General features: G+C 65.9%; 54 protein-coding genes, 1 tRNA gene and 1 other RNA gene (2 of these 56 running past the window's edge). 22 read left to right on the top strand and 34 right to left on the bottom strand.

The genetic code is table 11. The annotated features are described in order from the left end of the window. On the top strand, positions 1 to 763 hold the 3' portion of the coding sequence (gene tilS / locus OZN62_RS06420; protein ID WP_269101981.1) for a tRNA lysidine(34) synthetase TilS. Its footprint begins 197 nt before the window's first position; only the last 763 of its 960 coding nucleotides appear in the window; the start codon falls outside the window, past its left edge; it ends in the stop codon at positions 761 to 763. On the opposite strand, the gene OZN62_RS06415 is transcribed toward tilS, so the two are convergent. The 8 genes from OZN62_RS06415 to OZN62_RS06380 form a co-directional block, all read right to left on the bottom strand. Next, on the bottom strand, positions 760 to 1434 hold the full coding sequence (locus tag OZN62_RS06415) for a L,D-transpeptidase family protein (RefSeq protein WP_269101980.1): 675 nt from the start codon (positions 1432 to 1434) through the stop codon (positions 760 to 762). The two genes, tilS and OZN62_RS06415, sit on opposite strands and share 4 nt — an antisense overlap. A 93-nt stretch (positions 1435 to 1527) precedes the next feature. Beyond that, a complete protein-coding gene (locus tag OZN62_RS06410; protein WP_269101979.1) occupies positions 1528 to 4302 on the bottom strand; it encodes a phosphoenolpyruvate carboxylase in 2775 nt (924 codons plus the stop codon). Continuing rightward, on the bottom strand, positions 4299 to 4934 hold the full coding sequence (gene eda / locus OZN62_RS06405; RefSeq protein WP_269101978.1) for a bifunctional 4-hydroxy-2-oxoglutarate aldolase/2-dehydro-3-deoxy-phosphogluconate aldolase: 636 nt from the start codon (positions 4932 to 4934) through the stop codon (positions 4299 to 4301). The genes OZN62_RS06410 and eda overlap by 4 nt, the downstream gene beginning before the upstream one ends. Continuing rightward, complete coding sequence (locus OZN62_RS06400; RefSeq protein WP_269101976.1) at positions 4931 to 5911, bottom strand: glucokinase; 981 nt, start codon at positions 5909 to 5911, stop codon at positions 4931 to 4933. Before OZN62_RS06400 ends, eda begins: the two co-directional genes overlap by 4 nt. Next, positions 5908 to 7722: a phosphogluconate dehydratase gene (edd, locus tag OZN62_RS06395; RefSeq protein WP_269101975.1), complete on the bottom strand. Its 1815-nt coding sequence runs from the start codon at positions 7720 to 7722 to the stop codon at positions 5908 to 5910. The genes OZN62_RS06400 and edd overlap by 4 nt, the downstream gene beginning before the upstream one ends. Then, entirely contained in the window at positions 7715 to 9145 is a 1431-nt protein-coding gene (gene zwf, locus OZN62_RS06390) for a glucose-6-phosphate dehydrogenase (RefSeq protein WP_269101973.1), read from the bottom strand. Before zwf ends, edd begins: the two co-directional genes overlap by 8 nt. A gap of 127 nt (positions 9146 to 9272) precedes the next feature. After that, the gene (locus OZN62_RS06385) at positions 9273 to 10073 is read right to left on the bottom strand and encodes a transglutaminase-like domain-containing protein (RefSeq protein WP_269101971.1); all 801 of its coding nucleotides are present in this window, start codon (positions 10071 to 10073) and stop codon (positions 9273 to 9275) included. A 37-nt stretch (positions 10074 to 10110) separates the two neighbouring features. Continuing rightward, positions 10111 to 10527, bottom strand: coding sequence for a secondary thiamine-phosphate synthase enzyme YjbQ (locus OZN62_RS06380; RefSeq protein ID WP_269101970.1), 417 nt, complete (start codon positions 10525 to 10527; stop codon positions 10111 to 10113). A gap of 74 nt (positions 10528 to 10601) precedes the next feature. On the opposite strand from OZN62_RS06380, the gene OZN62_RS06375 reads away from it, so the two are divergent. Continuing rightward, the gene (locus tag OZN62_RS06375; protein WP_269101969.1) at positions 10602 to 10976 is read left to right on the top strand and encodes a DUF6152 family protein; all 375 of its coding nucleotides are present in this window, start codon (positions 10602 to 10604) and stop codon (positions 10974 to 10976) included. Further along, entirely contained in the window at positions 10969 to 11709 is a 741-nt protein-coding gene (locus OZN62_RS06370) for a hypothetical protein (RefSeq protein WP_269101967.1), read from the top strand. Before OZN62_RS06375 ends, OZN62_RS06370 begins: the two co-directional genes overlap by 8 nt. Before the next feature lie 26 nt (positions 11710 to 11735). Here the strand turns inward: OZN62_RS06370 and rimO are convergent, their stop codons facing one another. Continuing rightward, positions 11736 to 13109: a 30S ribosomal protein S12 methylthiotransferase RimO gene (gene rimO, locus OZN62_RS06365; protein ID WP_269101966.1), complete on the bottom strand. Its 1374-nt coding sequence runs from the start codon at positions 13107 to 13109 to the stop codon at positions 11736 to 11738. Between the two features lie 76 nt (positions 13110 to 13185). On the opposite strand from rimO, the gene OZN62_RS06360 reads away from it, so the two are divergent. Next, positions 13186 to 13593 (top strand): DUF1761 domain-containing protein, encoded by a 408-nt coding sequence (locus tag OZN62_RS06360; protein ID WP_269101965.1) that lies wholly within the window; start codon positions 13186 to 13188, stop codon positions 13591 to 13593. A 6-nt stretch (positions 13594 to 13599) separates the two neighbouring features. On the opposite strand, the gene OZN62_RS06355 is transcribed toward OZN62_RS06360, so the two are convergent. From OZN62_RS06355 to OZN62_RS06330, 6 genes are all read right to left on the bottom strand, one after another. Further along, positions 13600 to 14700, bottom strand: a complete 1101-nt coding sequence (locus OZN62_RS06355; protein WP_269101964.1) for a potassium channel family protein — start codon at positions 14698 to 14700, stop codon at positions 13600 to 13602. 17 nt (positions 14701 to 14717) lie between these two features. Next, complete coding sequence (gene surE / locus OZN62_RS06350; RefSeq protein ID WP_269101963.1) at positions 14718 to 15473, bottom strand: 5'/3'-nucleotidase SurE; 756 nt, start codon at positions 15471 to 15473, stop codon at positions 14718 to 14720. A 3-nt stretch (positions 15474 to 15476) separates the two neighbouring features. Continuing rightward, the gene (serS, locus tag OZN62_RS06345; RefSeq protein ID WP_269101962.1) at positions 15477 to 16754 is read right to left on the bottom strand and encodes a serine--tRNA ligase; all 1278 of its coding nucleotides are present in this window, start codon (positions 16752 to 16754) and stop codon (positions 15477 to 15479) included. Between the two features lie 76 nt (positions 16755 to 16830). Beyond that, positions 16831 to 18054: a TolC family protein gene (locus OZN62_RS06340; RefSeq protein ID WP_269101960.1), complete on the bottom strand. Its 1224-nt coding sequence runs from the start codon at positions 18052 to 18054 to the stop codon at positions 16831 to 16833. Continuing rightward, positions 18051 to 21155, bottom strand: a complete 3105-nt coding sequence (locus OZN62_RS06335) for an efflux RND transporter permease subunit (RefSeq protein WP_269101959.1) — start codon at positions 21153 to 21155, stop codon at positions 18051 to 18053. The genes OZN62_RS06340 and OZN62_RS06335 overlap by 4 nt, the downstream gene beginning before the upstream one ends. A gap of 9 nt (positions 21156 to 21164) precedes the next feature. Then, on the bottom strand, positions 21165 to 22265 hold the full coding sequence (locus OZN62_RS06330; RefSeq protein ID WP_269101958.1) for an efflux RND transporter periplasmic adaptor subunit: 1101 nt from the start codon (positions 22263 to 22265) through the stop codon (positions 21165 to 21167). Positions 22266 to 22376: 111 nt separating this feature from the next. Between OZN62_RS06330 and OZN62_RS06325 the strand changes: the two genes are divergently transcribed. Together OZN62_RS06325 and OZN62_RS06320 are read left to right on the top strand one after the other, a co-directional pair. After that, complete coding sequence (locus tag OZN62_RS06325; protein ID WP_269101957.1) at positions 22377 to 23030, top strand: response regulator; 654 nt, start codon at positions 22377 to 22379, stop codon at positions 23028 to 23030. Beyond that, entirely contained in the window at positions 23027 to 24382 is a 1356-nt protein-coding gene (locus OZN62_RS06320) for a sensor histidine kinase (RefSeq protein WP_269101956.1), read from the top strand. Before OZN62_RS06325 ends, OZN62_RS06320 begins: the two co-directional genes overlap by 4 nt. Positions 24383 to 24390: 8 nt before the next feature. Here OZN62_RS06320 and OZN62_RS06315 read toward each other — a convergent pair whose 3' ends face one another. From OZN62_RS06315 to sppA, 3 genes are all read right to left on the bottom strand, one after another. Further along, positions 24391 to 25089: a Crp/Fnr family transcriptional regulator gene (locus tag OZN62_RS06315; protein ID WP_269101955.1), complete on the bottom strand. Its 699-nt coding sequence runs from the start codon at positions 25087 to 25089 to the stop codon at positions 24391 to 24393. A gap of 369 nt (positions 25090 to 25458) precedes the next feature. Then, a tRNA-Val gene (locus OZN62_RS06310) sits at positions 25459 to 25533 on the bottom strand. Between the two features lie 56 nt (positions 25534 to 25589). Continuing rightward, positions 25590 to 27491, bottom strand: a complete 1902-nt coding sequence (sppA, locus tag OZN62_RS06305) for a signal peptide peptidase SppA (protein WP_269101954.1) — start codon at positions 27489 to 27491, stop codon at positions 25590 to 25592. Between the two features lie 112 nt (positions 27492 to 27603). On the opposite strand from sppA, the gene OZN62_RS06300 reads away from it, so the two are divergent. From OZN62_RS06300 to OZN62_RS06290, 3 genes are read left to right on the top strand one after another with little or no spacing between them, the layout of a single operon-like run. Continuing rightward, complete coding sequence (locus OZN62_RS06300; protein WP_269101953.1) at positions 27604 to 28635, top strand: aspartate carbamoyltransferase catalytic subunit; 1032 nt, start codon at positions 27604 to 27606, stop codon at positions 28633 to 28635. Beyond that, positions 28632 to 29849, top strand: coding sequence for a dihydroorotase (locus tag OZN62_RS06295; RefSeq protein ID WP_269101952.1), 1218 nt, complete (start codon positions 28632 to 28634; stop codon positions 29847 to 29849). Before OZN62_RS06300 ends, OZN62_RS06295 begins: the two co-directional genes overlap by 4 nt. Further along, on the top strand, positions 29839 to 30600 hold the full coding sequence (locus OZN62_RS06290; RefSeq protein ID WP_269101951.1) for an SDR family NAD(P)-dependent oxidoreductase: 762 nt from the start codon (positions 29839 to 29841) through the stop codon (positions 30598 to 30600). Before OZN62_RS06295 ends, OZN62_RS06290 begins: the two co-directional genes overlap by 11 nt. A 69-nt stretch (positions 30601 to 30669) precedes the next feature. Here OZN62_RS06290 and OZN62_RS06285 read toward each other — a convergent pair whose 3' ends face one another. The 3 genes from OZN62_RS06285 to OZN62_RS06275 are packed head-to-tail and all read right to left on the bottom strand — an operon-like array spanning position 30670 to position 33328. Beyond that, positions 30670 to 32088 (bottom strand): SPOR domain-containing protein, encoded by a 1419-nt coding sequence (locus OZN62_RS06285; protein WP_269101949.1) that lies wholly within the window; start codon positions 32086 to 32088, stop codon positions 30670 to 30672. A 14-nt stretch (positions 32089 to 32102) separates the two neighbouring features. Continuing rightward, a complete protein-coding gene (locus tag OZN62_RS06280; protein WP_269101948.1) occupies positions 32103 to 32597 on the bottom strand; it encodes a hypothetical protein in 495 nt (164 codons plus the stop codon). Positions 32598 to 32608: 11 nt separating this feature from the next. Continuing rightward, positions 32609 to 33328 (bottom strand): ParA family protein, encoded by a 720-nt coding sequence (locus OZN62_RS06275; RefSeq protein ID WP_269102119.1) that lies wholly within the window; start codon positions 33326 to 33328, stop codon positions 32609 to 32611. A gap of 262 nt (positions 33329 to 33590) precedes the next feature. Between OZN62_RS06275 and OZN62_RS06270 the strand changes: the two genes are divergently transcribed. From OZN62_RS06270 to bfr, 4 genes are all read left to right on the top strand, one after another. Continuing rightward, positions 33591 to 34805, top strand: coding sequence for an SPOR domain-containing protein (locus OZN62_RS06270; RefSeq protein ID WP_269101946.1), 1215 nt, complete (start codon positions 33591 to 33593; stop codon positions 34803 to 34805). Between the two features lie 68 nt (positions 34806 to 34873). After that, positions 34874 to 36151 (top strand): DUF418 domain-containing protein, encoded by a 1278-nt coding sequence (locus tag OZN62_RS06265; protein ID WP_269101943.1) that lies wholly within the window; start codon positions 34874 to 34876, stop codon positions 36149 to 36151. Between the two features lie 80 nt (positions 36152 to 36231). Then, entirely contained in the window at positions 36232 to 36423 is a 192-nt protein-coding gene (locus OZN62_RS06260; protein ID WP_269101942.1) for a (2Fe-2S)-binding protein, read from the top strand. A 135-nt stretch (positions 36424 to 36558) separates the two neighbouring features. Continuing rightward, entirely contained in the window at positions 36559 to 37050 is a 492-nt protein-coding gene (bfr, locus tag OZN62_RS06255) for a bacterioferritin (protein WP_269101941.1), read from the top strand. Here the strand turns inward: bfr and OZN62_RS06250 are convergent. Genes OZN62_RS06250 through OZN62_RS06240 form a run of 3 tightly spaced genes read right to left on the bottom strand, consistent with a single transcriptional unit; the run spans position 37047 to position 39566 of the window. After that, positions 37047 to 37568, bottom strand: coding sequence for a DUF2721 domain-containing protein (locus tag OZN62_RS06250; RefSeq protein ID WP_269101940.1), 522 nt, complete (start codon positions 37566 to 37568; stop codon positions 37047 to 37049). The genes bfr and OZN62_RS06250 overlap by 4 nt on opposite strands. A gap of 9 nt (positions 37569 to 37577) precedes the next feature. Then, on the bottom strand, positions 37578 to 39074 hold the full coding sequence (gene der / locus OZN62_RS06245; protein WP_269101939.1) for a ribosome biogenesis GTPase Der: 1497 nt from the start codon (positions 39072 to 39074) through the stop codon (positions 37578 to 37580). A gap of 54 nt (positions 39075 to 39128) precedes the next feature. Then, the gene (locus tag OZN62_RS06240; RefSeq protein WP_269101937.1) at positions 39129 to 39566 is read right to left on the bottom strand and encodes a VOC family protein; all 438 of its coding nucleotides are present in this window, start codon (positions 39564 to 39566) and stop codon (positions 39129 to 39131) included. 89 nt (positions 39567 to 39655) lie between these two features. Here OZN62_RS06240 and OZN62_RS06235 point away from each other — a divergent pair, with 89 nt between their 5' ends. Continuing rightward, on the top strand, positions 39656 to 40396 hold the full coding sequence (locus OZN62_RS06235) for an SIMPL domain-containing protein (protein WP_269101936.1): 741 nt from the start codon (positions 39656 to 39658) through the stop codon (positions 40394 to 40396). Positions 40397 to 40478: 82 nt separating this feature from the next. Here the strand turns inward: OZN62_RS06235 and OZN62_RS06230 are convergent, their stop codons facing one another. Continuing rightward, the gene (locus OZN62_RS06230) at positions 40479 to 41216 is read right to left on the bottom strand and encodes a TorF family putative porin (RefSeq protein ID WP_269101935.1); all 738 of its coding nucleotides are present in this window, start codon (positions 41214 to 41216) and stop codon (positions 40479 to 40481) included. 285 nt (positions 41217 to 41501) lie between these two features. Here OZN62_RS06230 and OZN62_RS06225 point away from each other — a divergent pair, with 285 nt between their 5' ends. Beyond that, positions 41502 to 42311, top strand: a complete 810-nt coding sequence (locus tag OZN62_RS06225; protein ID WP_269101933.1) for a metallophosphoesterase family protein — start codon at positions 41502 to 41504, stop codon at positions 42309 to 42311. Here OZN62_RS06225 and rnpB read toward each other — a convergent pair. The 4 genes from rnpB to OZN62_RS06205 all read right to left on the bottom strand — a co-directional run bounded on the left by rnpB (position 42312) and on the right by OZN62_RS06205 (position 44613). Continuing rightward, positions 42312 to 42727: RNase P RNA component class A (gene rnpB, locus OZN62_RS06220), an RNA gene on the bottom strand. A gap of 6 nt (positions 42728 to 42733) precedes the next feature. Then, on the bottom strand, positions 42734 to 43441 hold the full coding sequence (locus tag OZN62_RS06215) for an N-acetylmuramoyl-L-alanine amidase (protein WP_269101932.1): 708 nt from the start codon (positions 43439 to 43441) through the stop codon (positions 42734 to 42736). A 4-nt stretch (positions 43442 to 43445) separates the two neighbouring features. Then, entirely contained in the window at positions 43446 to 44099 is a 654-nt protein-coding gene (locus OZN62_RS06210; protein ID WP_269101930.1) for a histidine phosphotransferase family protein, read from the bottom strand. A gap of 139 nt (positions 44100 to 44238) precedes the next feature. After that, on the bottom strand, positions 44239 to 44613 hold the full coding sequence (locus tag OZN62_RS06205) for a M67 family metallopeptidase (protein WP_442864393.1): 375 nt from the start codon (positions 44611 to 44613) through the stop codon (positions 44239 to 44241). 40 nt (positions 44614 to 44653) lie between these two features. Here OZN62_RS06205 and OZN62_RS06200 point away from each other — a divergent pair, with 40 nt between their 5' ends. After that, positions 44654 to 45607 (top strand): RluA family pseudouridine synthase, encoded by a 954-nt coding sequence (locus tag OZN62_RS06200; protein WP_269101927.1) that lies wholly within the window; start codon positions 44654 to 44656, stop codon positions 45605 to 45607. A 122-nt stretch (positions 45608 to 45729) separates the two neighbouring features. Then, entirely contained in the window at positions 45730 to 46632 is a 903-nt protein-coding gene (gene rpoH, locus OZN62_RS06195) for an RNA polymerase sigma factor RpoH (RefSeq protein ID WP_269101925.1), read from the top strand. 120 nt (positions 46633 to 46752) lie between these two features. On the opposite strand, the gene OZN62_RS06190 is transcribed toward rpoH, so the two are convergent. Beyond that, positions 46753 to 47220 (bottom strand): hypothetical protein, encoded by a 468-nt coding sequence (locus OZN62_RS06190; RefSeq protein ID WP_269101924.1) that lies wholly within the window; start codon positions 47218 to 47220, stop codon positions 46753 to 46755. A gap of 100 nt (positions 47221 to 47320) precedes the next feature. Here OZN62_RS06190 and mtgA point away from each other — a divergent pair, with 100 nt between their 5' ends. From mtgA to OZN62_RS06175, 3 genes are read left to right on the top strand one after another with little or no spacing between them, the layout of a single operon-like run. After that, positions 47321 to 47992, top strand: coding sequence for a monofunctional biosynthetic peptidoglycan transglycosylase (mtgA, locus tag OZN62_RS06185; RefSeq protein ID WP_269101923.1), 672 nt, complete (start codon positions 47321 to 47323; stop codon positions 47990 to 47992). 4 nt (positions 47993 to 47996) lie between these two features. Next, positions 47997 to 48917: a cation diffusion facilitator family transporter gene (locus tag OZN62_RS06180; RefSeq protein WP_269101922.1), complete on the top strand. Its 921-nt coding sequence runs from the start codon at positions 47997 to 47999 to the stop codon at positions 48915 to 48917. Then, on the top strand, positions 48914 to 49405 hold the full coding sequence (locus tag OZN62_RS06175; protein ID WP_269101921.1) for a GFA family protein: 492 nt from the start codon (positions 48914 to 48916) through the stop codon (positions 49403 to 49405). The genes OZN62_RS06180 and OZN62_RS06175 overlap by 4 nt, the downstream gene beginning before the upstream one ends. Here the strand turns inward: OZN62_RS06175 and OZN62_RS06170 are convergent. The 4 genes from OZN62_RS06170 to OZN62_RS06155 form a co-directional block, all read right to left on the bottom strand. Continuing rightward, a complete protein-coding gene (locus tag OZN62_RS06170) occupies positions 49402 to 50298 on the bottom strand; it encodes a hypothetical protein (RefSeq protein ID WP_269101920.1) in 897 nt (298 codons plus the stop codon). The genes OZN62_RS06175 and OZN62_RS06170 overlap by 4 nt on opposite strands. Positions 50299 to 50455: 157 nt before the next feature. Beyond that, the gene (locus OZN62_RS06165) at positions 50456 to 50656 is read right to left on the bottom strand and encodes a hypothetical protein (RefSeq protein ID WP_269101918.1); all 201 of its coding nucleotides are present in this window, start codon (positions 50654 to 50656) and stop codon (positions 50456 to 50458) included. Positions 50657 to 50800: 144 nt separating this feature from the next. Then, a complete protein-coding gene (gene clpX, locus OZN62_RS06160) occupies positions 50801 to 52075 on the bottom strand; it encodes an ATP-dependent Clp protease ATP-binding subunit ClpX (protein WP_269101917.1) in 1275 nt (424 codons plus the stop codon). A 197-nt stretch (positions 52076 to 52272) separates the two neighbouring features. Further along, positions 52273 to 52968, bottom strand: coding sequence for an ATP-dependent Clp protease proteolytic subunit (locus OZN62_RS06155; RefSeq protein ID WP_269101916.1), 696 nt, complete (start codon positions 52966 to 52968; stop codon positions 52273 to 52275). A 224-nt stretch (positions 52969 to 53192) separates the two neighbouring features. Here OZN62_RS06155 and OZN62_RS06150 point away from each other — a divergent pair, with 224 nt between their 5' ends. After that, positions 53193 to 55268 (top strand): TonB-dependent receptor plug domain-containing protein, encoded by a 2076-nt coding sequence (locus OZN62_RS06150; protein WP_269101914.1) that lies wholly within the window; start codon positions 53193 to 53195, stop codon positions 55266 to 55268. 40 nt (positions 55269 to 55308) lie between these two features. Then, positions 55309 to 55606: the 5' end (the start) of an amidase gene (locus OZN62_RS06145; protein ID WP_269101913.1), read on the top strand. 1208 nt of this gene lie beyond the right edge of the window; the window shows 298 of its 1506 coding nt (coding positions 1–298); it begins with the start codon at positions 55309 to 55311; the stop codon falls past the right edge of the window.

The following is a 55606-nucleotide window of genomic DNA, read 5'->3' as shown; positions in this document are numbered from 1 at the left end:
AGCCAGGGACGAATGTGCGCTGGTGGTTGCCGCCTGCGAGGAGCGCGGCGTGCCGTGCGAGGTTCTGACCGTCGAGGTGGCCGAGGGCAATGTCCAGGCCAAGGCGCGCGAGGCGCGTTACCGGGCGCTTGGCGAGTGGTGCAGCCGTCGAAACCTGCACATGGTGGCGACTGCGCATCATGTCGACGACCAGGCCGAGACCCTGCTGATGCGGCTGAATCGCGGCAGCGGAGTGGCCGGTCTTGCCGGGGTCCGCCCGGACCAGTGGCACGATGATTTCGACCTTCACATCATCCGCCCATTGCTGGGTTTCCGCCGCGCCGAGTTGGCGGCCGTCGTCGAACAGGTCGGGCAGCGGGTCGCCGAGGATCCCAGCAATGCCGACGATCGCTTCGAACGGGTCCGCATGCGGCAGGCGCTGGCGGGCTGTGACTGGCTCGATCCGCAGGCGCTGGCGCAATCCGCCAGCAATCTCGCGGAAGCCTACGAAGCCTTGCAGGGTTACGCGACCAGCCTGTGGCCGGAGATGGTGACGCAAACCGCCGCTGGCTATTCCATCACGCCCGGTCCGCTGCGCGAGATCAATCGCCGCGTGCTGGCGCAGGCGATGGAAAAGATGGGGGGCAGGCCGCGCGGCGGCGATGTCGCGCGGCTGCTGAACCGGTTGGAGCGTGGAGAGGGTGGCAACGTCGCGGGCGTATTGGCCCGTGAGCAAAATGGACAGTGGCTGCTCAGCCCGGAGCCGCCGCGAAAGACGGGTTAGCTGTCAGTCGCCAGCGAGCCGCCGACGCCGGTCATCACGCCGTCGGTGATGATCACCACGTCGCCCACTTCGGCAATGTCGAACAGGCGGCTGGCGAATTCGTCGGGCACGCTGATGCAACCGTGGCTGGCATAGCCCAGTTCGACCGTGGAGCCGCCGTGCACGGCCACGCCGTCCCAGGTCAGTCGCAGGGTCCAGGGCATCGGCGCATTGCCGTATTTCTCGGAAACGTTGTGGCGTTCCTTGGTCAGGATCGGGAAGGTGCCGACCGGGGTCGGATGTTCCGGCGTGCCGAGCAGCGCGGCGGCTGCGCCGATTTCATAGCCGTTGCGGAACACGCTGATGACGCGGGCCTGCAGGTCCACCGTCATCACCAGCGGGCCGTCGGGTACGCCCTCGTCGTCCCAGTGCCATTCGCCGTAGCGGATCGGCCCTTCGATGGGCAGTATACGCTTGATAACAAAGGGATCGTCCGGATCGTAGGCCGGGGTCTCCTGCACCACCTCGTTGGCGACGAACTCGATGGCATCGTCGACCGCGGCAGAGCCTTCGCTCAGCACCGCCTCGACGCCCTGCTCGCCGCCCTCGGACTGGCCGTAGGCGATCGCCCCGCCAGCAACTGCGGCCACGGCCAGCACAAGGCCTGCAATCCATTTGAACCCGGCGTTCATGCGCAGTGTAATGCCCTAAACCGGCGCGAATTTCCATCGCGCACGTACGCGCGTCCAGTTTTGGAACGGTGGAGGTCGACCGGTTAAGCCGGCTTAACCATGCGCGCCGAAGATGTTGGCGATGGCCGTGGTTACCCGCAGCGAGAGGGCATAGGCGCGCTCGATCGGGTCGATGAAGTCGCGGTGGATGGCCTCGTATCCCTCGTCGCCGCCGTCCGGCCAGTCGGTCGGCTCGGTCAGGTCGAAGCGGTCGATGCGCGGGAACTGCGTGGGGTACGCGCGCCGCAACTGCGCCAGCGCCTCGTCCACGCGCAGGGTAAAGACCATTTCCAGCACGTCGTCGCGCGACACGTCGTTGGCGCGGCTGAATACCGGCACGCTGACGGCGCGGATAAACATCGCCTGGAACAAGGCGAGGCGCAGCGATTGCAGCACGCCGATCATTCGGCGCTTGTCCTCGCGGTTCTCCACCGGCGTCTCGTCGGGAACGTGGTCCAGCAGGCGGTGCAGCTTCATCGCATCGACGCGCAGGCGGCTGGCAAGGCGGCGGAACACGCCCACGCGGTCGTCCTTCACCAGGTATTCGCTCAGGCTCTCGCAAGCGGCGGCGAGGTGCGTTTCGGTGCCGCGATAGGGCCGGCTGGCCCAATAGGCGGAGTTGAACAGCTCGCCATAGGCGGCGACCGTCTTCACGCTTGCCAGCGCATTGGCGGCGCGCACCAGCCGGACGAGTTCGCGCCCGCGCGGGCTTTCCGCCAGCAGTGCGCCAAGTTCCTCGTAATTGCCGTGGGTGGCGGTACCGACCCCGGCAATCACGTTCACCGGATAGCCCAGCTGTTGCAGCACGGCGTTGTGCGGAATGGCGCGGATCTGCCGCAGGCTCATCTCGCGGTCCGCCGAAAGGTCGCTCTGGCGGCGGCTGACGCGGCTGCCGGTGGAATTGAGCAGGCCCAGCCCGAATGCGGTGATCGCGCGGCTGTAGGTGCGGCTCTCCAGGTGCTCGCGCTGGTGTTCCTTCACCGCGCGGTAGAAATCCAGGCTCAGGTCAGTGCGCTGGTAGAAGGTGTCCTTCGGCGCATCGGCGTCGGTTTCCGCCGGACGCAGCACGGCAATGCGGGTGAGCATGGCGCGCGCCAGTTCGGGGGTGGAGAACCACAGGTAGCCATCGCCGCCCTGGAAGCTGACTTCCGGCTCGAGCGTGATGCCTGCACGGGCGAAGCGCCGCTTGGCCCAGGGGCTGAGCGCCCAGTCGAGCCTGTCGGCCATGTTGTTGGGATGTGCGCCGCGACCCATGGACTCGCCGTGGGTGTTGAAGATCAGCGCCGCGACATCGGTCAGGCCGTTCTCTTCCATGGCTGCGGATAGGCGGCCCTGAAGACGTTCGATGGCAAGGCTGGCGGGGATCTGACCCACAAAGCGCCCGGCGTCGGAGAAACCCGTCTGGATGGCGACACGCCCGCGGCCCTTGGCATATTGCTGGTAGACCGGCTCTGCCAGCAGTTCGTCGAGGAAGCGGCCGCCGTGTTCCAGCGCGGTCTCGGTCTCGAACAGGGGCGAGATGTCGACCTTGTCCTCAATCGCGAAAAGCTTGGCGAAATAGAGCGCAGCGAGGACTGTCGCCGGCTCCTCGCACTCGGCGATCAGCATGCGGATCGGCGCGTCGACATCGATATGGGCAAGGATCTGCGCCATGGCGAGAAACTGCCGGGTGGCGGTGCTGGCCTCTATCGCCAGCGCGCCGAAGTTACTGCGGCGCGGCTGGATTTCCTCGATCGCGCGGCGCAGGTGCACCACCGCGCCCTTGCTGGCGAGGTCGAGGTTGCCCTCGGGGTCGATCCGGCGGCGGATGGCGTTGTGCAGCTGCTTGGCGTTCACCCGGAAATGGATCCAGCCCATGCCAAGGCCATCGGCGCGCATGGCGGCGGCAAGGGTTTTCAGCTTGATTGCCCGGTCGGCATCGTCGGCCTCGCGGGCCTCGGCCTCCAGCGCGTCGATAAACGGGGTGAGGCTCAGAAGCTTGCGCGGATCGCTGGCGGTGAGGCGGTTGGCGGCGACGGACAGCGCGGCGGGATCGGACAGGTCGGCAGCGAAATCCTGCGCGCGTTCAAGCGCATAGAGCGCGGCGGGACGCAGTTCCGCCAGCAAGGCGTGGTCGGCGTCGATTGCTTCCAGGCTGGCGACATAGCGTTGCAGCCGCTCGGCCTTCTCCGACAAGCGGAAACCGATGGAATTGGACCAGGTGATGTCCGTGCGGCCATCCATGTCGTAGCCGACCCAAGTGGCGAAGCGGAACGGCAGCGGTTGCAGTTCAGTCCAGCTCTCCGGCCAGTGCTCGCGCGCGTGGCGCAGCAATTGCGCGACGATGGCGCTGCGGGCTTCCTGCGCGTGGCCGATGGCGCGCATGGCCCGCTGGTGTTCGTAGGTCAGGGTGACCTGTGGCCGCTCTCCGCCCACGCAAGCCGCGCTGATCGCATCGGTGCCCGACGCGGTGGTGGCGACGGCGTCGGACTGGTCGGGTGTCAGCAGGAACGTCGGGTGCGCGGTGAAGACCGCGTGCAGCTGCGGTCGTTCCCAGCGCGCCTTGAACCCGGCGAAGTCGGGGCAGTCCAGCGATGCCGCGAGGGCTGCCTCGTTCTCGTCGCTGGCAATCGGCGAGACCATCCGCTGGACCCGCTGCGCGCGTTGTTCCAGCGCGGCGACTTCGAGTTCGGCAATCAGCCGCTCGAAATCGTCGAGCGTCAGTTCGCCTGCCTCGAGCTGGCGGGAGAGATCGTGCCCCAGCTGGAAGACCGGGTTGAACAGCGGTGTTTCGCCCGTGCGCTGGTGCAGTTCCTGCAGGCGTTCGGTCAGGTCGGAGTAGCTGGTCATGCAGCCAGGCCGCATGCGGCGCGGGCCAGCTCCGTAATTTCCTCGGGTGAGGCACCTTTCGGCGCGACCCAGCTGCCGCCGACGCAATGGACGTAGGGGAGCGCCAGCCAGTCGGCCGCGGTGTCCACCGAAATCCCGCCGGTCGGGCAGAAACGGCACTGGCCGAAGGGCGCTGCCAGCGCCTTCAGCGCCGGAATTCCGCCCGCCGCCATGGCCGGGAAGAACTTGAAGTGTGTCAGGCCGAGGTCCAGCCCGCGCATGATGTCGCCCGCCGTGGCCGTGCCGGGCAGGAAGGGTACGCCGGATTTCACGGCCGCTTCGCCCAGAGGCTGCGTCAGGCCGGGCGAGACGATGAATTCGCTGCCGGCATCGAGCGCTTCGCGTAACTGGCGGGCATTGGTAACCGTGCCCGCGCCGACAACCGCGCCGGGGACGAGGTTCATCCGCTTGATCGCTTCCAGCGCGTCAGGCGTGCGCAGGGTGACTTCCAGCACCTTCAGCCCGCCTTCGACAAGCGCCTCGGCTTGCTCGCGCGCCTTGCCGACATCTTCCACCACCAGCACCGGGATTACCGGACCCATGCGCATCACGCGTTCGATCTCGCTTGGCGAGTAGGCTCTGGTGTCGCTCATGCGGCGTCTCCGTGGCTCTGGAAGTAGGCGGCAGCTGCACCGAACAGGCCCGGCTGCGGGTGAGTGATGAGCTTGACCGGCAGCTTTTCCATCAGGCCGGCAAAGCGGCCCTTGGCGCAGAAGCGTTCGGCAAAGCCCGACTTGGGCAGGATGTTGCGCAGACGATACCCCAGTCCGCCGGCGATGACGACCGCTTTGGCGCCGTGCGCCAGCGCCATGTCGCCTGCGACCGATCCGAGCGAAAGGCAGAAGCGGTCCACTGCAGCGGCGGCGAGACTGTCGGTGCCTTCCATGCCCGCGGTCCAGATTGCCACGTCGTCCTGTTCCTTCACCGCGCGACCCTCCAGTGCAGCGAGGGTATTGTAGATGTCGACGATCGCGGGGCCGGCCACCACGCGCTCCACCGAGACGCGGGTGTGGCGTTTGCGCAGGCGGGCGAGGATCGCATCTTCGATTGGGTCGAGTGGGGCAAAGTCGATATGGCCGCCCTCGGTGGCGGAGACCCGGTAGGTGCCGTCCGGCTCGCGATAGAGATGCGCCACGCCAAGCCCCGTGCCCGGACCCATGACGGTAAGCCTGCCGGTCGGCGGCAGCGGGCCTTCGGGGCCGGTCAGGTGCAGGAACTCGTCATCCCCCGCACGCGCCACGGCATGGGCCACGGCCTCGAAATCGTTGACGATGGTATGGGTGGAGACGCCCAGCTTCTCCTGCACCAGCGCCGGACGGATGATCCAGGGATTGTTGGTGAAGCGGATCACGTCGCCTCCCACCGGTCCGGCAATCGCCATGCTGACGGCATCGGGCAGTGTGCCGCCCTTGCGCGCGCGGTAATCCTCCCAGGCGGTCTGGAAGCTGGCGTGATCCTCGGTGTGCAGGGTGATTGGCTCGTCAAGCGTGATCGTGCCGTCAGGGTGCCGGCTGGCGATGGCAAAGCGGGCGTGGGTGCCGCCGATGTCGACGGAGACGATCTCGGTCATAGTCCTGCCGTGGCGAGCATGGCGCTGCCACCCTTTTCGGCTTCGTCGGCCATGTTGCGGAACATGGCGAACAGTTCGCGTCCGGTGCCGCTTTCGGGCGCCGGATCGGGCGCGGGCGTGCGGGTGGCAAGGTCCGCCGTGGTCGACAGCTCGCCGGTGGCGGCGCAGACCTTCACCATGTCGCCATCGCGCAGTAGCGAGAGCGGGCCGCCGCCCAGCGCTTCGGGCGAGCAATGGATGGCAGAAGGCACCTTGCCGCTGGCGCCGCTCATGCGGCCATCGGTGACCAGCGCCACGCGGTATCCGCGATCCTGCAGGACGCCCAGCGGCGGGGTAAGCTTGTGCAGTTCCGGCATGCCGTTTGCGCGCGGCCCCTGGAAACGGACGACCACCACGACATCGCGGTCCAGCTCGCCCGCCTTGAAGGCTTCGGCCACCTCGTGCTGGGTCTGGAACACGCGGCAGGGTGCCTCGATGGTCCAGCGTTCCTTGTCGACGGCGGAGGACTTGAAACAGGCGCGGCCCAGGTTGCCCTGCACCAGCCGCATCCCGCCATCGGGCTGGAAAGGATCGTTGGCGGGACGTAACATTTCATCGTCGCCGCTCTCGCCGACATCGCGCCAGTCGAGCTTGTCCTCGTCCAGCCACGGTTCCTGGCTGTACTGGCCCATGCCGCGTTCCTCGCCGACGCCGAGCACGTCGGCGTGCGCCAGGCCCGCGCCGAGCAGTTCCTTGATCACGAAGCCCATTCCGCCGGCATCGTGGAAGTGGTTCACGTCGCCCGAGCCATTGGGATAGACGCGCGCCAGCAGCGGCACGGCGCTGGAGAGTTCGGACAGGTCGGTCCAGTCGATCTGCACGCCGGCTGCCCGCGCGAAGGCGGGGATATGGATGGCGTGGTTGGTCGATCCGCCCGTTGCCAGCAGGCCGACGGCGGCGTTGACGATCGCCTTCTCGTCTACACAGTGACCGAGCGGGCGATAGTCGTTGCCGCCGCGTCCCATCGCCGCCACGCGGTGCACGGCGGCGCGGTCCAGCGCCTGGCGGATCTTGGTGCCCGGCTGGAAGAAGGCTGCGCCAGGCACGTGAAGACCCATCAGCTCCATCATCATCTGGTTGGAATTGGCCGTGCCGTAGAAGGTGCAGGTGCCGGGCGAGTGATAGCTGCCCAGTTCGCTTTCGAGCAACTCGGCCCGTGTCGCCTTGCCCTCCGCATAGAGCTGGCGGACGCGCTGCTTCTCCTTGTTGGAAACGCCACTTGGCATCGGGCCGCTCGGCACGAAGACGGCGGGCAGGTGGCCGAAGCGCAAGGCGCCCATCAGCAGGCCGGGCACGATCTTGTCGCAAATGCCCAGCAGCAGCATGCCGTCGTACATGGCATGGCTGAGGGCCACGCCAGTGCTGAGCGCGATCACGTCGCGGCTGAACAGGCTCAGTTCCATGCCCGTCTCGCCCTGCGTCACCCCGTCGCACATGGCGGGCGTGCCGCCGGCAACCTGCGCGGTGGCACCCACTTCGCGGGCGTAGATCTTCAGCCGTTCCGGGTAGCGCCCATACGGTTGATGCGCGCTGAGCATATCGTTGTAGGCCGTGACCACGCCGATGTTCGGCCCTGCATTGGTCTTCAGCGCTTCCTGGTCCTCCAGCGCCCCGGCAAAGGCGTGGGCGAGGTTGGAGCAGCTCACCTGGCCGCGTTCGGGCTGGTTGTCGGCCTCGCGGTCGATCAGGTCGAGATAGGCGCTGCGGCTGGCCTTCGACTTCTCGATGATACGGTCGGTGACGCGCTCGATGGTGGGATGCAACTTACTCATGCCAGCTCACTCCGTCGCGTTCGGCCAGCGCAATGGCGGCACTCGGCCCCCAGCTGCCGGCATTGTAGGGCTTCGGCGTCTTGCCGCTTTCCTCCCACCCGGCGCGGATGGCGTCGATCCATTGCCACTGTGCCTCCACCTCGTCGCGGCGGACGAACAGCGTCTGGTCGCCGTTGATCAGGTCCAGCAGCAGGCGCTCGTAGGCGATCCGCTTGTGCTTGCCGGTAAAGGCGTCGGGCATGGCGATGTTCAGCGGTACTTCGCGCAGCGTCATCCCCTCGTGTTCGATGCCGGGCACCTTGGCCATCAGCGAGAGGGTGATGTTCTCCTCCGGCTGGATGCCGATCACCAGCTTGTTGGGGCACAGCCGCGCGCCAGGGAAGATGGAGTGCGGCACGTTGCGGAAGTGCACGATGATTTCGGTCACGCGCTCGGGCAGGCGCTTGCCGGTGCGCAGGTAGAAGGGCACGCCCTGCCACCGCCAGTTGTCGATATGCGCCTTCAGCGCGACGAAGGTCTCGGTCGTGCTCATGCGACCCAGTTCCTCCGCGTAGCCGGGCACGATCTCCCCGCTGGAGGCACCGCCCTTGTACTGACCGGTGACGCTTTCCTCGTCGGTCAGCCCACGTAGCGCGCGCAGCACCTTCACCTTCTCGTCGCGCACGGCGCCAGCTTCAAAGCTGCCGGGCGGTTCCATCGCCACGAGCGCCAGCAGTTGCAGCATGTGGTTCTGCACCATGTCACGCAGGGCGCCCGCGCCGTCGTAGAAATCGACGCGGCTTTCCAGCCCCACCGTTTCCGCGACGGTGATCTGCACGTGCTCGATATGCTGGGCGTTCCACAGCGGTTCGAACAGGATGTTGGCAAAGCGCAGCGCGATCAGGTTCTGCACCGTCTCCTTGCCGAGGTAATGGTCGATGCGAAAGATGCGGTCTTCCGGGTAAGCCGCGGCCACGGCATCGTTGATGGCGCAGGAGCTTTCGAGGTCCGTGCCGAGCGGCTTCTCCAGGCAGATGCGCGCATTATCGGCGGCCAGGCCATGCGCTGCGAGGCCTTCGATGGTCGGCTTGAACAGGCTGGGCGCGGTGGACAGGAAAGTCGCCACCTGGCGATCCGGCCCGACTTTGTCGGCCAGTTCCTTGTAACCTTCGGGCGTGGTCACATCGAGCTGGCTGTAGCTCAGCCGGTTGATGAACCCGGCCATGCTGCCGCGCCGTTCGGCGGGCAGGTATTTCTCTATCGCGGCGCGGGCGAAATTGCGGAATTCTCCGTCCGAAAGCTGCGACCGGGCCGTGCCGACGATCTGCAGCTCTTCGCCCAGCAGATCCTCCGCATCAAGCGCGCAAAGCGAGGGGAGGAGCATCCGTTGCGACAGGTCGCCGGTGGCCCCGAACAGGATTAGCGTTTGTGCCCTTGTACTCACGCGCGATCCCCGGCTGACTGAGTGGTCGTATTCGACAATTGTAGACATCCTCCATGTTGCAGCGCAACATTATCCTTTGAAACCACTCCTAGCTGAACTTGTGAACGTTCACAAGCTAGCCGTGTGCTCATTTCGTTTCCGTAACCTGCACCTCACTGGAATCGAAGCGGGAGAGGCCGAAGCTGGTCAGGAAGGAAACGTCGGCGGCATCGCGGCCGATGCCGATCTTGGCGGTCTTGGCCGGGTCGGCCATGCCGGTCGCATCGACGAGGTACCAGGCGCCACCGCCCGGCGCGGTCGGATCGTTGAGGAACACCTCGGCCACGGCATGGAAGTCCTGCGGTTCCACGCCCGGCGCATAGCAGGCGACATAGCGGGCGGGGATGGTGGAGGCGCGGGCGAAGGTGACCAGCACGTGCGCATAGTCGCGGCAGATACCGCGCCGTTCCACGAAACTGTCGAGCGCGGTGGTGTTGGGGGTGCTGGCGCCGGGCACGTAATGGAAGTTCTCCGCGATCCAGTCGCGCATGGCGGCGACCTTGGCACCGCCTTCCAGCTTGCCGAAACGATCGGCGACGAAGCTCTGCATCCGGTCGGCCTGGCAATAGCGGGAATCGAACAGGTATCCGACCGCCTCGCCGGGCAGCTCGTGCGGGTCGACCATCGCCAGCGAGCCAAGTTCCGGCGCCAGTCGTTCCACGGCGACCCGGGCCGAATACTCGACCGAATAGTCGCCCAGTGCGCGCACCCAGATGCGTTCGCCGATGCTGTCCTGCGCGGGTACGCGGGCGACATGCATCGCCTCGGCCAGCCGGGTCTCGCTGGAGAGGATCTTCTGTTCCGGGATGGCCGCCGCCTCGAACTGCAACAGCAGGTCGGTCGGCTGGTCGAGGTGGAAGGCGAACCGGGCGGAAATGTCGATGGGCATATGCGGAACGAACGTGCAGGAGGGCGGGAGGTTTCGACTAATCGCCGATGACGTGCGCCACGATTTCGCGGCTGTGCGGGGCGCGGCGATGCTCGGCAAGGTAGAGGCCCTGCCAGGTGCCCAGCAGCATGCGGCCACCTGCCACAGGCGCGCTGAGCGAAGCGCCGGTCAGCATGGTGCGGATATGCGCGGGCATGTCGTCCGGTCCTTCACTGTCATGTTCGTAGTGCGGGCCTTCGGGGACGGTCTGCGACAGCCAGCGCAGCAGGTCGCGCTGAACGGCGGGGGCGGCGTTCTCGTTGATCAGCAGGCTGGCCGAGGTGTGGCGGCAGAATAGGGTGACGAGGCCGGTGTCGATGCCGGTGCCGTCCAGCCAGCGGGCCACCTCGTCGGTAAACTCGTACAGCGCCTGGCCGGCGGTATGGATGGTAAAGCGGTGCTGATCCTGTTGCATGTCCCCGCCATAGCGATGCCGCCGCTGGACCGCACTCGCTTTTCGCGGCAAGAGTCGGAGCGGGAGGATTTGCAATGCGGTTTGCGGGACTTGTGGCACTGGGATTGGGACTGGCGAGCTTGCCGTCCGCCGCCCATCATTCCTTCGCGGTCTATTTCGATCCGCAGGACCATGTGACGCTGCAAGGCACGGTCACCGCGTTCCGCTTCACCAATCCGCACGGCACCGTGGTGTTCGATGTCGACGGGGAAGAATGGCGCGCCGAGACCAATGCCCCTGTCGTCCTGCGCCGCCGCGGGTGGACCCGCGCCAGCCTGCGCCCCGGACAACGGGTGACCATTTCCGGCTGGCGGGCCCGCGACGGGCGGAACTACATGCGGCTGCAGGAGGCGCGCGATGCATCGGGCGCCCTCATCGGCACTGCCCCGTTCGGGCGGAACGATGATTAGGCCGCTCGTCGCAGTCCTGCTGCTCGCCAGCACGCCGGCCGCTGCGCAGGATGCGCCGCCGGACCTGTCCGGTTTCTGGGGTCCCGTCTTCGACTTTGGCGAGCCTGCCCCCGACATGCTGGCGAAACTGCCGCCCGATACCGTGCTGGTGGAGGACACCGGCGTGGTCGAATTCCCGCGCGGCGAATATGGCGGACTGGAATTGACCGAGGAGGCGCTGGCGCGCGCCGAGAGCTGGCAGCCGGAAGACGAGTTCGCGCTCGAGCGCGTGTGCCTGCCGCCCAGCATAATCTACGCCCTGCAAGGCCCGTTCCCGTTCGAGATCCACCAGACCGACGAGCTGATCGTCATCCGCAACGAATATTTCGACCAGGTGCGACTGGTGTTTATGGATGGCCGCGAGGCGCCGGAGGGCTACCCGCATTCGAAGATGGGCTTCTCCACCGGCCACTGGGAGGGTGACGAGCTGGTAATCGAGACCAGCCATATCGCCGTCTCCACCATTACCAACAACGGCCTCGACCACAGTGACCAAGTGCGCATGATCGAACGCTATCGCGTCGACGAAACGACCGGGCGACTGGTGGCGACGCAGTGGTTCTCCGACCCAAGGATGCTGGCCAACAACGGTGCGCGCTGGATCGAATGGGAGCTGCGCGAGGGTGAGCACGTCTACCCCTACGAATGCGACCCCAGCTTTGCCCTCGAATATTCAGCCAGCGCCCCGGAATAGCGCTGATCGCGCATCGTTGATCGCCGTCAGGCAATAACGCCGAACAGGTCGTGTGCGTCGGCGTCCTCGACGTTCACCTGCACGATATCGCCAGCCACCAGCGTGGCGGGCACGTTGCGCAGGAACACCTGTCCGTCGATTTCCGGCGCATCGGCCTGTGAACGACCGGTTGCGCCGATGTCGCCGTCCTCGTCCGGCTCGCCGACCTCGTCGATGATGACGGGCAGGGTCTTGCCGATCTTGGCCTCCAGCTTGGCGGCGCTGATCCGCTCGGTGACCTCCATCACGCGGGCGTAGCGTTCTTCCTTCACCTCTTCGGGCACCGGATCGGGCAGGGCATTGGCCTGCGCGCCTTCGACCGGTTCGAACCGGAAGGCCCCGACACGGTCGAGCTGGGCTTCTTCCAGCCAGTCGAGCAGGTACTGGAAGTCCTCCTCGGTCTCACCGGGGAAGCCGACCACGAAGCTGGAGCGGATGGCGATCTCCGGGCAGATTTCCCGCCACGACTTCAGCCGTTCGAGCACCTTGGCCTCGTTCGCCGGGCGCTTCATCGCCTTCAGCACCTTCGGGCTGGCGTGCTGGAAGGGAATGTCGAGGTAGGGTGTCAGCAGCCCTTCGGCCATCAGCGGGATGACTTGGTCGACGTGCGGATAGGGATAGACGTAGTGCAGCCGCACCCACGGCGGCACGCCGCCGCCGATGTCCAGTTGGCCCAGTTCGCGGGCCAGGTCGGTCATGTGGGCACGGACCGGGTGCCCCTTCCACATGCGTTCCTCGTGCCGGGTATCGACACCGTAGGCGGAGGTGTCCTGGCTGATAACCAGCAATTCCTTGGTCCCGGCAGCGACCAGCTTCTCCGCCTCGCGCAGCACGGCGTCGATCCGGCGGCTGGCCAGTTTCCCACGCAGCTGCGGGATAATGCAGAAGGCGCAGGAGTGATTGCAGCCCTCGGAAATCTTCAGGTAGCTGTAGTGACGCGGGGTCAGCTTCACCATCTGGTCGGTCGGCTGCGGGACGAGGTCGATGAACGGCCCTTGCGAAGGCGGCGCGGCTTCGTGCACCGCTTCCACCACGTCTTCGTACTGGTGCGCGCCGGTAATCGCGAGAACCTGCGGGAAACGCTTGCGGATCAACTCCGCCTCGTCACCCATGCAGCCGGTCACGATGACGCGGCCGTTCTCGTTGATCGCCTCGCCAATCGCTTCGAGGCTCTCCTCCTTGGCGGAATCGAGGAAGCCGCAGGTGTTTACCAGCACCACGTCGGCCCCGGCATAGTCGGGGCTCATGGCATAGCCATCGGCGCGCAGCTTCGTGAGAATGCGCTCTGAATCGACCAGCGCCTTGGGACAGCCGAGGCTGACCATGCCCACGCGCTTCTGTTCGGGTATTTGCGATGCCATGACGGGCGGCCCCCTACACGCGTGCGGGCCTTTGCGCTAGACTTTGCGCAGGAGAGACTTCGGGGGAGTTGGGAACATGGGCGATATCAACCTGCTTGCGGTGCTGCTGGGCAGCGTCGCGTTCTTCCTGATCGGTGCTGTCTGGTACGGCCCGCTGTTCGGCAAGACCTGGATGGGACTGACCGGCGTGAACGAGGAAACGGTCAAGCAGCCGGGCCGCAATCCGACCTGGCTGATCATGCTGCTGTGCTTCCTGTTCGAGATGCTGGTGGTGACCATGCTGGGTCACAGCGTCGCGCGGTCCAGCGGGCAGCCGCATATCGTGATGATGATGGCAGTCGGCTTCGCCGCGACCATCATGGCCCCGGCCATTGGCATCAATTACCTGTACCAGATGAAGCCGGGCAAGCTGTTCGCCATCGATGCCGGCTACTTCATCGTCGGCATGGCCGCGGCGGGCGGCGTGTTCATCCTGATGGGATAGGGTGCGCTAGTCGGTGGAGGCGAGGACTTCGGCATCGCCGACACCGTTTTCCGGCTCGGTCGGCAGGATTTCGACGACGATGTCGCCGGCCTGCAGGCAATCGGCCTCGTGCTCCCAGAAGCCGCAGGCAGTGCCGTTGCGATAGATGCGCAGGCCGCGCCCGCCGGTGGCGAGGTCGCTCAGCGGCTTGCCGATTTCCTCGGGCAGCACCTCGCGCTCGACCAGCTTCACGCGGCCAGTGACAGAGGCGAGGTCGCCCAGGTAATCGGCGATATGCGCGCCGCGCGCGCTGCCCGCCAGCAGCAGGCCGGTGAAACGCACCGGGTTGATCACGTTGTCCGCGCCCGCCTGCCGCGCCAGCAGTTCGTTGTCGGCAGCGCGCACCACCACGCTGATCGGCACCTTGGGCGCCAAGTGGCGCACGGTCAGCACGATCAGGATCGAGCTGTCGTCGCGCCCGGCGGAAACCAGCACGGTCTGCGCCTGGTCGATGCGCACGGCCTCGAGGTTCTCGTCGCGCGTGGCGTCGGCCTCGATCACGTTGCAGCCCAGCGCCTCGGCCTGCTCCAGCCGTTCCTCGTCCATGTCCATCACGACGATGCAGGCGGGATCGGTGCCGCGCTCGATAAGTTCGCCCACGGCCTCCGAGCCGGAGATGCCGAAGCCCAGCACGACGACGTGGTTGGAAAGCTGTTCCTGGATGCGGGCCATGCGGAATTTCTCCCAGCTGCGCTTGATGAGGAAGTTGTAGGCGGTGCCGACGAAGATGAACAGCACGGCGAAACGGACCGGCGTCACGATTACCGCCTCCACCAGCCGCGCGCGGTCGCTGATGGGCGCAATGTCGCCAAAGCCGGTGGTGGTGATGGAGATCATGGTGAAATAGATCACGTCGAGGAAGCTGACGTGGCCGTCGAGATTGTCGACCAGTCCTTCGCGGTCCCACCAGTGGATCATGACCACGACGAAAATCAGGAACAGCGCGAGGCCCAGCCGGATGCCGAGGTCGCCCCAGACCGGGATCTTTACCGCGCGGCGCAGCGGCGCGAACCGCCGCTTGGCAAGCCGCTTGCGGTCCGAACGGGGCCTAGTGTGCGATCGCGCCATGGCTCAGCGGCAACCCGTCACGCGGCGAACCTGTCCGCCAGCGCGCCGATGGCGGAATGGTTGGTCAGATCCAGCTGCAAGGGCGTGACGGCGATGTAGCCGTCTTCCACCGCTTCCAGATCGGTGCCGTGGTCCAGCGTGTGCTCGGCATCCTGCAGGCCGAACCAGTAATAGGGCCGCCCGCGCGGATCGGTGCCCTCGACCAGGCTGCCCCGCTCGTAATCGTGGAAGCCCTGCCGCACCACGCGGATGCCGCGTACCTTGTCTGCTGGCAGGGCGGGGAAGTTGACGTTGACCAGCGTGCGCTTGGCCATGGCCATGTCCACCAGCGGTTCCAGCACGCGCTTGCCCCAGCCTTCGGTGGCGGAGAAGCTGCGACCGTTCTCGCGGAACGCCTGGCTCAGGGCGATGGCCGGGATGCCCGCCAGCGCACCTTCCATGGCGGCGGAGACGGTGCCCGAATAAGTGATGTCGTCGCCCAGGTTCTCGCCCGCGTTGACGCCGGAAATCACCAGATCGGGCAGCTTGTCGGCGAACAGCTTGCGCAGCGCGAGGTTGACCGAATCCGTCGGCGTGCCGGTGACGGAGAAACGCTTTTCGCCATGTTCGCGCAGCCGCACCGGCTGGTGCAGCGTCAGCGAGTGGCCGGCCCCCGATGCCTCTTCTGCCGGCGCGCAGACCCAGACATCGTCCGACAGCTGGGCCGCCAGCTCTTCCAATACGGCCATGCCGGGCGCGTGGATGCCGTCGTCATTGGAAAGGAGGATGCGCATCGATCAGGCAGGTAGCAGTTTTTCGAGACCGCCCATATAGGGCTTCAGGACCTCGGGCACGGTGACGGAGCCGTCTTCCTGCTGGTAGTTTTCCAGCACGGCCACCAGCGTGCGACCCACGGCGAGGCCGGAACCGTTCAGCGTGTGCACGAACTCGGTCTTCTTGCCGCCGTCTTCCGGACGATAGCGCGCGTTCATGCGCCGCGCCTGGAAATCGCCGCACCAGCTGATCGAGCTGATTTCGCGATAGGCGTCCTGGCCCGGCAGCCAGACCTCCAGGTCGAAGGTCTTGCGTGCGCCGAAGCCCATGTCGCCGGTGCACAGCAGCATCTTGCGATGCGGCAGTTCCAGCGCGTGGAGGATGCTTTCGGCGGATTCGACCATGTGGATATGCTCGTCGTGCGCGTCTTCCGGACGGCAAATCGAGACCAGCTCCACCTTTTCGAACTGGTGCTGGCGGATGAAGCCGCGGGTGTCCTTGCCCGCCGCGCCGGCCTCGCTGCGGAAGCAGGGGGTGAGGGCGGTCAGGCGGATGGGGGACGATAGATCGTCGATGATCTGTTCCCGCACGGAATTGGTCAGTGAGACCTCTGCCGTGGGGATCAGCCAGTGATCGTTGGCGCGGAACTGATCCTCGGCAAACTTGGGCAGCTGGCCGGTGCCGAACAGGGCCTCGTCGCGCACCAGCAGCGGCGGGTTGCACTCGGTGTAGCCGTTGTCGGCAGTCTGCTTGTCGAGCATGAACTGCGCCAGTGCGCGGTGCAGGCGCGCCATCTGGCCGCGCAGGAAGGTGAAGCGCGCGCCCGACATCCTGGCCGCCGTTTCGAACTCCATGCCGAGTGCGGGGCCCATGTCGGCGTGTTCCTTGGCTTCGAAATGGAAGGTGCGCGGGGTCGTCCAGCGGCTGACCTCGAGATTGTCGTTCTCGTCCTCGCCTTCCGGCACGCCTTCGGCGGGCAGGTTGGGAATAGAGGCGAGCAGGTCGTTCAACTCGGTGCCGAGCGCCTTCTCGCGCTCTTCCAGCGCGGGCATGGCCTGCTTGATTTCGGCGACTTCCGCCTTCAGCGCCTCGGCCTTGTCCTTGTCGCCCTGGCCCATGGCCTGGCCGATGGCTTTGGATGCCTCGTTGCGGCGGCTCTGCGCTTCCTGCAACTGCGTGGTAAGCGCGCGGCGCTGCTCGTCCAGTTCCAGGACGCGGGCGGACACGGGCTCCACCCCGCGCAGTGCCAGCGCGGTGTCGAAGCCTTCCGGATTCTCTCGGATCATTCGTAGATCATGCATGGTCGCGGCCTATGCCTTGGGGGCACGGGCATTGTCCAGCCAAAGAGCGGAAACGGGGGGCTTTGCGCTGGTCCGCTCAGTCCCTCAGCCACAGCTCGTGGCTGTCGATGCGGATCTGGGTGATTGCCCGTTGCGCTTCGGCCCGCGCGGCGACCTCGAGGCTGAAGGCGTCGTGAGTCATGCGCTCGGCAAACAGCAGGTCGGCAAGGTCGATCTCGCCCAGTTCGTGGCCGCGGCGCATCCGTGACAGGACCGCCATCTGTGCGCGCAGCCCTTCGCGGGCCCGCTGCCAGGATTCGATGCGGAATTGCGCCTGCGCCAGGTCTGCCGCGGCAGTCTCGTTCACCGCGAAGCGCGCCATCCGGGCATCGGCAATTGCGGCGCTGGCCTCGGCAGCGGCTTGGTCTGCAACCGCGCCGCGGCGGCTGCCGCCGAAAGGCATGGAGAACACCAGTCCCGCACCGGTCTCGGCCCCGCCACGTTCGGAAAAGACCCGGATACCGACCGAAGGATCGGCCACCCGGTCAAGCCGGGCGCGCTGCGCCGAAGCCTCGACCGCACGCGACTGGGCCTCGGCAGCGGCGATTTCGTGGCTGTTGGCGACGACCATGGCGGAATAGCGTTCGAGTTCGCCCTGGGCGATTTCGGGCACGGGAATCTCGGGGGCTTCGCTGGGTAGAGCCAGCGCGGGGAAATGGGTGGCAAGCCGGGTTCGGGCGAGGTTCGCCTCACCCACCGACTGGGCGGCGCGCACGCGGGCGGCCCCAAGCGCAGCCTCGGCCTGGTCGGCTTCCAGTGCGGCAGCGTCGCCAAGCTCCACCCGGCGCTGGACCGCGCGCAGGGCTGCCTCGAGATTGCTGACCGCCTGCTCGTCCACCTTCGCGGCGGCGGAGGCGGAGAGCCAGTCCCACCAGTGCTGCGCGAGGATGAGGGCGGCCTGGTGGCGCGTGTCCTCCGCCATGTTCTCCGCCGCGTCGACAAGGTGCACGCCGATCTCGCGGTCGAGCCGCGCCTTGCCGGGCAGGCGGATGCCACGCATCAAGTCGGCGTTGAACTCGTCGAAATCGCCTTCAAGCTCGATCGAACGGCGCGTGTAGCTGCCGGTCACGATGAAATCGTGCGGGCTGGCCGCACGCGCCTCGGCAGAGGAGCGCGCGGCGCCGACGCGCTGCTGTGCGGCTTCGACCGCCGGATAGGCATCGAGCGCGGCGGCCACCTGCGCTTCGTCCGGCAGGCCCGGCTCGGCGGCAAGCGGCATGGCAAGAGCAGCCAGCGGGAGCAGTGCGACGGCAAGCCTCATGCGAGGTCTCCTTCGGTCCATTCCTCTTCCGCGTGCTCGCCCGCGCTCTCGCCGAAACGCTCGTAGAGTATCGGCAGCAGGACGAGGGTCAGCAGTGTCGCGGAGACGAGGCCGCCGACCACCACGATCGCCAGCGGTTTCTGGATTTCCGAACCGGGGCCGGTGGCAAACAGCAATGGGACGAGGCCGAAGGCAGCGATGCTGGCGGTCATCAGTACAGGGCGCAGCCGGCGTTCCGCGCCCAGCCGTACGGCTTCGGCCAAGGGCACGCCCTCGCTGCGCAGCTGGCGGAAGTAGGACACCATCACCAGCCCGTTCAGCACCGCGATGCCGAACAGGGCGATGAAGCCGACCGATGCGGGAACCGAGAGGTATTCGCCCGACACGGCCAGCGCGACCATGCCGCCGACCATGGCGAAGGGGATGTTGAGCAGGATCAGGATCGAGGCCCGCAGCGAGCCGAGGGTGAAATAAAGGATGGCGAAGATCATCAGCACCGATACCGGCAGCACGATTCCCAGGCCCGCACTGGCACGCTGCTGGTTCTCGAACTGTCCTCCCCACTCCAGCCGGTAACCGGCGGGCAGGGTGACATTCTGTGCAATATCCGCGCGCGCCTCTTCGACATACCCGACCAGGTCGCGCCCGGTGACGAAGGCCTGCACCAGCGCGAAGCGGGAGCCGTTCTCGTGCTCCAGCTTCACCGGACCCTCGACAAGGTTGAAGTCGGCGACATCGCTGGCGCGCACGAACTGGCCCGACGGGGACTGGTAGACCTGGTCGGCAAAGGCCTGCGGCGTATCCGCCATGCGCCCTTCGCCGCGCACGAGGATGGGAATGCGGCGGTTGCCATCGGCCACCACGCCTGCCTGGACCCCTTCGACCTGCGCGCGCATCATGTCCTGCAGGTCGGTCACCGGCATGCCCAGCCGCCCGGCGGCCACGCGGTCGATATCGAGCTGCAGGTAGTCGACAGTGTCATTGGCGACGGTCATCGCCTCGCTGGTGCCCTCGATCGTTTCCAGCCGGGCCTGGATCTCGCCCGAGAGGCGCGAAAGCTCATCGAGATCGGGGCCGAACAGCTTGATCGCCAGGTCGCCGCGCGCACCGGTAAGCATTTCCGAGGTGCGCATATCGATCGGCTGGGTGAAGCTGGGCTCGATACCGGGGAAGCGGGCGGTCACTTCGCGCAGCTGGTCGACCAGCCAGTCCTTGTCGGACACGCGCCATTCGTCGCGAGGGGCCAGTTGCAGGAAGGCGTCGCTTTCGTTGAGGCCCATGGGATCGAGGCCGATCTCGTCGGAGCCGACACGGGAGATGATGGCCTCCACTTCGGGCACTTCCTCCATGATCGCGCGCTCGACGGCGAGATCGCCCTCGAGCGAGTGTTCGAGCGAGACGGAGGGCAGCTTGGCGAGCTGCATGACGACCGATCCTTCGTCCATCACCGGCAGGAAGGTCTTGCCGGTCACCGTGTAGGCGAGCGCTGTGACCGCCAGCGAAGCGCCGGCGATGCCAAACACCAGCTTCTGGCGGGCGAAGGCTCCCCCCAGCAGCACACGGTAGCGCGGGGCAATCCTGCGCATCAGCCACGGTTCGTGGTGCCCCTCCTTCACCTTCAGCAGGTAGTAGGCGATTACCGGAATCAGCGTGAGCGAGAGCAGCAGCGCTGACAGCAGGGCCAGCACGATGGTTAGGGCGACAGGCGAGAACAGCTTGCCTTCCAGCCCCTCCAGCGTGAGCAGCGGCAGGAACACCACGGCGATGATGGCCAGGCCCGAGGCGACCGGCTTGGACACTTCGGCGCTGGCGACAAGGATGTTGTAGGCCTTGCTGCTCTTCGCATGTTTCGGATCGGCCATGCGCTCGACCACGTTCTCGACCACCACTACGGCGCCATCGACCAGTATCCCGACCGCGATGGCCAGGCCGCCAAGGCTCATCAGGTTGGCTGTCAGGCCGATTGCCCGCATGAAGATGAAGGTCAGCAACGCGGCCATGGGCAGTGCCAGCGCGACGATTACCGAGGCGCGGAAATCGCCGAGGAACAGCAGCAGGAGCAGCACCACCAGCACCGTGGCTTCGAGCAGCGCGCTCTCCACCGTGCCCACGGCGCGGGTGATGAGGTCGGAACGGTCGTAGAAGACGTTGACCGCCATGCCGTCGGGCAGGCTCGGTGCGATCTCCTCCAGCCTTTGCTCGACTCCGGCAACGACCTGCGATGCATCCGCACCGCGCAGGCCGATCACCAGGCCCTGCACCGCTTCGCCTTCGCCGTCCTTGGTGACGGCGCCATAGCGAGTGAGGCTGCCGGTGCGGATTTCGGCGACATCGCTCAGGCGGACGACCGCCCCGCCGTTGGCCCGCACGACCGTGTTCGCGAGGTCGTCCAGCGTCCGGATCGCGCCGGTGGTGCGCACGATCAGGGCTTCCTCGCCCGTGGTCAACCGCCCGGCACCATCGTTGCGGTTGCCGCTTTCGGTGGCCTCGGCAATGTCGGCGGTGGAGAGACCCACGGCGGCCAGCGCGGAATTGTCGGGCGCGACTTCGAAGGTTTCGACATAGCCGCCCAGCGCATTCACGTCGGCGACACCCGGTACGGTGCGCAGCGCGGGACGGATGATCCAGTCCAGCACGCGGCGCTTCTCGGCCAGGTCCTGCGGCCCCTCCAGCGTGAACATGTACATGTCCGACAGCGGGGTGGAGATCGGCGCCATGCCGCCTTCGACTGTGCCGGGAAGGTCTGCCATCACCGCGCCAAGCCGTTCGGAGACCTGCTGGCGCGCCCAGTAGATATCTGTCCCGTCCTCGAAATCGATGGTGATGTCAGCGATCGCGTACTTGGCCACCGAGCGCAGCACGGTCTGGTCCGGGATGCCGAGCATTTCCATTTCGATGGGGGTGATGACGCGGCTTTCGACCTCTTCCGGGGTCATCCCGGGCGCGCGCAGGATGATTTTCACCTGGGTGGAGCTGATGTCGGGAAAGGCATCGATCGGCAGCCGGGCGAAGGACCATGCGCCGAACCCTGCCAGGATCAGCGCCAGTGCGATCACCGCGAGCCGGAGCGACAGGGCCTTTTCGATCAGGGCGCGCAGCATGGTCCGGCCCTATTCCGCCGAAGCGGCCTTCAGTTCGGTTATCGAGCTGGTGGCAACGACCTCGCCGGCGGCCAGTCCTTCGGAGATCACCGCTCGCCCACCGGCATTGGCGACCACCTGCACCGGGCGCGGAGTAAAGTCTCCATCCTCGCGGACGAAGACATGATCTTCGCCGCCGATGCGGGTCACGGCGGCGGCCGGGACGGAGACGCCTTCGCCGCCGCTCGAACCGCTGATGACCACCATCACGTTCTGTCCCGGCACCAGTCCGGGGGCCGCGCCAATGGTGGCCGTGGCCATGACCGACCGGCTTTGCGGTTCGATGGAGGGGGCCACGGTGAGGATTTGGCCGCCCACGGGAGTGACCTGCCCGTCGCTTCCGGGAAGCTGGACTTCCACGCCCATGCCCGGGCGAACCTGCCGCGCGAGCCGTTCGGGCAACTGCAATTCGATGCGCAAGGGACCGGCGGCCTCGATCACGAAGGGCGCTTCCATGCCGTCCACGCCGGCACCGGTCTCCACGCCGACATGTGCCACGCGCCCCGCAATCGGCGCGCGCAAGGTCATCGTGCCGTCGGCTCCGGCGCCTGACATGGATGCCAGTCGCTGGGTTTCGGCCAAGGTGGCGCGCGCTTGTTGGAGCCGCGCTTCGGCCTCCTGCGCGCGGGCCTCGGCGACGATGCCTTCCTCTGCCAGCTGGCGAACCCTGCTGGCCTGCGCATGGGCCAGTTCGACCTCGCTTGCGGCGCGGCTCAGGTCACCACGGATCGAGATCGGTTCCGCCGCCCGCACCAGCGCCAGCGGGGCGCCGCGCGCCACCGCCTGGCCTTCGATAACGTAGACGCGGACTGCAGCGCCCGGGAACGGTGGCGTCACCGCGACGCGGGCTTCCGGCGGCAGGACGATACGGCCGGGCACGCTACCCAGCGGGATACCGCTTGCCGCCTCGGCCGTGGCGGTATCGATCGCTAGGGCAATTTCCCGGGTTCCAGCCTCGCCATCCTGCGGGGTGTCGGACGAGGGGGTTTCCGAACAGGCGGCGAGGCTGGACAGGAGCAACCCGGGCAGGAGCAGCCCGGGCAGCAGGGGTTTCGAAAGGCGGCGTTTCATACCCGGACAATGCCGCGCGAAACTGACAAGAACTTGTCAGCATGGCAGCTTCTTGTCAGTTTCATCTTTCATGCAGGTGTGCATGACTCCTGCACTTGCGAAAGGCTGCCGATGCGCGTCCTGCTGGTAGAAGACGACCCGCTGCTGGGCGCCCGACTGGGCGACCGCCTGCGCGGTGTCGGCTATGCGGTGGACCTTGCCACCAGTCGCGCCGAGGGGGAGGACTGGCCCGACCTCGACAGCATGGCGGCGGTCATCCTCGACCTGGGGCTGCCCGATGGCGACGGGCTGGAACTGCTGCGGCAATGGCGTGCGCGCGGTGTCGATTGCCCGATCCTGATCCTGACTGCCCGCGGCAGCTGGCAGGACAAGGTCGAAGGACTCAATTGCGGAGCGGACGACTTCGTCGTGAAACCGGTGCGGTTTGAGGAATTGCAGGCGCGGCTGAATGCGTTGTTCCGCCGTCAGATGGGCAAGCGCGACAGTGTCCTGCGCGCGGGCAAGCTGCAGCTCGATCCGATCGGTCGCACGGTGGAGGACGATGGCGAGCCGCTGTCGCTCAGCCGCCGGGAATTCGGGCTGCTGCATCTCTTCATGCGCCGTGCCGGACAGGTGTTGTCGCAGGCGCAAATCCTGGAAGACCTCTACGACCTGGATACCGAGCGCGAGCTCAACACAGTCGAAGTCCTGGTGGGTCGCCTGCGTCGCAAGATCGGCAGGGATCGCATCACCACGCTGCGCGGCATGGGGTATCGGTTCGAATGAACGCTGACGTCACCACCGCGTCCGGCAGCCTGCGGCTCCGGTTCATCTTCGCGATCACCGTCTGGGTGGCGCTTGGCATCGGCGGTATCTGGTTCACCGCGACGCGGGTGTTCGCCACGCATATCGAGGAGATGTATCACGAGGAGCTGGAAGTGCATGTGCGCGAACTGGCGCGCCTCACTCAGATCGATGATTCCGGGGCACCCCGCTTGTCGCGCCCGCTTTCCGACCCGCGCTACGAAGTGCCGCTGTCAGGTTTCTACTGGCAGGTGAGCGTTCCGAACCAGCCGGTGCTCAAGTCGGCCAGCATGACGCGCGGTTCGCTGGATGAGAGTGTCGCCCATTCGCCCAATGTCGCACATGAGATCGAGGATGGCCCGACCGGCCCGACGATCACCTACGGCATGATCATGCATACGCCTGAGGGAGATGAGGTGCATGTCGTCATCGCGACGGACCAGAGCGAACTGGACGAAGACATCGCCTCCTTCAATCGCGACCTCACCGCCTGGCTGACCAGCCTCGCCCTGCTGCTGCTGCTGACAGGTGCCGCGATCATCTCCTTCGGCTTGCGTCCCCTGACGCGGCTCGGACGAGCCATCGCCCGCGTCCGCAATGCGCGCGCCGAACGGCTGGAGGGGAGTTATCCATCGGAAATCGCCCCGCTGGTGACCGACCTCAACGCCTATATCCGCAGCAATGCCGACATTGTCTCGCGCGCCAGGGTGCAGGCGGGCAACCTTGCCCATTCGCTGCGCACGCCGCTGGCGGTGATTACCGATGAAGCCGAGCGCTTGAGCGAGCGCGAGCATTGCGAGGACAGCGGGAAGGTGCTGCTGCAGCAAGCGGAGGCGATGCAGAACCAGATTGATTACCAGCTGGCCCGCACGCGTTCTGCCGCCGGCGCGCGCGCGCCGGGCAACCGGGCGAAGCTGCCGGAACTGGTCGAACCAATCCTGAAGGCCATGCGGCGGCTGCATCCGAACACCGTCTTCCGCTCCGAAGTACCTCGCGATCCGGTCGTGCTGGCGGTAGATCCGATCGGCCTGGCGGAGCTGCTGTCCATCCTGCTCGACAACGCCGGCAAGTGGGCGCGCGGCGAGGTTCGACTTGCGGTAGCGCGGGTCGGCGAAGCGGAGGTGAGGATCACTGTCAGCGACGATGGCCCGGGCATGACCGAGGAGCAGATTGCGCACGCCTGCGACATCGGCTCTCGCTTCGACAGCATGGTTCCCGGTTCGGGGCTGGGCCTGGCGATCGCGCGGGAAATCTGCGCCGACAATGGCAGCGAGCTGGAGTTCAGCTCGACTTCCGCCGGGCTATCGGTTTCCGCGGTATTCAAGGCAGTCTGATTGCGGGGTTAGTCGTCCCCGAACTCGGCGAGGAATTCGAGGTATTCGCGCTCGCGCACTTCCAGTCCGCGGCCATTGCGTTCCACAATCCCTTGATCTTCCCATTCGGCAAGCAGCCGGTTGACGTTTTCCCGCGCCAGACCGGCGAAAGCGCCAAGGTCACCCTGGCTGGGATTGTGGCGGAGCTTGCCGTTCTCGCGGTCTTCCGGATCGAGCAGGCGGACCATGGCGCGGGCGAGGCGCGGAGCCATAGAAAAGGCGCGGTCGCTCTCCACCACCCGGTTGAGCTGGCGCAGACGGCTGGCCATGGCGCGCAGCAGGCCAATCATCGACGCCGGGTTCGTTAGCGCCACCTGTTCGAACGCGGGTGCCGGGATGACCAGCACCGAACTGGGCTCGGCAGCGCTGACCGATGCGGTGCGCGGCCCGCTGTCGAGCAGGGTGATTTCGCCGACCACGTCGCCGGGGCTGCAATAGTTGAGGATGATCTCGCGGCCGTTCACGCTGACCATCGAGATTTTCAAGCTACCCGACAGCAGGACCACCGCAAAGTCGCCAACATCGTCGCCCTGCGAGATGATCACTTCGCCACGTTTCAGGTCGCGCCGGTTGGAGGATCGCAGCAGCTCTTCAAGCTGGGCCGGCTCAAGCGCGCGGAGCAGCGAGTCCGGAGCCACTTGCTCGATCAGGTTGTCGCGTTCGGTCATCACCCGGCCTCCTGTTGGGAAGGGCTAGTCCGGCGGAAGTCGCGGGACAATCGCCGTCCATCCCTGCGGAGTTACCCTTAACAGCAAATTTTCCGCGATGAGTGATGTGCGTCACAGACTGCCTGCAAATCGTGCCGTAGCTAGAGGTCATCGAGACCTGCAGCGGGGGCTGGGCCGCAACAGGGGGCGACCACCAGCCCCAGTTCGAGGGGTGGAGCCGAAGCGGCCCAAACCACGCGGCAGGTCTCGAACCAGTTTCCGAAGCGACCCTGCGACGGACGACCCTCGTTCGTTGCCACCTGGCCCCTGCAGCTGTCTGCGGGGGTCTTTTGTCTGTGCGCTGGGATGATTGCCGGGATCTGCGGGAAATGGTGGGCGCGGCAAGGATTGAACTTGCGACCCCACCCGTGTGAAGGGTGTGCTCTACCACTGAGCTACGCGCCCGCCGATTCTTGGCAGGGGCGGGCCTTTACGGGTTTCGGCGCGCCCTGACAAGCACCTCAATTGCCAAGCAGGCGTCCTGCCACTTCCAACCACGAGCGAGAGGGCGAGCTTGCGCCCCGCGAACGGTGCGTCGCGGGCATGGCCGTGCACTCCAGGCAGCGCGCCTGCACGCCTTCGACGGCCATCAGCCGGTCGAAATCATCCAGTACGCGGTGCAGCTGCGCCATCTGCTGCCCGGCGAAGATACCGGCAACATCGCGCGCTTCCTCCTGCGCATCGCTGCCGCCCAGCAGCAGTTGCGCCAGCAGCGTGTCGTACTTCGGTGCATCGGAGCCGAGGTAGCGGACCTGGTATTCGCCCTCTTCCAGTTCCGCCCGTTCGGCGGCCCAGGCGATGGCGGCGTCAAGGTCGCCAAACTGGTCCACCAGGCCAAGCTGCCGCGCGGCGCCGCCATCCCAGACGCGGCCCTGGCCAAGCTCGTCCGCGCGTTCCATCGAAATCCCGCGGGCTTCGGAAACCAGCGTCAGGAAGCGGGTGTAGAAGCTGGCGGTGGTAGCCTGCAGCACGGCATCGGCTTCGGGCGTGAAACCGGCCAGCACGTCCGGCTGGCCGGACAGGGCCGTCGCCTGCACGCCGTCGGTGGTGACGCCGTATTCGGCCAGCAACTGTTCGAAACTGGGCACGACCAGGAACACGCCAATGGAACCGGTCAGCGTTTCCGGCTCGGCAAAGATGCGCTGCGCGGGAGTGGCGATCCAGTAACCGCCGCTGGCGGCGTAATTGCCCATGGAAACGGCAATCGGGATGCCGGCATCGCGATGGCGCAGAATGGCGCGGCGAATCGTCTCGGAGCCGGTCACCGTGCCGCCAGGCGAATTCACCCGCACCACCAGCGCGTCCAGATCATCATCGAGGGCCTCGTCGAGCAGGCGGGCGATGCGGGCGGCGCCGGCAGAGCCGGGTCCGGCCTCGCCATCGCTGATTTCGCCATCCACCGTGACCACGGCGATGCGGCCCTTGTTGCCGAACGATACGCCCTGCCGCACTTCGGCCAGCCAGGGATCGTAGAGGGTGGAGGCAAAGGCGCCCGGCTCGTCGGACCATTCATCGGCGCCCACTTCGGTGGCGATGCGCTCACCCCATTCGACGCGGGTGCCCACGCGGTCTGCCAGACCGGCGGCGAGCGAGGCTTCGGCGATATTGCCGTTGGATGCGGCCAGCCAGCCGGCAACATCGGTGGTCACCAGTTCGATATCGGCCTGCGGACGCGCGGCGCGGACGTTGGCGCGCCATTCCTGCCACAGCGTGGCGACCAGTTGCGACAGGTTCTCGCGCGCTTCGGGCGACATGCCGCGATCGGTCCACTGCTCCACCGCGCTCTTGTAGGTGCCCACGCGGTAGACATTGGCGGTGACGTTGAAGCGGTCCAGCGCCCCGGCGAAATAGAGGCTTTCGCCGCCTGGCCCGGTGATGGCCACGCCGCCCATCGGGTCCACCCAGATCTCGTCGGAATGCGCTGCCAGCAGCATGGCGTCGTCGCCATAGGCATAGGCATAGGTGTAGATCGGCTTGCCTGCGGCGGAGAAGCGATCGAGCGCGCCGGCGATTTCCGACATGTGCACCGCGCCCCCGCCGAGGAAGCCGGTAAGGTCGAGCGCCAACACCTCGATGCGAGCGTCGGCGGCGGCGGCGTCGATGGCGCGGACAAGGTCGCGTGCGGCATATTCGCGCACCGGCACGGTCTGTGAAATCAAGGCCTGTAGCGGGTCGATCGGGGCAACCTCTTCCACCACCTGGCCGTTGATATCCAGCAGCAGCGCCCCTTCGCGCACGAAGCCGGGGTTCGGCCGCGCGCTGAGCACCGCGAACAGCGCGGTGAAGAACAGCAGCAGGAAAATCAGCGCGAGACCGTCCTTGATGCCGACCAGCAAGCGCCAGACCTTGCGTGCGAAACTCATGCGAACCCCTGTGAAAATGGCGAGACTTGCGTTCTATTTAGGTACTCCCGCGGGGCTGCGCCAGACATAAGCCTTGAGCGGGCGACATCCCTCGACTAAGGGCGTGGCTTTAATGACATCGTCGACCGAAACCTCTGCCAGCCACCGCTTTCCCGCGGGCGGCCGCGCTTTTCCGCATCGTGACCTGATCGCCATCGGCGCGCTCGAGCGGCACGAGATCCTCTACCTGCTGGCGGAGGCCGAGCAGTACGTCGCCTTCAACCGCCAGGCCAGCAAGCATACCGACAAGCTGGCCGGGCTGACGATCATCAACGCCTTCTTCGAAAACTCCACCCGCACGCTGCTGTCGTTCGAGATTGCCGGCAAGCGGCTGGGCGCGGACGTGGTCAACATGCACGCGGCGCAGTCGAGCGTTAAGAAGGGCGAGACGCTGATCGACACGGCGGTCACGCTCAATGCCATGAAGCCCGACGCCATCGTCATCCGCCATGGCAGCAGCGGCGCCGTGGGCCTGATCGCGGGCAAGGTGGATTGCCCGGTGCTCAATGCCGGCGATGGCCAGCACGAACATCCGACGCAGGCGCTGCTGGATGCACTGGCGCTGCGCAACGCGTTGCGCGATCGGGGTTACACTTCGGAGGACTTCACCGGGCTGACGGTGACGATCTGCGGTGACATCCTGCACAGCCGCGTGGCGCGCTCGAATATCCTCTGCCTACAGGCGCTCGGTGCCTCTGTGCGCCTTTGTGCACCCCCTTCGCTGATGCCCGCCGGGATCGAGCGGATGGGCGCGCAGGTGTTCCACGACTTCGAGGCTGCGCTGGACGGGGCCGACGTGGTGATGATGCTGCGCCTGCAGAACGAACGGATGGACGGGCAGTACATCCCGTCTCCGCGCGAATATCGCCACCTCTACGGCCTGACGCTGGAGCGGCTGGCGCTGGCCAGGCCCGACGCGCTGGTGATGCATCCCGGGCCGATGAACCGCGGGGTGGAAATCGACAGCAACGTGGCCGATCTCGTCGACCGCTCGATCATCACCTCGCAGGTGGAAATGGGCGTGGCCATGCGCATGGCCTGCCTCGACGTGCTGACGCGAAAGCGCCGCGGCGTCAGCGGCTGGGGTGAAGGAGAGTGGGTATGAAGCAGCTCAATCCCCTGTCCATCACCGGAGGCACGCTGGTCACGCCAGAGGGCTTGAAAGAGGCAGTGCTGCATTGCCAGGACGGCGTGATCGTCGATGGCGTTGACGCTGGCGAAACGGTCGACGCCAGGGGCAAGCTGGTGGTGCCCGGTATCGTCGACCTCGGCGTGTTCGAAATCGACAAGCCGGCCTTCCATTTCGGCGGCATCACCCGCGCTGCGCTGATGCCCGACCAGTCACCGCCGCTGGATCACCCCGCGCGCGTGCGTTTCCTTGCCCAGAGCGGCAAGCCGGACCTGTGGGTCCACCCGCTTGCCGCCGCCACCCAAGGGCTTGCCGGAGACCAGCTGGCCGAAATCGCGCTGATGCGCGATGCCGGGGCACGGGCGATTGCCACGGGGCGCAAGTGGATAGGCAACAGCGGCGTGATGCTGCGGCTGCTGCAATATGCCGCCATGCTCGACATGGTGGTGGTCACTCACGCGGAAGATGCCGGGATCGCCGGCAATGCGGCCGCCACGGCGGGCGAGATGGCGACGCGCCTCGGCCTGCCCAGCGCGCCCAAGGAAGCCGAGACGCTGGCGCTGGCGCGCGACATCGCACTGGCCGAGATGACCGGCGCGCGCATCCATGCGCGGCAGGTGACGACGCGGGCAGGGCTGGACCTGGTTCGCGCCGCCAAGTCGCGCGGCGTCGCCATCACGGCGGGCGTCACCCCGGCGCACTTCATGCTCTCCGACCTGTCGCTGGGCGACTATCGCACTTTCCACCGCCTCTCCCCGCCGCTGCGCGAGGAAGACGATCGGCAGGCGGTGGTCGAAGCCATCGGCGACGGCACGATCGGTGTTATTTCCAGCGGCCACGATCCGCGCGGGCCGGAGGACAAGAACCTGCCCTTCGCCGACGCCGCTCCGGGCATGGCAGGGGCCGAGACGCTGCTTCCCATGACGCTCACGCTGGTGCGCGACGGGGTGATCGACATACCCCGCGCCTTCGACCTGCTGGCGCGCAACCCGGCACGGCTGCTGGGCGCGGAAGCCGGGGAACTGGCGACGGGCAATGAAGCCGACATCGCCCTGCTTGACCCGGAAGCACCGTGGGTAGTCGACAGCCGCGAAATGGCGGCAGCTGCTGGCAATACGCCGTTCGACCGCCAGCCGGTGCAGGGCAGGGTGACGGCGTTGTGGAAGGGCGGGGTGTCCATTGAGCTTTGATTTCTCAGGCAAGCGGGTGCTGGTCACCGGCGCCGCCTCCGGTATTGGCGCCGCCGCCGCTCAGGCGCTGGCAGATGCCGGGGCAGAGCACCTCGTGCTCGTCGACCTTGACAAAGACCGGATGCGCGCTCTCGACCTCGACTGCGAGGTTTCGCACTTCGCTGGCGACGTGGCTGACGAGGCGCTGTGGCAGCGGATCGAGGAAGCTGGCGGCAAGCTCGACGCGGCATTCCTCAATGCCGGTATCGCGGGTACTGCCGCGCCCGTCGCCAAGATGGATTTCGCTGCCTGGCGCAAGGTGATGGCGGTCAATATCGACGGCCTGTTCCTCTCGCTGCGCACGGCCATGCGGCAGGCGGGGGAGGGTGCCTCGATCGTGCTCACCGCTTCTGTCGCGGGCGTGAAGGCGGAACCGGGCATCGGCCCCTACGGCGCGTCCAAGGCCGGGGTGATCCACCTCGCCAAGATTGCCGCCAAGGAAGGCGCGCCGCGCAAGATCCGCGTCAACGCCATCGCACCGGGCGGAGTCGACACCGCGATCTGGGACGGCATGCCGTTTTTCGAGGACCTGGTGGCTAAACACCAGGGCGACCGCGCCGGGGCGCTGGCCGCCATGGCCGAGGGGATGACCCCGCTGGGCCGCTTCGAAAGCGCGGAAGAAATCGCCCAGCAGGTGCTGTTCCTGCTATCCGACGCATCGGGCACCATCACCGGCACCACGCTGGTCACCGACGGCGGCTATTCGCTCTAGCGGCAAAAAAAGACCCCTCCCCGCACGAAGCGGAGAGGGGTTTCCCAGTTGGTCTTCGAAGGAGAAACCTTAGCGGCGGGCGAACATCGTCCCGCCACGGTCGACAGCGCCGGGCAGCGGGCTGCTGGCAGCCCAGGTGATGCAGCCTTCGCCGGCGCTCGAGCTGTTCACACTGCGGCACATCGAGCGGCTGGAAGCCACGTCGAAACCGGCAGCCGACACGCGCCAGTAGCGCTTGCCGCGTACCACCGCCTCGGTGATGACCATCTCGTGATTGGCCAGTTCCGGGTGACGGCTGACGTAGATGCCCCAGGCGCGGCGAGCGCCCTGTTCGCTGGAGAAGCTGCCAAGCTGCACCAGGTGGGTGCCATCGGCGGCCGCAGCGCTGGCGACCGGGGTCGTCGAGCGTGCCGTGGCAGCGCGCGGAGCCGGACGCGGCGAAGGCTGACGCGCTTCGGCGGCAGCACCGTGGCGAACCGGTGTAGACTGCACGACAGGGTTGCTGACGAAGCGCACCGTATCAGTGGTGACGGCGGCCATCGAGGCACCCGAAGGCGCTTCGGTGGCGAAAGCCTCGGCGAAATTGGTCGGCGGCGTTCCTTCGCGCTCGGCGTAGGTGTCGAGGCCGATGTCCGGCGAGTCGACAGACGGCAGTTCGCTGCCGCTGGCAGGAACGCTGGCGACGGCAACCTCGGTTTCCGCCGCGGCATAGCCGCTGGCTTCGGCAGCAAGCTGCTCGTCGCGCGGATGATTGGCGAGGGCGAGATGCATCGGCTGGCCGGCATCGCGCACGCCTGCGGGCACACCCAGCAGGCCGGCAACGCGGCGCTGGTAGGCCTCGGCATGGGTCAGCTGCGCCCACTGCTGCATGCGCGCACCGACCTGGTCGGCAGGCACGTCCTGCGCCACCATCTGGCGGGCTTCGCGCCAGCGGCCGGCGACGGCGTAGGCATAGGCAAGGTTCTGACGCGTCTTGACCGTGTTGTTGCCCGAACGGATGGCGTTGGTCAGCACGTGGATGCCGCGTTCCGGCTCACCGGCCAGCGCAAAGGCCAGGCCAAGGTCGGCTGCGGCGATTTCGCCTTCCCAGTCGTTGAGGACCGAGGCGGCTTCGGCGAAACGGCCTTCACCGGTCAGCGCCAGGGCATAGCTGAGCGCGGCGCGCGGGCTGTTGTCGCCCAGCGCCATGGCGTCGGCAAAGCTGGTCGAGGCGGAGGCGAAGCGACCTTCCTCGAGATAGGAATTGCCCAGCATGGCGCGATAGCCGGCATTGCGCGGATCTGCGGCAACTGCGGCCTCGGCGTGCTGGATCGCCTCGCTGGACTGACCGCTGTCCATGGCGCGCTGCGCATCGGCAGCGGCAACCTCGGCGCGCGGTGCGGCGGTGCTGGTGCACCCGGTCAGCATGACGGCGGCCATCGCGGTCGTCAGGCCGAGTCCGATCATCGGGTTGCGCCGGGTTTTCGAGCTGTGGTGCTTGGCGGTCATCGGAAAGTCCCCCTTCAGGCCTGGCTTTTCTTGCCCGCGAGATGTGCGGCGATGGAATCGAGTTCGGGAATGTCTTCGAGAAACTTGTCGAGCGCGGCGGTCACCAGTTCCTGCGCGCTGCATTCCTGCATCGTGCTGGCGAGGCGCAGCTTCATGTGACGCTCGCTGTCCAGACGCAGGGTGAAGGCCGCGCGGCGACCCCTTTCGGCTGCCTTGCGGCGCGCCGGGGTGCTGGCCGCCTTGCGCTGGACCGGGCTTTTCGTGGCCGTCTTGGTGCGGGTCACAGGCAACTGGACAACATGGTTGTCATTGCCGTGGGTTTCGACTTGGTCGTCACCCATGTCATCCCATCCAAGGTCCGACTGGCTGGCGGCGAGGTTGTCGAAATCATCGCCAAGTTCGGCGACGCGATCGTCGGGCGTCAGCTGCGCGCGCATGGCCGGCTTGGCCGTGCCCTTGCGCGCCAGCAGCATCGGTCCGAGCGATGCAAACGGGTTGGTCTCGGTCATGGCGTTGCCCATTACTGGGCTACCCGACGACCGAAGTTGCTGGCGGCGGGACGATGCGCGCCGTTGACCGCGGCAGCCTTGCCCGGAGCGGCAAAGACGGTGCGGCGGAAGTTCTTCTCGAGCCGGTCGGCAATGTAGTGCCAGAGCGCGACGACTTCCTGCGCGCTGCGGCCTTCGGGCTCGATTTCCATGACCGTGCGGCCATCGATCATCGAGGCCGCGAAATCGGTGCGGTGGTGAATGGTGATCGGGGCGACGGTGCCGTGCTGCGACAGCGCGACGGCGGCTTCCGAAGTGATTTTGGCCTTGGGCGTGGCGGCGTTGACCACGAAGATCAGCGGCTTGCCGGCGCGTTCGCACAGGTCGACCGTGGCGCCAACGGCACGCAGGTCGTGCGGGCTGGGACGGGTCGGGACGACCATCAGCTCGGCGACCGAGATTACGCTCTGGATTGCCATGGTGATGGCGGGCGGCGTGTCGATCACGGCCAGCTTGAAGCCCTGTTGCCGCAAGATCGCCAGGTCATTTGCCAGGCGCGCCACGGTGGTCTGGGCGAAAGCGGGATATTCCGCCTCTCGCTCGTTCCACCAGTCGGCGAGCGAACCCTGCGGGTCGATATCGATCAGGACGACTGGGCCAGCGCCGGCCCGCTGGGCCTGCACGGCCAGGTGACCGGACAAAGTGGTCTTGCCAGATCCACCCTTCTGCGATGCCAATGCCAATACGCGCAAGGCGATTCCCCCTTGAGTCAATTGACCCGTACAAGTCGTTCCACGGGCCTTCGCGTAATGGCTTCGCAGGATACCGTTTATTTTGAGTTAATTTGCAGAGCGGGGGTGGAGACTTTTTCGTCGCAGCCACTGCCACTTGCGACGATTGCCGGGCGGGCTCCTTATATCGGCGCGAGGATTTCCGACGGGCGATAAACGCTTTGCTAACGGCCTGTTTACTATGGCAGGCCCAATCGAAAGTTCAGGGGACGCGAGACCTGCCATGTCCGAATGCAAGCGAACCGTAGCGAACAAGGCCCTGCTGGCGCTGGCCGCACTTGCCCTTGCCACGCCGCTCTCCGCCGGTGTGCGCGATGGCGTCGATGCCTGGGCGCGTGGCGACTATGCCGCCGCCGTGGCTGAATGGCAGGGGCCGGCGGAAGCGGGTGACCCCGATGCCATGTTCAACCTGGGCCAGGCCTACCGTCTTGGTCGCGGGGTACCGACCGACCTGGTCCGGGCGGAGCAGCTGTACCTGGCTGCCGCGCAGGCGGGCCATGTGCAGGCTGCCGATACCTATGGCCTGATGCTGTTCCAGGATGGCCGCCGCGAGGAAGCGCTGCCCTATGTGCAGTCCGCCGCCAATCGCGGCGATCCGCGCGCGCAGTACCTGCTGGGCGTCGCTCATTTCAACGGCGACCTGGTGGAGCGCGACTGGGTGCGTGCCTATGCCTTGCTGACGCTGGCCAACGGTTCCGGCTTGCCGCAAGCAGCCCCCGCCATCGCGCAGATGGACGAGCATATTCCGCTGGAGCAGCGCCAGAGCGGGGCGGCGATGGCCCTCCAGCTGGAGCAGCAGGCGACCGAAGCCCGCTCGGTGGAACTCGCCGCCGCCGATCTCGGCGCGCAGGCGGCCCCGGCTGCCAGCGTACCGTCCCCGCGGCCCATGCCTCAGCAAGTGGAGTCCCCGTCCGTGCAGTCGCCTGCCGTGCCGCGCCCGATTCCAAGCGTCGAAGTTTCCCCGTCGGTTGCCGCTGCCCGCGATGCGGTGGAGCAGGCCGGCGAGGCTACCGGCACCGAAGACCCGGCAATGGCCGGGGCCAGCTACGCACCAGGTGCAACGCAGGTCGCGGCTGCGCCTCCCGCCGCTTCGCCACGCCCCGCCGCCGTCCAGCCGCCGCAGCCAGCAGAGGTGGCGCGCGCGCCTTCGCCGCGTCCGGCGCCTGCACCGGTGCCACAGGCGGCAACTCCGGCTCCGCAATCCGCCAGCGGGCCGTGGCGGGTGCAGTTGGGCGCGTTCGGCGTGCCGGGCAATGCAGAGCGCATGTGGGACCGCGTGGCGAACCGTCCGGAAGTGGCCGGGCGCGAGCGGATGCTGGTGCCCACGGGCCGCGTGACGCGCGTTCTGGCGGGCGGTTATGCCACCCGCGCCGAGGCGACAGCGGCCTGCTCCAGCCTGCAGCGCGCCGGCTTCGATTGCCTCGTCACGCGCAATTGAGCTGACCGCTTTCCAAGCAAGTCATTGCTGTCCATAAGGCTTCCCGGGACGCACCGGGGGTAACCAGCATGACTGACCTACAAGCCACGCCTGACGCAGAGCCGGAGGCGCTGGCTCCGGCCACAACTGGTGAGCGCATTTCCAGTCTCGACTTCATTCGCGGGTTCGCCGTGCTGGGCATCCTTGCCGCCAATATCGTCGCCTTCGGTCAGCCGTGGAGCGCCTATTCGTGGCCCAGTGCATTCCTGTCCGGGCACGATGCGACGGCAGACTGGCTGTGGGTGGTGCAGTTCGTGCTGGTCGACGGCAAGATGCGCGGCCTGTTCTCGCTGTTGTTCGGGGCGGGCATGGCCTTGTTCATGGAGCGCGCGTGGGACCGCGGATCGTCGCGCTGGTTGCAGGTGCGGCGGCTGGCGTGGTTGCTGCTGTTCGGCCTGGTCCACTACTTTTTCATCTGGCGCGGCGACATTCTTACGCTTTACGCCTGCGCCGGCATGGTGGGCGTGCTGTTCCTGCGCATGACGGCAGGCAAGCTGCTGACGCTGGGGCTGATCGGATACGTGGTGGGGGCGCTGATCTATGCGCTGGCCATCGGCTCTGCCTATTTCATCGCCGAAACCTTCGCTGGCGAGGGCGAAGAGATGTCGGAAGCGCGCGGCTCCATCGCCGAGGCGAAGCAGGCGTCGCTGGAAGACGATCGCGCCGAAATCCCGATCATGACGGAAGGCAGCTACGCCGATTACGTCAGCCACAATTTCTCCGAGCATGGCGGCGATCCGATCGATGCCGTTATCCTGATGGTGTTCGAGACTCTGCCGCTGATGCTGATCGGCATGGCCTTCTACCGCTACGGCTGGTTCAGCCCGGGCGGCTCCACCGGCAAGCGAAGGGCGTGGGGCTGGGGCCTGCTGCTGTTCGGCGGCGTGCTGAACCTGGCGATGGCGCTGTGGGTGCGGGAAGGCGGCTATACCTATTGGGGCACCCTGTCGGCGATGATGGCCTTTGCCACCCTGCCGCGGCTGCCCATGATCATCGGGCTGGCACTGCTGCTGGCGATCTATGGCAACAATGCGAGCGGCTGGCTGGCGGAGCGGCTTTCGGCCGCCGGCCGCGCGGCCTTCACCAACTATATCGGCACCTCGGTGCTGATGATGCTGATCTTTCACCCCTGGGCCGGCGGGCTGTGGGGTGAACTGACGCGTCCGGAGCTCTACCTCGTCGTGGCGCTGGGCTGGGCGGTGATGCTGGCCTGGTCTCGTCCGTGGCTGGCGAAGTATCGCTACGGCCCGCTCGAATGGTTGTGGCGCTGCCTCACCTACTGGAAGCTGTTTCCCCTCCGCAGGTGATTTTGAGAATTATTCGCAAGACACTTGCTATTGCAACCCATTCGCAGTAATTTCGCAGGCGAAAGAGAGAATCGCCCCGCATGTACACCTGCGTCTGCAATGCCATCCGTGAATGCGAACTGCGCCAGGCCGCGCGGCAGCACGATGGTTGTGCGGAAACGGTCTATGCCAAGCTCGGCAAGCGACCGAACTGCGGCCATTGTCTCGACGAGGCGGAAGAGCTGATCGCGGAAGAGCGCGCAGCCCTGCCGCAGCCGCTCGAAGCGGCCTGATTTTCCTATCCTGATACGCATTCGCATTAGCGCAGATTTCTGCGGTTTTTCGCATGTTTCCGGCCCGGTTTCGCTTGCCAAATGCGCGCCCGCGCGAGCAAGAATGCATCACGCACACGAGCCGGGAGACATCACATGAAGGGTGACGAGAAGGTCATCGAATTCCTCAACAAGGCGCTCACCAACGAGCTGACCGCGATCAACCAGTACTGGCTGCATTATCGCGTGCTGGACGACTGGGGCGTGCACAAGCTGGCTGAATACGAACGCCACGAGTCGATCGACGAGATGAAGCACGCCGACCAGCTGGCGGAGCGCATCCTGTTCCTCAACGGCCTCCCCAACTTCCAGGCCATGCACAAGCTGAAGGTGGGTGAGACGGTGGAGGAGATCCTCAAGGCCGACCTGGCGATGGAGAACGAAGCCATCCCGCTGCTGCGCGATGCCATCGAACACTGCGAGAGCGTGCGCGACTATGTCAGCCGCGACCTGTTCGCCAGCATCCTCTCGAGCGAGGAAGAGCACGTCGACTTCCTCGAGACGCAGTTCGACATGATCGAGCGCATGGGCCTGCAGAACTACGTGCAGCTGAACAGCAATCCTGCCGGAGACGGCGAGGAGGGCTAGCCTTCCTCGCTTCCGCTATCCTCGCCTGCCTGCCGCTCGATAATCTCGCGGCTGCGCAGGCGGCGCTCGCGCGCGTTGGCGGTGGCGAGACGGGTTTCCATCAGGAATAGCGTCAGCGCGGCGAACACCTGCGCCATGGTGGCGATCCACGCCAGCGCGACCACGCTGCCGATCTGCGGACGGATGAAGGCGGAGACGAACAGCGCGGCGATCACCAGGCAGATGGTCAGCGCGGCGGAAGTGGTGAGGTTGACCGCCCACTGCGCATAGCTCTGCCGCTGGCGCAGGGCCGGCAGTTCCTCGCCCTCGCGACCGGCGCTGCCCTTGATCAGGCGCCGCTCGATCTGGTCGATCCGGTCGATCAGCCAGCCCAATCGGGTGTTCATCACGTTCAGCACCGCACCGATCGCGGCCAGCAGGAATACCGGTGCCAGGCTGAGCTGGACGATGTTCTGCACCCGCAGCGTGCTCGACGTGCGTTCGATCAGGTCGCCGGCAATGGAAAGCGTATCGAGCATGGCTGCTCCCTAGTCGCGACCCTGCCCGCCGCTGAACTTGCCGCCGCCACCCTTGTTTGAATCATAGGGATTCTTCGGTGACTTGAGCGTCAGCCGCACGGGCACGGCGCCGAAGCCCAGTTGCTTGCGGATGCCGTTGAGCAGGTAGCGTTCGTAGCTGGCCGGCAGGTCGTCCAGCCGCGTGCCGAAAATGACAAAGCGCGGCGGGCGCGTGCCGACCTGGGTGATGTAGCGCAGCTTGATCCGCCGGCCGCCCGGCGCGGGCGGCGGGTTGGCAGCCAGCGCATCGTCGAACCAGCGGTTGAGCGCAGCCGTCGGGACGCGGCGGCTCCAGTCGTCGCGCAGCTTGAAGGCGGCGGCCAGCATCTGGTCGAGGCCCTTGCCGGTCATGGCGGAGACCGCGAACAGCGGCACGCCGCGCAGCTGGGCGAGACCTTCTTCGAGCGCGGCGCGAATGCCGTTGAACAGCGCAGAGGGGTCCTCGGCAATGTCCCACTTGTTGATCGCGATCATCAGTGCCCGGCCTTCCTCGAGCACCTGGTTGGCGATCTTGAGGTCCTGCACTTCAAGCCCGCGCGTCGCATCCAGCAGCAAGACCACGACTTCGGCGTAGTCCACGGCGCGCAAGCCATCGGCGACCGAGAGCTTCTCCAGCTTGTCGACCACCTTGGCGCGCTTGCGCATGCCGGCGGTGTCGATCAGCTTGATGATCCGCTCTTCGCCCGATTCCGGATCGGTCCAGCGCCAGTCGACGGCGATGGAATCGCGGGTGATCCCCGCTTCCGGGCCGGTCAGCAGGCGGTCTTCCTGCAACAGGCGGTTGATCAGCGTGGACTTGCCGGCGTTCGGGCGCCCGACGATGGCGAGGCTGAGCGGAGCCGTGGGGTCGATCTCGACCAGCTCCTCGCCTGCTTCGGCAGCCTCCGCGGCGCGCTTGGCGGCTTCGTCAGCGGCGATGGCGGCTTCGGCCTCGGCTTCCAGTTCCAGCTGTTCGGCCTTCTCGCCGATCAGCGGGATCAGGGCGGAATAGAGATCGGCAATGCCTTCGCCATGCTCGGCGCTGATCGGCACAGGGTCGCCCAGGCCCAGCGAATAGCTTTCGAGGATGCCCGCCTCGCCCGCGCTGCCTTCCGACTTGTTGGCGACGAGGACGACAGGCACTTCCTGCTCGCGCAGCCACTGGCCGATTTCCTCGTCCAGCGGGGTCAGCCCGGCGCGCGCGTCGATCACGAACAGCGCTGCGTCTGCGCCCTTCAGCGAAACCTGCGTCTGTGCGCGCATTCGGCCGGGGAGGGAGGCATCGTCCTCGTTCTCCCAGCCGGCGGTGTCGACCGCTTCGAACTCCAGCCCCAGCAGGCCGGCTTCGCCCATGCGCCGGTCACGCGTGACGCCCGGCTGGTCATCGACCAGCGCCAGCCGCTTGCCAACCAGGCGGTTGAACATGGTCGACTTGCCGACATTGGGGCGGCCAATGATGACCACCTGGGGGAGCTTGCGCGGTTTCATGCGGCGCAGGTGGCGCTTTGCAGGGTGCTTGGCAAGGGTGACCTCACCGCAAACCTACCAGCTGCCGATATTCCCCATGCTCGCCCAGGGCTCCTGCGGCTCGAGATGACCGTCCTGCAGCAGTTCCACGGAGATGCCGTCGGGGGAGCGGACGAAGGCCATGTGGCCATCGCGCGGGGGGCGATTGATGGTGACGCCGGCGTCCATCAGGCGCTGGCAGGTCTCGTAGATATTCTCCACCCGGTAGGCGAGGTGGCCGAAGTTGCGACCGCCGGTGTATTCCTCCGGTGCGCTGCCGTCTTCGGGCGGCCAGTTATAGGTCAGTTCCACCTCGGCAACGTCCTTCTGGCCCGGCGCGGCAAGGAAGACGAGCGTGAAGCGCCCGGCCTCGACATCCTTCCGCTTTACTTCCTCCAGCCCGATCAGCTTGAAGAAGTCGATCGTGGCATCGAGATCGCTCACCCGGATCATCGTGTGCAGGTATTTGACCATCAGTCAGGAACTCCATTCGTCGCTATTCAAACACGGTTCATCGCTCAAACCTTAGGTGACATCATCACACGCCAACCGGGAGAGCAGCCATGACCGACTATAGCGACGAGACAACGCCCCAAGCCACCGCTTTCTGGAAGAGGCCGCTGGTCCTCGCTTCGGGAATACTGGCCATCGGGCTTGCCGTGGGCGGTTTCATGACCGGAGACGGGCTGGTGCGGGCCAAGATGGCGGATCGCACGGTGACGGTGCGCGGCCTGGCGGAGCGTGACGTCGTGGCCGACCTGGCGGTGTGGACGCTGTCCTACTCCGCCACGGCGGGGAACCTGGCAGCCGCCCAGAACAGCGTGGACCGCGATACCGAGCAGTTGCGCGAGTTCTTCGCCGACCTGGGATTTCCGGGGGATGCCCTCCAGCCCGTGTCGGTGAACGCGTCCAGCTACACCCCCGATGACGGGATCACGCGCTATACCGTGAACCAGCGGATGAGCCTGCGCACCGAGGACATCGAGCGCGCCCAGCAGGCGGTGCGGCAGGAGTTCGAACTGGTGCGCCGCGGAGTGCTGCTGCAAAGCTCGAACATGAGCTTCACCTTCACCGGGCTCAACGACATCAAGCCGGAAATGGTGGCGGAGGCGACGCAGGACGCGCGCGCCGCGGCAGAACAGTTTGCGCTGGATTCGGGCGCGGACGTCGGCAGCATCCGCCGCGCCACGCAGGGCTATTTCTCCATCACCGCACGCGATGGCGATGCCGACGGCTGGGGTGCCGCCGATTCGCCGTTCAAGAAGGTACGGGTGGTGACCACCGTCGACTTCATGCTCGACTAGGCGCCTGTCGCTCGCCCAAACGAAAGGGCCCGCACCGTTGCCGGTACGGGCCCTCCCGTTCCTCGCTTGCGAGCGAAACTGGTTACATCGAGTAACCGATGGTGAAGAAGAAACCGGCGTCGGTGAAATCTTCGATGCTCGGGCCTTCGGTGTCGACGTAGTTCACGCCGAGCGACAGGCTGTCAGTCACGGCGAACGATGCGCCAAGACCCCAATCGAGCGAGTCGCCGTCCAGGTCGGTGGCGAACACGCCATCGGTGTAGCCGAGGTGCGCGCTCAGGGTGATCGGCGTGTCGGGGATGCCAGCTTCCAGATCGGTGTAGATGTAGAAGTTGTCACCGCCGCCCAGCGAATCCTGTTCCCAGGCATAGGCGACACCGACGGTCGCGCCCACCGGGCCGAGCGTGGTGCCGATCGAGGCGTAGGGTTCGAAGTAGTCGCTGTCGAAGCCGGCGACGTCGCCGGTCGGGTAGATGTAGTACAGCAGGCCGACATCGTAGGTGATGGCGCCGGCTTCACCGGCATAACCGGCGTAGACGTCGAGCTCGAGCTCGCCGTAGGCGGAGCCGCCGCTGATGGTCGAACCCCAGGTACCGACATAGAAACCGCCGATGGCAGCGTCGATGCCGCCCTGCAGCGCGATATCGCCGTCGGAGAAGGAGACGCCGCGGAAACGGTAGTCGGAAACGATGGCAACATTGCCGGAGAGTTCGACACCGATACCGCCATCATCATCGTCCTGCGCCATTGCAGGAGCCGCGAGGGCAGTGGAAAGTGCGAAAACAGAAGCAGCCGTGAGGCTGCGGACGGACGTAAGCATGGGCAATTTCCTCAATTGCTTGTGGTGAACAATGCTTCGTCCCACCTGCGCTACTCACGTGAGGGCCTCGTTTGTGTGCCCATTCTCCGTGAATGCGCAACGAACATGCACACTCATTGTGCAATGCACAAGAGAAATTGCGCAATGTCGCAGTGGCGCTATGAATGTGTGTGTTTTTGGCATCACATTCAGCACCGTGACAGTTCGAATCGATATTTCCGCGTCAGTCTCGCCAACCGATTGCACGCTCGTGCGTTGTCACTATGTGGGTGTGAACTGACGACGATGTTCCAATTCTTTCGATCCAAGAAGGCGGAGCCCGAGCTTCCGCATATCACGGCGAGCGTGCCGGAGGGCGAACGCGTCTATGCCGTGGGCGACATCCACGGCCGCAGCGATCTGTTCATTTCGCTGATCGAGGCGATCGAGCAGGACAATCGCGATGCCGGCCCGGCCGATACGACCGTGATCCTGCTGGGCGACCTGGTCGATCGCGGACCCGACAGCATCAACGTCATCGCCCTCGCGCGGGAGTGGATGAAGTTTCGCAAGGTGCGCGTGCTGATCGGCAACCACGAGGAAATGTTCCTCCGCAGCTTCGACAATCTCGACATGCTGCGCCACTTCCTGCGCCATGGCGGGCGGGAAACGGTGTTGAGTTACGGCTTGGACAAGAAGGCCTATACGCGCGCATCGATCGACGAGGTCCAGGAGATGATGGCCGCGGCGGTGCCGCAGGAAGACCTCGATTTCATCGCCGGCTTCGAGGACATGATCAGGATCGGTGACTACCTGTTCGTGCACGCCGGCATCGAACCGGGCGTGCCGCTCGAGCAGCAGAATGTCGGCAAGCTGCGGTGGATCCGCGAACCGTTCCTGAGCCATCAGGAACCGCATGAATTCGTCGTGGTGCATGGCCACACCATTGCCGAGGAACCGGTCGACCAAGGGAACCGGATCGGTATCGATACCGGTGCCTACATGCACGGCCGGCTGACGGCGCTGGTGCTTGAAGGGCAGTCACGCCGTTTCCTCTCCGCGATTGACGACGGTGAGGGCAGTATCTCGATTTCGGGTAGCCTGGTCAGCCAGTAAGGTGCCGGGGAGCCTGTAAGCCGGGTTCTGTCCCGCAGCCGGTTTCGTTGCCGACCAGCGCTGCGGGGGCAGCCATTCATCTTACGCGCGGGATTGCTCCCGACGCTCCAGCGACCAACCCGGATCTCTCGGAGCGAAACGCTCCTGCCTGTCGCCAGGCGCGAGACCCCTATGCGGTCTTGCTCCGGGTGGGGTTTGCCATGCGGGCCCTGTCACCAGGTCCCCGGTGCGCTCTTGCCGCACCCTTTCACCCTTGCCTGTGCCCTTTAGGGGCCATCGGCGGTATACTCTCTGTGGCACTTTCCCTGCGGTTACCCGCGGCGGGCGTTACCCGCCACCCTTGTTTCGTGGAGCCCGGACTTTCCTCGGTATCTTGCCCAAAAGGACAATGACACCGCGGCTGCCCGGCTCCCCGGCAGGCCCTATCTAGTGAGTCCGCGGTCGCGATCCAAGAGCAATTGGAAAAGGATCGCACGCACCTCGCCGTCGACTACGCCATTGATCATTTCCGGTCGCCAGCGGCGCTGGAAGGCCTCCACGGCCTTGTGACCGTCGGTGATGTCGTATCCGAACCGCTCCAGCGCGAGGTAGAAACTGGCATCGTTGTCGAACGGATCGCCGCGCTCCAGCTTGGTCGGACGCGCCAGGCAGAGGTGATATTCGGCCAGCCGGTCCCACGGAAACAGCTCGCCGGGATCGATCTTGCGCGCCGGTGCCACGTCCGAATGGCCGACCACATTGGCGCGCGGAATGTCGTGTTCCTTCACGATGCGGCCCAGCAGCGGGACGAGAGCCTCGAACTGCGCATCGGTGAATTCGCGATAGCCCAGCGCGTGGCCGGGATGGTCCAGCTCGATCCCGATGCTGGCCGAGTTCACATCCTTGTGCCCGCGCCAGTAGGACAGCCCGGCGTGCCAGGCGCGCTTGTTTTCCGGCACCAGGCGGATGACCTCGCCTTCCTCGGTGATGCAGTAATGCGCGCTGACCTTGGCTTCCGGGTCGCACATCCTCTCCAGCGCGGTCTCGACCGGCTTCATCTCGGTATAGTGCAGCACCACCATCGAAATCGGCAGGCTGCGCTCGTCGAAGTTGGGCGAGAGCTGTTCGCGATGGACCAGTTCGTCCCGCATCGGATCAGCCGATCAGGCCCTCTGGATCAGGCAGGACCGCGCCGAGCACCAGCGCTCCTTCACCATGGTGATACTGCACCGCGCCGCCATCGCGGTCGACGATCAGCCGGATCATGTGTGCCGGGGCCGTGCGGCCGGACAGTTCTTCCGGGGCGAGGCTGCCTTCCAGCGCCTTGCCGATATTGGCGTCGAAAGCGACGCGCGGGCCGGAGGCGCGGATGGCGATTTCCGTATTGCCGTCGTTCCGCTCCGCGCCGACCGACAGCGTGCCGCCGCGTACCAGGGAATCGAGGCCCATGGCGGCCAGGTTCAGCAGCACCTTCACGGCCGGCTTGGACAGGCTCGCCTCGCCGACCGCCCAATCCAGCGTCAGGCGTTCGTCGTTGCTGGTCAGCGCGGCCAGCAGCTCGCGCGGTTCCTCGACCGGTACCTGCTCGCCGAAGCCGCCGGCGGCGCCATAGGCGAGGCGGAAGAATTTCAGCTTGTGCGCGGAAATGCGCGCGCTCTGCTCCAGCAGGTCGAGGCAGCGCTGCCGCATCGTCGGGTCCTTCTCTTCCGCCAGCAGTTCCAACCCGTTGTTGAGCGCACCGACGGGGCTGAGCATGTCGTGGCAGAGGCGCGAACAGAGCAGGGCGGCGAGGTCGAGAGGAGAAGTCATGGCGATGATACTTGGCCTAGCGTTGGCGGTAATGTGGAACACTTGGAACACTGTCCTAGGGCAAAAATCCTTCGCTGCCACCTAGCCTTGCGAAAAAGCATGGGCGGCAACCTGGGCGAAGGCATGCATGCCGTTGTATTTAGGCGTTGGCGGCAGGGTAGGGAAGCGCCGTGAAGCCGCATTCGTCGTCGCGCCAGAACGTTACGTCACCTTCGCCGGTGACGATGGCCCAGATCGCCCCGTCATGCGCGGCCTCGGCCCGGTCGGTGGCCGACGGCTGCGCCGGGCCGAGCGGGTGCGAATGGTAATAGCCGAGCACCGCCGGCCCTCCGGCGCGAGCAGTGCGGTGGGCATCGATCAGCGCCTGCGGATCGATCTCGAAGTGCGTTTCGGGCTGCGGGTGGACATTGCGGGCCGGGGCGATGGCAGTGATCCGACCGGCCTCGCCCAGCAGCATGCCGCAGCACTCTCGCGGTGCCGCCTGCGCTGCTTCGGTGCGGAGCAAGTCCAACACGTCCCTTGTCACATGCACATCCATTGCCCATGGCCCTAGCATGGATGTGGCCGAAACCATCACCGGAACGCTTGCCAGCTCCACCCGCGCGGACAAGGCGCTGGCGGAAGTGACCGAGCTTTCGCGCGAGCGGATCAAGGCGCTGATGGCCGAGGGCAAGGTGCAGATCGCCGGCGAAATCGCTTCCTCTGCCTCGGCCAAGGTTCAAGCGGGGTTGAGCTTTTCCATCCACCTGCCACCCCCAAGCGATCCACAGGCTTGTCCACAGGATATCCCCATCACGGTGGTCTACGAAGACGAGCACCTGATCGTGGTCGACAAGCCCGCCGGAATGGTGGTGCACCCGGCAGCCGGCAACCCTGACGGCACGCTGGTCAATGCGCTGCTGCATCACTGCAAGGGCCAGCTTTCGGGCATCGGCGGGGTTGCCCGGCCGGGCATCGTCCATCGCATCGACAAGGACACTTCCGGCTTGCTGGTCGTTGCCAAGAGCGACGCAGCCCACGAAGGGCTGGCCAAGCAGTTCGCCGATCACTCGCTGGAACGCGCCTACCTAGCAATCTGCGGCGGCCATCCGTCGCCGCCCAGCGGCACGGTGGATGCCCGCATCGGGCGATCCGACCGCGACAGGAAGAAGATGGCGGTGCTGCCCAAGGATTCCTCGCGCGGAAAACATGCCGTCACGCATTATAAGACAATTCAGATGTTAGATCATTGCGCGCTGGTGGAATGCCGCCTCGAAACGGGGCGAACGCACCAGGTGCGAGTTCACCTTGCGTCAATCGGTCATTCGCTATTGGGGGATCCTGTCTATGGACGTGACCCTGCTCCGCTTCGGCCGATTCTCAAGGCGCTCGATTTCAGGCGCCAGGCGCTGCATGCGGCGCGACTCGGCTTTGTTCACCCCGTCACGGGTAACCGACTGTCGTTTTCGAGCGAATTACCCAGTGATATGCGGGAACTCATCGACGAAACAGGTCATTCCAATCGATGAAATGCACCCTATATCGGTTTGTGGTGCGTTATAAGACGTAAGCACCCAATGTGGCCGCCAAAAGCGGGTGCCCATCAGGGGCCTGCATCGAGTGGTCGACGCTAGGAAAGGTTTGGGACACAGTGAGTAACAATCGACCAACAGTGCCGGCGCTGGGCGGTGAGCAGGGACTCAACCGCTATCTGTCGGAAATCAAGAAGTTTCCCGTGCTGACGCCCGAGCAGGAATACATGCTCGCCGTGCGTTACCGGGAACATGACGATCCTGACGCCGCGGCGCAGCTCGTCACCTCGCACCTGCGTCTCGTGGCGAAGATCGCCATGGGCTACCGCGGCTATGGCCTGCCCGTTTCGGATCTGATTTCCGAGGGTAACGTCGGCCTGATGCAGGGCGTGAAGAAATTCGAGCCCGATCGCGGTTTCCGCCTGGCGACCTATGCCATGTGGTGGATCAAGGCCTCGATCCAGGAATTCATCCTCCGCAGCTGGTCGCTCGTGAAAATGGGCACCACCGCGGCGCAGAAGAAGCTGTTCTTCAACCTGCGCCGGATGAAGAAGCAGCTGGAAGCCTACGAAGACACCGACCTGTCGCCGGAGGACGTCACCAAGATCGCCACCGATCTGGGCGTGCCGGAGCAGGAAGTGGTCAACATGAACCGCCGGATGATGATGGGCGGCGACGGCTCGCTCAACACGCCGATGCGCAATGGCGAGGAAGGCTCCGGCGAGTGGCAGGACTGGCTGACCGACGATCGTCCGTTGCAGGACGTGATCGTTGCCGACGCCGAAGAGGCCGAGGTGCGCCGTGAAATGCTGATCGAGGCCATGGAAGCCCTCAACGAGCGTGAGCAGCACATCCTGACCGAACGCCGCCTGACGGAGAACCCGCAGACGCTGGAAGAGCTGTCGCAGGTCTACGACGTCAGCCGCGAACGTATCCGCCAGATCGAAGTGCGCGCGTTCGAGAAGCTGCAGAAGGCGATGCAGCGCATCGCGAGCGAGCGGCTGCTGCCCGCAGCGGCCTAAGCCACAAGAACCGACAAAAAACGGGGTGACCTTGCGGTCACCCCGAGTTGGTTGGGAGCAGCTAGCGTGCCGCTCCCACCGGGTCGCCTCGTGAATTCGGTGTGTTCGGGATGCCCTGCGTCAGATCTCGATGGCGGCGCGCAGCGTGGCTCGCATGTCCGCCCCGGACAGACTCTGGGTCGAAACTTCCGTTCCGGTGGCCAGCATGTCGACCAGGATCGCATCCTTGGCCTGTAGCCGGACGGTCTTTTCGGCCGCCTCCGCCTCCGCCTCGGCGGCGCGCTGGTTGGCATTGCGGACGCTCGACTGCTGGATCTGCACGCCCAGCAGCACGCCGGCGGCTGACGTTGCCAGGGTGCCGAGTGCGGCCAGCAGGTAGATCATCTGCTCCCACACATCCTCGCTGAAGCCGACTTCGCCTTCAGGTGGAAACAACCATGCCAGCTTGGTGATCAGCCAGACCAGCAGCACCAGGTAGACTGCCACAATCAGCAGGGCCGAAAGCATGCGCAGGTTTTCGCCCAGTGCGCCCATCATGCCGCTGCCCGTGCGCGGTGCTGCCGCTTCGTCCCCCGTTGCGTCCGTCATCGCCTGTCTCCTTTGCGACGACCATGTCACAACGGGACGGAACGGCGCGTGACGCGGATCACGCCTTGCTTCGCCATTGCGGCCAAACTAATCCCCGCACATGGCAAGACGGGTCTTCTGGTGGCTGGCGAAAGCGATCCTGTGGTTCGTGCTCATCACCGTGTCGCTGGTGCTGGTGCTGCGCTTCCTGCCCGTCACCTACACCGCGACCATGCTGATGGACGAACGCAGCGTGGTGCGCGACTGGGAGCCGCTGTCGCGCATCGACCGCAACATGGTGAGCGCCGTGATCGCGGCAGAGGACGGCAAGTTCTGCTCGCATGACGGCTTCGACCGCGAGGCGATCGAGGATGCGCTGGAAGAACGTGCCCAGGGCGGCCGCCAGCGCGGCGCCTCCACGATCAGCCAGCAGACCGCCAAGAACGTGTTCCTGTGGCAGGGCGGCGGCTGGTTCCGGAAGGGGCTGGAAGCCTATTTCACCGTGTTGATCGAGACGCTGTGGACCAAGCGGCGGATCATGGAAGTCTACCTCAACGTCGCCGAGACGGGGCTGGGCACCTATGGCGTGGAAAGCGGCGCACAGCGCTATTTCGGCCATTCCGCCGCCCGCCTCACCGCCGACGAGGCCAGCCGCATCGCCGCCGTGCTGCCAAGTCCGAAAACCCGCGAAGCGGTCAATCCGCGTGGCTTTACCGCGCGTTACGGCAATACGATCGAACGCCGCATCGGGCAGGTAAGGCGTGACGGCCTCGATTCCTGCGTCTACGAGTAGGGCAATGGGGGTCGGACACTCGCACAGCCATCACGGGCACGACCATGGCCACAGCCATGCGCCGGCGGACTTCGGACGCGCCTTCGCCATCGGCGTGGTGCTCAACACCGGCTTTGTCGTCGTCGAGGCGATCTTCGGCTTCCTTTCGGGGTCGATGGCACTGGTGGCCGATGCCGGGCACAACCTGTCCGACGTCCTCGGCCTGCTGATCGCCTGGGCCGCCAGCGTGGCGGCCAAGCGCCCGCCCTCGGCGCGCTTCACCTTCGGCCTCAAGAGCTCCACCATCCTCGCCGCGCTGGCCAATGCCGTGCTGCTGCTGCTGGCGATCGGGGCAATCCTGTTCGAAACGATCCACCGCTTTATCGATCCGGTAGAGCCGCAAGGCTGGACGATGATCTGGGTCGCGGGCATCGGCATCGTCATCAACACCGCCACCGCGCTGCTGTTCCTGCGCGGACGCAAGCACGACATCAACATTCGCGGCGCCTTCCTGCACATGGCGGCCGACGCCCTGGTGAGCGTGGGCGTGGTGATCGCCGGCGCGGCCATCCTGCTGACCGGGGCGGTGCTGATCGATCCGATCGTCAGCCTGATCATCGTGCTGGTGATCGCCTGGGGCACCTTCGGGCTGCTGAAAGACGCGGTGAAGATGAGCCTGCTGGCCGTGCCCGACAGCGTGAACGAGACGGAAGTGCGGGCTTTCCTCGCCGGCCTGCCGGGCGTGGAGCAGGTGCACCATCTGCATATCTGGCCGATGTCCACCACCGAGACGGCGCTGACCGCGCACTTGGTGATGCCCGGCGGCCATCCGGGCGATGCCTTCCTGCACAAGGCCGCGCACGAGCTTGAGCATCACCACGCCATCGGCCACGTCACCTTGCAGGTCGAGATCAGCCAGCGGACATCTACGGGAGGTTGTGCATGAGCGTGGTACGCGAAGGGGGCTGCGCTTGCGGCCAGGTCCGCCTGCGGATCAGCGGCGAACCGATGATGGTGCACAATTGCCATTGTCACCAATGCCAGCGGCAGACCGGCTCCACCAGCGTGGTCAACGGCTTCTGGGAAAGTGACAATGTCGAATTCCTGAGCGGCGAAACGCGCGAGGCGAGTTTGCCCGGGGGCAGCGGAAACCCGCATATCATCGTCAGCTGTGCGCAATGCAGCAGTCCGCTGCTGAGCTACTACGGCAGGCTCGGTCGCCTGATGTCGGGCGTGCGCGCCGGGGCGCTGGACGAGCCGGGTAGCATCACCCCCGATGTCGCCATCTTCACGCTCGAGAAGATGCCCTGGGTCACGCTGCCCGAGGGAATCCCCGCCTTCGACTATTACTATGACCCGCGCGAGGTCTTGCCCGAGGCCAGCCTCGACCGGCTGCGGGAGCTGGGTGTGCGGCGCAAGGCCGGCGAGGGCTAGCGCTCCGCGAAAGCCTCGGGATCGGGGCAGGGCAGTTCGGTGCTGTTGCGGGCGATTGCAATGCCGACATAGGGGTTGCGGCTTTCGAACTGGTAGATGAAGCCCAGCGTCTCCGGCCCTGTCGCCGGATCGACCACGTAGCGCATGTCGCCGTCTTCGGTGAAGCCAAGCACGGTGATCTTGTTGCCATAGAACCACAGCGTGATCGGCTCCCCTTCGTAGATGCGCCTGGTCGCGCATTCTCCGATGACGGAGGTGCTTTCACCTTCTTCCCGTGCCGAGATGTTGAAGGTCAGCAGCACCGGGTAATCTTCCGGATCAACCCGCCGGACATTGGCAGACCAGCTGACGCGAGCGGCCCAGCTAGGAACGTCTTCCGCCGGGACCGGACGATAGGCGAGCGGCGGACGCAGGCGCTCGCGCTCGACGAAGGTGCCTCCGTACCAGTCGCCGTCCTGGTCGAGCAGCACGACATCGGTGTTGAGGCCGGGCGCCTCGAGCTTCACGCCCTGTTCGAAGGCGCCATCGCCATCGAAGTCGCGAAAGCAGGTGCCACCTGAGCCCACAACGCGGTTGGTGAGCATGTGGCAGTACAGGCTCGGCCGGTTGGACGAGCCGTAAAGCCGTGTACCCACGATCAGCGGATTATCCCGGGAAGCGCCGATATCCCTCTGGGTATCCTCGTCAGGCACTTCCAGCAGTTCCACCGCGAGTTCGGGGCGGATGCGGGCAGTCAGCACGGGATCGCCGCGCTCCGCGATGTGTTCTTCACCGGGTGCTGCGGCCGTGAACTCGGCGACGAAACGCGTCGCGGTCTGTGTCTGCGCGGCAGCGGGCATTGCCCCCAGCATGGCGGCGGTTGCCAAGCCGGCCGCCAGCGAATCCTTCATCATTGCGGGAGTCCCTCCACCCCTTTCCCGCCTGCGTGGCGAGATTGCTCAGGCAGCTGTCATGTGGGCAAACCGAAAGGCGCGCAAGCGGCGATTTCCACTTGCGGCAGAACGGGTTGCTACGGGGTGGGAAGCAAGCCGAAGGCTTGCGCGGGAAGTGTTATTCCTGCGGTGCGGCACCCGGATCCTGCGTGGGCACCTCGCCGGTCGGATCGCTTTCGACCAGCTGCGCGACCTGCTGGTAGACCGCGGCATTCTGGTTCATCTGGTCGGCGACCGGCGGGTTCTGTTCGCCTACCTGCTGGAAGAACATGCTGGCGTCGCGGAGCATCTTGGCGGCGAGTTGGGCATTGGTGGGCATGGGTAATTCCTTGCTTGTCCCGCGCGGCCTGCGCGCGGGTATGGGATGGCGCCGGCAATCAGGCGCGCGGGATTGCGGCCCGAACGGGCCGTGCGAAAATTCCGGAAGTGCTAGGCCGGGTGGGAGGCTGGTGGCGGCAGGCGATTAGGCCGCCGCTTCCTTCTTGCCCTTGCCGTTGTCGTTGGCGAGCACGCGGACGGGTTCCTTGCGGCCCTCCACCACGTCGGCATCGACGACGACTTCGGTGACGTCTTCCATGCTGGGCAGGTCGAACATCGTATCGAGCAGCAGCCCTTCGACGATCGAACGCAGGCCACGCGCGCCGGTCTTGCGCTTGATCGCCTTCTCGGCAATCGCGGCCAGCGCCTCTTCGGTGAAGGTCAGTTCCACGTCCTCCAGCTCGAACAGCTTGTGGTACTGCTTCACCAGCGCGTTCTTCGGTTCCTTCAGGATCGTCACCAGCGCATCGGCATCGAGGTCGTGCAGCGTGGCGATGACCGGGAGGCGGCCGACGAATTCGGGGATCAGGCCGAACTTCAGCAGGTCTTCCGGCTCGCACTTCTCCAGCATCTCGCCAATCTTGGCCTTGCTCGGATCGGCGACATTGGCGCCGAAGCCGATCGAACGCTTCTGCAAGCGATCGCCGATGATCTTTTCCAGGCCGGCGAAAGCCCCGCCGCAGATGAACAGGATGTTCGTCGTGTCCACCTGCAGGAATTCCTGCTGCGGGTGCTTGCGGCCGCCCTGCGGCGGGACCGAGGCAGTGGTGCCTTCCATCAGCTTGAGCAGCGCCTGCTGGACGCCTTCGCCCGACACGTCGCGGGTGATGGAAGGGTTTTCCGCCTTGCGGGTGATCTTGTCGATCTCGTCGATGTAGACGATGCCATGCTGGGCCTTCTCGACGTTGTAGTCGCTGGCCTGCAGCAGCTTGAGGATGATGTTCTCCACGTCCTCGCCCACGTAACCGGCTTCGGTCAGCGTGGTGGCGTCGGCCATGGTGAAGGGCACGTCGAAAGTGCGTGCCAGCGTCTGCGCCAGCAGCGTCTTGCCGCTGCCGGTGGGGCCGACGAGCAGGATGTTCGACTTCGCCAGTTCGACGTCGCCCTGCTTGCCCGAGTACTTCAGGCGCTTGTAGTGGTTGTGCACGGCGACCGAGAGCACGCGCTTGGCGCGATCCTGGCCGATCACGTAGTCGTTGAGCGTGTCGCAGATTTCGACCGGGGCGGGCACGCCGCCGTCCTTGCGACCGCCAAGGCCGCTCTTGGCCTCTTCGCGGATGATGTCGTTGCACAGCTCGACACATTCGTCGCAGATGAACACGGTCGGACCGGCAATCAGCTTGCGCACCTCGTGCTGGCTCTTCCCGCAGAAGCTGCAGTAGAGGGTGCTCTTGCTATCGGTTCCGCTCAACTTGGTCATATCTTTCGTCCTGTTCGCGCAAGACTCGAACGCTTTCGAGTCAAACGCGGGATTCGGCCCACCAATCTAGGGCGGACCGGCTGAATATCAAACAGCTTAACCCTACCATCACCGGCTTGCGCCAGCCTGAAGGGACAGGGTTGCCAAAATGCTACAACTTTCATCCCGCTGTCTGACGGGGTGAAAGCGACATGCGATTACTCGCTGTCCGCCGTCGGAGCGCCGCCGGTGCCGTCGCGATCGTGCTCGGCATCGTCCTTCGGGCGATGGGCGAACACCGCGTCCACGATACCGAATTTCTTGGCTTCCTCGGCGTCGAGGAAGGTGTCGCGGTCCATGGCCTTCTCGATGTCGGTGAGGCTCTGGCCGGTATACTGCACGTACAGCTCGTTCATCCGTTCGCGGATGCGCAGGATTTCGCGGGCCTGGATCTCGATGTCGGACGCCATGCCGCGCGCACCGCCGGAGGGCTGGTGCACCATCACGCGGGCATTGGGCAGCGCCACGCGCATGCCCGGCTCACCCGCGGCCAGCAGAAAGCTGCCCATCGACGCCGCCTGGCCCACCACCACGGTGCGGACCTTGGGCTTGATGTACTGCATGGTGTCGTGGATCGCCATGCCGGCCGTCACCACGCCGCCGGGCGAGTTGATGTACATCGAGATGTCCTGCGAGTTCTCGCTTTCGAGGAACAGTAGCTGGGCCACGATCAGCGAGGCCATGTTGTCTTCCACCTGGCCGGTGACGAAGACGATGCGTTCGCGCAGCAGGCGGCTGAAGATATCGAAGCTGCGTTCGCCACGGCTGGTCGATTCGACAACGACAGGCACCAGGGCGCCGGTAACGGGATCGGTGGTGAAACGGTCTTTGTTGTCGCCGAACAGGTCGAACATGCGTGGTCCTTTTCTTGAATTCCGAGGGCCTATGTTGCCCCTTGGCTCCACAGGTTCAAGGGCCTTGCACCCCGCATTCTTCAGAATCCGTTTATCGGACCATCTTCGACACTGGTCGATAAGCCCGCGCCAGCATTGGAAGTTTTCCCTGTAACCGCCCGCGATTACAAATGTCGTTGAGGGACAGGGCTGAATTGCATAGATTTTTTCACACGACCGCAGCCGTGGCATTGCTGGCCGTCGCCTGGCCTGTTGCCGCGCAGGAAGTGGAGGCCGAGGCCGAACCGGACCTGCCGGAAGGCTCAGCAACGCCCGATGCCGCGGAGCAGCGCAGCGGAACGCGCGTGTTCACGCCCGAAGATTTTGCCCGCTTCGCGCCGCGCAATGCGCTGGACATGCTGAACGAGGTGCCCGGCTTCACCGTGCGCGGGGAAGACGGTGCGCGCGGCCTGGGACAGGCGAGCGCCAACGTGCTGATCGATGGCGAACGCATCACCAACAAGTCCGAAGGCGTGTTCAGCCAGTTGCAGCGCATCGCCACCGACCGGGTGGAGCGGATCGAGATCGTCGATGGCGCGACGCTGGGTATCGCCGGCCTGTCCGGCCAGGTCGCCAATGTCATCACCAAGCCAAGCGCAATCAGCGGCCGCTTCACCTATCGCGCCAATTTCCGGCCCAAGTATGCCGAGCCCAGCTACATCGGCGGCGAGGTGTCGCTCAGCGGTTCGGGCGAGACGTTCGACTGGACCATGGCGGTGTCGAACGGCGTGGGTCGCGGCGCGGCAGGCGGCGGCAATGCCTTCATCTACGATGCCGACGGCAACGTTATCGAACAGCGCGACATCCGCATGCAGTTCATCGGCGACTTCCCGCGCATTTCGGGCAGTGCCCAGTGGACCAGCCCCGGCGGCACGATCGTCAATGCCAATGCCAACTACCGCCGCGCCTACCAGAACTTCCGCGACAATCAGCAGCGCGACCTCGTCAACGGCGTCGACCGGTTCCGCATGTTCGAGGACCGCGTGCGCGGCTGGGGATACGAACTGGGCGCGGACGTACAGTTCGACCTCGCCGGCGGACGGCTCAAGCTGATCGGGCTGGAAAGCTACAGTCGCAATCGCGGTCGCTCGGATTCGATCATCAGTTTCGAGGACGGCAGTGACGACGTCGGCAGCCGCTTTGCCTCGCGCAGCGAAAGCGGCGAGCGCATCGCCCGCGCCGAGTACAGCTGGTCCATGCTGGGCGGCGACTGGCAGCTCGATGCCGAGGCGGCCTTCAACCGGCTGGATCGCAGCGCGCAGCTGTTCGACCTCGATCCCAGCGGCGAATTCGTGGAAATTCCCTTCCCCAACGGCACCGGCGGGGTGACCGAGGACCGGTACGAGACGATCCTGACGCACAGCCGTCCGCTGGCGGATAACCTGTCGTTGCAGGTCGGGATGGGAGGCGAATACTCGACCATCGCCCAGACCGGGGCCAATGGCCTGACGCGTAGCTTCTGGCGCCCCAAGGGTTCGATCAACCTCGCCTGGCAGGTGGCGGACGGGCTCGACCTGTCGTTCGAACTCGCACGCACGGTGGGTCAGCTGTCGTTCGGCGACTTCCTGCGCAGCGTGTCGCTCAACCAGAACCAGCAGAACGCGGGCAATGTCGAGCTGGTGCCCCCGCAGACGTGGGAAGCCAAGCTGGAAGCCACCAAGGACCTGGGCGACTGGGGCAGTTCCAACCTGCGCTTTTACGCCCGCCGGATCGACGACTACATCGAGTTCATCCCGGTTCCGGGCGGGCTGGAGACGCGCGGCAACATCGATAAGGCCACCCTGCTGGGCGTATACTGGAACACCACCTTCCAGCTGGAGCCGCTGGGCCTCAACGGCATGCAGCTGGAAGTCACGCTGCAGTTCGAAGACACCGAACTGGAAGACCCGCTGACCGGCGAGAAGCGCAGCTTCGGCGGGCACCAGGATCACCAGGTCGACCTGGAACTGCGGCACGACATTCCCGGCAGCAACTGGGCCTGGGGTGCCGGCATGGAATACAACCACACGCTGCCCTACTATCGCCTCGGCGAAACCGGCTTCAACTACGAAGGGCCGACCTACACCTATGCCTTCATCGAGCATAAGGACGTGTTCGGCATGACCGCCAACCTGTCGGTGTTCAACCTGACCGACGGGCGCGCGATCCAGGATCGCTATGTCTACGAGGGTTACCGCGACCGCACGCCGCTGGCCTTCCGCGAGACGCAGGACCTGTCGGTGCAGCCGATCTTCAATTTCCGCCTGTCCGGGGACTTCTAGGGGTATTGCACTGGGCAGGGGCGTGGCGCAGAAGGCGCCCATGAAACACCTGCTCCTGCCGCTTGCCGCCCTGCTCATTTCCACGCCTGCCCTTGCGCAGCAAGGCGGCGCGGAGGCCGAGCCGAATGTCGCCGAACGCCACGCACAGGAGCGGATTGACCGAATTCTGCAGTTCGATCGGGGTGCCGACGGCCTGGGTTCGGTGATCGTGCTCAATCCCGCTGCCGCGCAGGAGGCCGGGGAAGCCTTCGAGGAAGGAACACCGCTCGGCGGCCGCACGGTGCTGGTGAAGGACAACATCGAGACCAGGGAATTGCCGACCACCGCTGGCTCGCTGG

This window comes from Aurantiacibacter sp. MUD11 (genome assembly GCF_026967575.1).
Lineage (GTDB): Bacteria > Pseudomonadota > Alphaproteobacteria > Sphingomonadales > Sphingomonadaceae > Alteraurantiacibacter.
The sequence above is the reverse complement of the archived record's forward strand: the minus strand, read 5'-3'. Positions and strand labels throughout refer to the sequence as shown.

Coding starts and splice junctions, on each gene's coding strand:
- OZN62_RS06375 (WP_269101969.1), top strand. CDS start 10,602: ATGCGGTTTGCGGGACTTGTGGCACTGGGATTGGGACTGGCGAGCTTG.
- OZN62_RS06260 (WP_269101942.1), top strand. CDS start 36,232: ATGTACACCTGCGTCTGCAATGCCATCCGTGAATGCGAACTGCGCCAG.
- OZN62_RS06280 (WP_269101948.1), bottom strand. CDS start 32,597: ATGACCGAGACCAACCCGTTTGCATCGCTCGGACCGATGCTGCTGGCG.
- surE (WP_269101963.1), bottom strand. CDS start 15,473: ATGCGCATCCTCCTTTCCAATGACGACGGCATCCACGCGCCCGGCATG.
- OZN62_RS06370 (WP_269101967.1), top strand. CDS start 10,969: ATGATTAGGCCGCTCGTCGCAGTCCTGCTGCTCGCCAGCACGCCGGCC.
- OZN62_RS06355 (WP_269101964.1), bottom strand. CDS start 14,700: ATGGCGCGATCGCACACTAGGCCCCGTTCGGACCGCAAGCGGCTTGCC.
- OZN62_RS06385 (WP_269101971.1), bottom strand. CDS start 10,073: ATGCCCATCGACATTTCCGCCCGGTTCGCCTTCCACCTCGACCAGCCG.
- OZN62_RS06300 (WP_269101953.1), top strand. CDS start 27,604: ATGACATCGTCGACCGAAACCTCTGCCAGCCACCGCTTTCCCGCGGGC.
- edd (WP_269101975.1), bottom strand. CDS start 7,722: ATGAGTAAGTTGCATCCCACCATCGAGCGCGTCACCGACCGTATCATC.
- OZN62_RS06285 (WP_269101949.1), bottom strand. CDS start 32,088: ATGACCGCCAAGCACCACAGCTCGAAAACCCGGCGCAACCCGATGATC.
- OZN62_RS06170 (WP_269101920.1), bottom strand. CDS start 50,298: ATGATGAAGGATTCGCTGGCGGCCGGCTTGGCAACCGCCGCCATGCTG.
- sppA (WP_269101954.1), bottom strand. CDS start 27,491: ATGAGTTTCGCACGCAAGGTCTGGCGCTTGCTGGTCGGCATCAAGGAC.
- OZN62_RS06225 (WP_269101933.1), top strand. CDS start 41,502: ATGTTCCAATTCTTTCGATCCAAGAAGGCGGAGCCCGAGCTTCCGCAT.
- eda (WP_269101978.1), bottom strand. CDS start 4,934: ATGAGCGACACCAGAGCCTACTCGCCAAGCGAGATCGAACGCGTGATG.
- OZN62_RS06235 (WP_269101936.1), top strand. CDS start 39,656: ATGACCGACTATAGCGACGAGACAACGCCCCAAGCCACCGCTTTCTGG.
- clpX (WP_269101917.1), bottom strand. CDS start 52,075: ATGACCAAGTTGAGCGGAACCGATAGCAAGAGCACCCTCTACTGCAGC.
- OZN62_RS06335 (WP_269101959.1), bottom strand. CDS start 21,155: ATGCTGCGCGCCCTGATCGAAAAGGCCCTGTCGCTCCGGCTCGCGGTG.
- OZN62_RS06230 (WP_269101935.1), bottom strand. CDS start 41,216: ATGCTTACGTCCGTCCGCAGCCTCACGGCTGCTTCTGTTTTCGCACTT.
- OZN62_RS06155 (WP_269101916.1), bottom strand. CDS start 52,968: ATGTTCGACCTGTTCGGCGACAACAAAGACCGTTTCACCACCGATCCC.
- OZN62_RS06340 (WP_269101960.1), bottom strand. CDS start 18,054: ATGAGGCTTGCCGTCGCACTGCTCCCGCTGGCTGCTCTTGCCATGCCG.
- OZN62_RS06175 (WP_269101921.1), top strand. CDS start 48,914: ATGAGCGTGGTACGCGAAGGGGGCTGCGCTTGCGGCCAGGTCCGCCTG.
- OZN62_RS06215 (WP_269101932.1), bottom strand. CDS start 43,441: ATGCGGGACGAACTGGTCCATCGCGAACAGCTCTCGCCCAACTTCGAC.
- OZN62_RS06410 (WP_269101979.1), bottom strand. CDS start 4,302: ATGACCAGCTACTCCGACCTGACCGAACGCCTGCAGGAACTGCACCAG.
- OZN62_RS06295 (WP_269101952.1), top strand. CDS start 28,632: ATGAAGCAGCTCAATCCCCTGTCCATCACCGGAGGCACGCTGGTCACG.
- OZN62_RS06380 (WP_269101970.1), bottom strand. CDS start 10,527: ATGCAACAGGATCAGCACCGCTTTACCATCCATACCGCCGGCCAGGCG.
- OZN62_RS06210 (WP_269101930.1), bottom strand. CDS start 44,099: ATGACTTCTCCTCTCGACCTCGCCGCCCTGCTCTGTTCGCGCCTCTGC.
- OZN62_RS06315 (WP_269101955.1), bottom strand. CDS start 25,089: ATGACCGAACGCGACAACCTGATCGAGCAAGTGGCTCCGGACTCGCTG.
- OZN62_RS06200 (WP_269101927.1), top strand. CDS start 44,654: ATGGATGTGGCCGAAACCATCACCGGAACGCTTGCCAGCTCCACCCGC.
- OZN62_RS06250 (WP_269101940.1), bottom strand. CDS start 37,568: ATGCTCGATACGCTTTCCATTGCCGGCGACCTGATCGAACGCACGTCG.
- OZN62_RS06165 (WP_269101918.1), bottom strand. CDS start 50,656: ATGCCCACCAATGCCCAACTCGCCGCCAAGATGCTCCGCGACGCCAGC.
- OZN62_RS06320 (WP_269101956.1), top strand. CDS start 23,027: ATGAACGCTGACGTCACCACCGCGTCCGGCAGCCTGCGGCTCCGGTTC.
- rimO (WP_269101966.1), bottom strand. CDS start 13,109: ATGGCATCGCAAATACCCGAACAGAAGCGCGTGGGCATGGTCAGCCTC.
- OZN62_RS06330 (WP_269101958.1), bottom strand. CDS start 22,265: ATGAAACGCCGCCTTTCGAAACCCCTGCTGCCCGGGCTGCTCCTGCCC.
- OZN62_RS06180 (WP_269101922.1), top strand. CDS start 47,997: ATGGGGGTCGGACACTCGCACAGCCATCACGGGCACGACCATGGCCAC.
- OZN62_RS06265 (WP_269101943.1), top strand. CDS start 34,874: ATGACTGACCTACAAGCCACGCCTGACGCAGAGCCGGAGGCGCTGGCT.
- OZN62_RS06400 (WP_269101976.1), bottom strand. CDS start 5,911: ATGACCGAGATCGTCTCCGTCGACATCGGCGGCACCCACGCCCGCTTT.
- serS (WP_269101962.1), bottom strand. CDS start 16,754: ATGCATGATCTACGAATGATCCGAGAGAATCCGGAAGGCTTCGACACC.
- bfr (WP_269101941.1), top strand. CDS start 36,559: ATGAAGGGTGACGAGAAGGTCATCGAATTCCTCAACAAGGCGCTCACC.
- mtgA (WP_269101923.1), top strand. CDS start 47,321: ATGGCAAGACGGGTCTTCTGGTGGCTGGCGAAAGCGATCCTGTGGTTC.
- OZN62_RS06360 (WP_269101965.1), top strand. CDS start 13,186: ATGGGCGATATCAACCTGCTTGCGGTGCTGCTGGGCAGCGTCGCGTTC.
- OZN62_RS06240 (WP_269101937.1), bottom strand. CDS start 39,566: ATGGTCAAATACCTGCACACGATGATCCGGGTGAGCGATCTCGATGCC.
- OZN62_RS06270 (WP_269101946.1), top strand. CDS start 33,591: ATGTCCGAATGCAAGCGAACCGTAGCGAACAAGGCCCTGCTGGCGCTG.
- OZN62_RS06415 (WP_269101980.1), bottom strand. CDS start 1,434: ATGAACGCCGGGTTCAAATGGATTGCAGGCCTTGTGCTGGCCGTGGCC.
- OZN62_RS06190 (WP_269101924.1), bottom strand. CDS start 47,220: ATGACGGACGCAACGGGGGACGAAGCGGCAGCACCGCGCACGGGCAGC.
- der (WP_269101939.1), bottom strand. CDS start 39,074: ATGAAACCGCGCAAGCTCCCCCAGGTGGTCATCATTGGCCGCCCCAAT.
- OZN62_RS06325 (WP_269101957.1), top strand. CDS start 22,377: ATGCGCGTCCTGCTGGTAGAAGACGACCCGCTGCTGGGCGCCCGACTG.